Source organism: Streptomyces sp. B3I8 (assembly GCF_030816915.1).
Classification (GTDB): Bacteria; Actinomycetota; Actinomycetes; order Streptomycetales; family Streptomycetaceae; genus Streptomyces.
This window is the reverse complement of the sequence record NZ_JAUSYN010000002.1, coordinates 5,203,454-5,261,124: the sequence shown is the minus strand read 5'-3', so window position 1 is coordinate 5,261,124 and position 57,671 is coordinate 5,203,454. Positions and strand designations below refer to the sequence as shown.

41 protein-coding genes, 2 rRNA genes and 1 pseudogene (2 of these 44 running past the window's edge) are annotated in these 57,671 nt (G+C 70.5%); 17 read left to right on the top strand and 27 right to left on the bottom strand.

From position 1 onward, the window contains the following. From QFZ64_RS25580 to dapA, 4 genes are all read right to left on the bottom strand, one after another. Nucleotides 1-1,618, bottom strand: a 23S ribosomal RNA gene (locus QFZ64_RS25580); it reaches 1,509 nt to the left of the window's first position. A 314-nt stretch (nucleotides 1,619-1,932) separates the two neighbouring features. After that, nucleotides 1,933-3,458: ribosomal RNA gene (locus tag QFZ64_RS25575) — 16S ribosomal RNA — on the bottom strand. Together the 16S and 23S rRNA genes form the textbook arrangement of a ribosomal RNA operon. Nucleotides 3,459-3,961: 503 nt before the next feature. Next, the gene (locus tag QFZ64_RS25570) at nucleotides 3,962-5,647 is read right to left on the bottom strand and encodes a ribonuclease J (protein ID WP_307069532.1); all 1,686 of its coding nucleotides are present in this window, start codon (nucleotides 5,645-5,647) and stop codon (nucleotides 3,962-3,964) included. 139 nt (nucleotides 5,648-5,786) lie between these two features. After that, nucleotides 5,787-6,686 carry a 4-hydroxy-tetrahydrodipicolinate synthase gene (gene dapA, locus QFZ64_RS25565; RefSeq protein ID WP_307069530.1) on the bottom strand — a complete coding sequence of 300 codons (900 nt, stop codon included), beginning with the start codon at nucleotides 6,684-6,686 and terminating at the stop codon, nucleotides 5,787-5,789. A 514-nt stretch (nucleotides 6,687-7,200) separates the two neighbouring features. Here dapA and QFZ64_RS25560 point away from each other — a divergent pair. Beyond that, a complete protein-coding gene (locus QFZ64_RS25560) occupies nucleotides 7,201-7,440 on the top strand; it encodes a hypothetical protein (protein WP_307069528.1) in 240 nt (79 codons plus the stop codon). Between the two features lie 130 nt (nucleotides 7,441-7,570). Beyond that, complete coding sequence (locus QFZ64_RS25555) at nucleotides 7,571-8,131, top strand: PH domain-containing protein (RefSeq protein ID WP_307069527.1); 561 nt, start codon at nucleotides 7,571-7,573, stop codon at nucleotides 8,129-8,131. A 125-nt stretch (nucleotides 8,132-8,256) separates the two neighbouring features. Here the strand turns inward: QFZ64_RS25555 and QFZ64_RS25550 are convergent, their stop codons facing one another. The 6 genes from QFZ64_RS25550 to eccD form a co-directional block, all read right to left on the bottom strand. Then, nucleotides 8,257-8,775, bottom strand: coding sequence for a tetratricopeptide repeat protein (locus QFZ64_RS25550; protein ID WP_307069525.1), 519 nt, complete (start codon nucleotides 8,773-8,775; stop codon nucleotides 8,257-8,259). A 122-nt stretch (nucleotides 8,776-8,897) separates the two neighbouring features. After that, nucleotides 8,898-9,650, bottom strand: a complete 753-nt coding sequence (dapB, locus tag QFZ64_RS25545) for a 4-hydroxy-tetrahydrodipicolinate reductase (protein ID WP_307069523.1) — start codon at nucleotides 9,648-9,650, stop codon at nucleotides 8,898-8,900. Between the two features lie 55 nt (nucleotides 9,651-9,705). Beyond that, entirely contained in the window at nucleotides 9,706-11,085 is a 1,380-nt protein-coding gene (locus QFZ64_RS25540) for a pitrilysin family protein (protein WP_307069522.1), read from the bottom strand. After that, nucleotides 11,082-13,304, bottom strand: a complete 2,223-nt coding sequence (locus QFZ64_RS25535) for a polyribonucleotide nucleotidyltransferase (protein WP_307069520.1) — start codon at nucleotides 13,302-13,304, stop codon at nucleotides 11,082-11,084. Before QFZ64_RS25535 ends, QFZ64_RS25540 begins: the two co-directional genes overlap by 4 nt. A gap of 366 nt (nucleotides 13,305-13,670) precedes the next feature. Then, nucleotides 13,671-13,958 carry a 30S ribosomal protein S15 gene (rpsO, locus tag QFZ64_RS25530; RefSeq protein ID WP_030423122.1) on the bottom strand — a complete coding sequence of 96 codons (288 nt, stop codon included), beginning with the start codon at nucleotides 13,956-13,958 and terminating at the stop codon, nucleotides 13,671-13,673. Nucleotides 13,959-14,275: 317 nt separating this feature from the next. Continuing rightward, on the bottom strand, nucleotides 14,276-15,745 hold the full coding sequence (gene eccD / locus QFZ64_RS25525; protein WP_307069517.1) for a type VII secretion integral membrane protein EccD: 1,470 nt from the start codon (nucleotides 15,743-15,745) through the stop codon (nucleotides 14,276-14,278). A 163-nt stretch (nucleotides 15,746-15,908) separates the two neighbouring features. On the opposite strand from eccD, the gene eccCa reads away from it, so the two are divergent. The 7 genes from eccCa (at nucleotide 15,909) to QFZ64_RS25490 (ending at nucleotide 26,676) form a co-directional block, all read left to right on the top strand. After that, nucleotides 15,909-19,871, top strand: a complete 3,963-nt coding sequence (gene eccCa / locus QFZ64_RS25520; RefSeq protein WP_307069515.1) for a type VII secretion protein EccCa — start codon at nucleotides 15,909-15,911, stop codon at nucleotides 19,869-19,871. Between the two features lie 79 nt (nucleotides 19,872-19,950). Beyond that, a complete protein-coding gene (locus QFZ64_RS25515) occupies nucleotides 19,951-20,454 on the top strand; it encodes a hypothetical protein (protein ID WP_307069513.1) in 504 nt (167 codons plus the stop codon). Continuing rightward, on the top strand, nucleotides 20,454-21,983 hold the full coding sequence (locus QFZ64_RS25510; RefSeq protein ID WP_307069511.1) for a WXG100 family type VII secretion target: 1,530 nt from the start codon (nucleotides 20,454-20,456) through the stop codon (nucleotides 21,981-21,983). Before QFZ64_RS25515 ends, QFZ64_RS25510 begins: the two co-directional genes overlap by 1 nt. 29 nt (nucleotides 21,984-22,012) lie before the next feature. Next, nucleotides 22,013-23,434, top strand: coding sequence for a type VII secretion-associated serine protease mycosin (gene mycP, locus QFZ64_RS25505; RefSeq protein WP_307069509.1), 1,422 nt, complete (start codon nucleotides 22,013-22,015; stop codon nucleotides 23,432-23,434). Nucleotides 23,435-23,873: 439 nt separating this feature from the next. Further along, a complete protein-coding gene (locus QFZ64_RS25500; RefSeq protein ID WP_307069508.1) occupies nucleotides 23,874-24,320 on the top strand; it encodes a hypothetical protein in 447 nt (148 codons plus the stop codon). Nucleotides 24,321-24,322: 2 nt separating this feature from the next. Continuing rightward, the gene (locus QFZ64_RS25495) at nucleotides 24,323-26,104 is read left to right on the top strand and encodes an alpha/beta hydrolase (protein WP_307069506.1); all 1,782 of its coding nucleotides are present in this window, start codon (nucleotides 24,323-24,325) and stop codon (nucleotides 26,102-26,104) included. Continuing rightward, nucleotides 26,101-26,676, top strand: a complete 576-nt coding sequence (locus QFZ64_RS25490; RefSeq protein WP_307069504.1) for a hypothetical protein — start codon at nucleotides 26,101-26,103, stop codon at nucleotides 26,674-26,676. The genes QFZ64_RS25495 and QFZ64_RS25490 overlap by 4 nt, the downstream gene beginning before the upstream one ends. Before the next feature lie 231 nt (nucleotides 26,677-26,907). Here QFZ64_RS25490 and QFZ64_RS25485 read toward each other — a convergent pair whose 3' ends face one another. Together QFZ64_RS25485 and QFZ64_RS25480 are read right to left on the bottom strand one after the other, a co-directional pair. Next, complete coding sequence (locus QFZ64_RS25485; protein WP_307069502.1) at nucleotides 26,908-27,219, bottom strand: WXG100 family type VII secretion target; 312 nt, start codon at nucleotides 27,217-27,219, stop codon at nucleotides 26,908-26,910. A 32-nt stretch (nucleotides 27,220-27,251) separates the two neighbouring features. Next, on the bottom strand, nucleotides 27,252-27,590 hold the full coding sequence (locus QFZ64_RS25480) for a WXG100 family type VII secretion target (protein WP_030381299.1): 339 nt from the start codon (nucleotides 27,588-27,590) through the stop codon (nucleotides 27,252-27,254). Nucleotides 27,591-27,894: 304 nt separating this feature from the next. Here QFZ64_RS25480 and QFZ64_RS25475 point away from each other — a divergent pair, with 304 nt between their 5' ends. Next, nucleotides 27,895-28,218 (top strand): DUF397 domain-containing protein, encoded by a 324-nt coding sequence (locus QFZ64_RS25475; RefSeq protein WP_307069500.1) that lies wholly within the window; start codon nucleotides 27,895-27,897, stop codon nucleotides 28,216-28,218. 31 nt (nucleotides 28,219-28,249) lie between these two features. Here QFZ64_RS25475 and mycP (QFZ64_RS25470) read toward each other — a convergent pair whose 3' ends face one another. Both mycP (QFZ64_RS25470) and eccB read right to left on the bottom strand, forming a co-directional pair. Then, nucleotides 28,250-29,542, bottom strand: coding sequence for a type VII secretion-associated serine protease mycosin (mycP, locus tag QFZ64_RS25470; protein ID WP_307069498.1), 1,293 nt, complete (start codon nucleotides 29,540-29,542; stop codon nucleotides 28,250-28,252). An 83-nt stretch (nucleotides 29,543-29,625) separates the two neighbouring features. Further along, a complete protein-coding gene (gene eccB, locus QFZ64_RS25465; protein WP_307069496.1) occupies nucleotides 29,626-31,173 on the bottom strand; it encodes a type VII secretion protein EccB in 1,548 nt (515 codons plus the stop codon). Nucleotides 31,174-31,548: 375 nt separating this feature from the next. Between eccB and eccE the strand changes: the two are divergent. The 4 genes and pseudogenes from eccE to QFZ64_RS25445 all read left to right on the top strand — a co-directional run bounded on the left by eccE (nucleotide 31,549) and on the right by QFZ64_RS25445 (nucleotide 38,938). After that, nucleotides 31,549-32,746, top strand: a pseudogene (gene eccE / locus QFZ64_RS25460) (type VII secretion protein EccE). A 146-nt stretch (nucleotides 32,747-32,892) separates the two neighbouring features. After that, on the top strand, nucleotides 32,893-33,687 hold the full coding sequence (locus QFZ64_RS25455) for a hypothetical protein (RefSeq protein WP_373430773.1): 795 nt from the start codon (nucleotides 32,893-32,895) through the stop codon (nucleotides 33,685-33,687). A gap of 323 nt (nucleotides 33,688-34,010) precedes the next feature. After that, entirely contained in the window at nucleotides 34,011-35,534 is a 1,524-nt protein-coding gene (locus QFZ64_RS25450) for a PQQ-binding-like beta-propeller repeat protein (RefSeq protein ID WP_307069492.1), read from the top strand. A 365-nt stretch (nucleotides 35,535-35,899) separates the two neighbouring features. Beyond that, nucleotides 35,900-38,938: an SCO5717 family growth-regulating ATPase gene (locus QFZ64_RS25445; protein WP_307069489.1), complete on the top strand. Its 3,039-nt coding sequence runs from the start codon at nucleotides 35,900-35,902 to the stop codon at nucleotides 38,936-38,938. Nucleotides 38,939-39,202: 264 nt separating this feature from the next. Here the strand turns inward: QFZ64_RS25445 and QFZ64_RS25440 are convergent, their stop codons facing one another. The 9 genes from QFZ64_RS25440 to rimP form a co-directional block, all read right to left on the bottom strand. After that, nucleotides 39,203-40,156, bottom strand: coding sequence for a bifunctional riboflavin kinase/FAD synthetase (locus QFZ64_RS25440; protein WP_307069488.1), 954 nt, complete (start codon nucleotides 40,154-40,156; stop codon nucleotides 39,203-39,205). 111 nt (nucleotides 40,157-40,267) lie between these two features. Beyond that, nucleotides 40,268-43,114, bottom strand: coding sequence for a trypsin-like peptidase domain-containing protein (locus QFZ64_RS25435; protein ID WP_373430662.1), 2,847 nt, complete (start codon nucleotides 43,112-43,114; stop codon nucleotides 40,268-40,270). 395 nt (nucleotides 43,115-43,509) lie between these two features. Further along, nucleotides 43,510-44,415 carry a tRNA pseudouridine(55) synthase TruB gene (gene truB, locus QFZ64_RS25430; protein ID WP_307069486.1) on the bottom strand — a complete coding sequence of 302 codons (906 nt, stop codon included), beginning with the start codon at nucleotides 44,413-44,415 and terminating at the stop codon, nucleotides 43,510-43,512. Then, the gene (gene rbfA / locus QFZ64_RS25425) at nucleotides 44,412-44,870 is read right to left on the bottom strand and encodes a 30S ribosome-binding factor RbfA (protein WP_307069484.1); all 459 of its coding nucleotides are present in this window, start codon (nucleotides 44,868-44,870) and stop codon (nucleotides 44,412-44,414) included. The genes truB and rbfA overlap by 4 nt, the downstream gene beginning before the upstream one ends. A 64-nt stretch (nucleotides 44,871-44,934) precedes the next feature. Then, nucleotides 44,935-45,231: a DUF503 domain-containing protein gene (locus tag QFZ64_RS25420; protein WP_307069482.1), complete on the bottom strand. Its 297-nt coding sequence runs from the start codon at nucleotides 45,229-45,231 to the stop codon at nucleotides 44,935-44,937. Between the two features lie 292 nt (nucleotides 45,232-45,523). Then, entirely contained in the window at nucleotides 45,524-48,604 is a 3,081-nt protein-coding gene (gene infB, locus QFZ64_RS25415; protein ID WP_307069480.1) for a translation initiation factor IF-2, read from the bottom strand. Between the two features lie 161 nt (nucleotides 48,605-48,765). After that, complete coding sequence (locus tag QFZ64_RS25410; protein ID WP_307069478.1) at nucleotides 48,766-49,047, bottom strand: YlxR family protein; 282 nt, start codon at nucleotides 49,045-49,047, stop codon at nucleotides 48,766-48,768. A gap of 157 nt (nucleotides 49,048-49,204) precedes the next feature. Next, on the bottom strand, nucleotides 49,205-50,236 hold the full coding sequence (gene nusA / locus QFZ64_RS25405; RefSeq protein ID WP_307069476.1) for a transcription termination factor NusA: 1,032 nt from the start codon (nucleotides 50,234-50,236) through the stop codon (nucleotides 49,205-49,207). 2 nt (nucleotides 50,237-50,238) lie between these two features. Then, nucleotides 50,239-50,772, bottom strand: a complete 534-nt coding sequence (rimP, locus tag QFZ64_RS25400; RefSeq protein WP_307069474.1) for a ribosome maturation factor RimP — start codon at nucleotides 50,770-50,772, stop codon at nucleotides 50,239-50,241. A gap of 297 nt (nucleotides 50,773-51,069) precedes the next feature. Between rimP and QFZ64_RS25395 the strand changes: the two genes are divergently transcribed. Genes QFZ64_RS25395 through QFZ64_RS25385 form a run of 3 tightly spaced genes read left to right on the top strand, consistent with a single transcriptional unit; the run spans nucleotide 51,070 to nucleotide 53,200 of the window. Next, nucleotides 51,070-51,705 carry a hypothetical protein gene (locus QFZ64_RS25395; RefSeq protein ID WP_307069472.1) on the top strand — a complete coding sequence of 212 codons (636 nt, stop codon included), beginning with the start codon at nucleotides 51,070-51,072 and terminating at the stop codon, nucleotides 51,703-51,705. Next, a complete protein-coding gene (locus tag QFZ64_RS25390) occupies nucleotides 51,702-52,226 on the top strand; it encodes a ferritin-like domain-containing protein (RefSeq protein WP_307069470.1) in 525 nt (174 codons plus the stop codon). The genes QFZ64_RS25395 and QFZ64_RS25390 overlap by 4 nt, the downstream gene beginning before the upstream one ends. A 38-nt stretch (nucleotides 52,227-52,264) precedes the next feature. Then, nucleotides 52,265-53,200 (top strand): aminoglycoside phosphotransferase family protein, encoded by a 936-nt coding sequence (locus QFZ64_RS25385; protein ID WP_307069468.1) that lies wholly within the window; start codon nucleotides 52,265-52,267, stop codon nucleotides 53,198-53,200. 554 nt (nucleotides 53,201-53,754) lie between these two features. Here QFZ64_RS25385 and QFZ64_RS25380 read toward each other — a convergent pair. From QFZ64_RS25380 to QFZ64_RS25365, 4 genes are all read right to left on the bottom strand, one after another. Beyond that, nucleotides 53,755-54,990 (bottom strand): IS701 family transposase, encoded by a 1,236-nt coding sequence (locus QFZ64_RS25380; protein ID WP_307069466.1) that lies wholly within the window; start codon nucleotides 54,988-54,990, stop codon nucleotides 53,755-53,757. Between the two features lie 52 nt (nucleotides 54,991-55,042). Next, nucleotides 55,043-56,737, bottom strand: coding sequence for a proline--tRNA ligase (locus QFZ64_RS25375; RefSeq protein ID WP_307069465.1), 1,695 nt, complete (start codon nucleotides 56,735-56,737; stop codon nucleotides 55,043-55,045). Between the two features lie 129 nt (nucleotides 56,738-56,866). Then, complete coding sequence (locus tag QFZ64_RS25370; protein ID WP_307069463.1) at nucleotides 56,867-57,433, bottom strand: GNAT family N-acetyltransferase; 567 nt, start codon at nucleotides 57,431-57,433, stop codon at nucleotides 56,867-56,869. Nucleotides 57,434-57,483: 50 nt separating this feature from the next. Further along, nucleotides 57,484-57,671: the final stretch of a GNAT family N-acetyltransferase gene (locus QFZ64_RS25365; protein WP_307069461.1), read on the bottom strand. It continues 661 nt past the right edge of the window; only the last 188 of its 849 coding nucleotides appear in the window; the start codon falls outside the window, past its right edge — the gene reads right to left on this strand; its stop codon occupies nucleotides 57,484-57,486.

The following is a 57,671-nucleotide window of genomic DNA, read 5'->3' as shown; positions in this document are numbered from 1 at the left end:
GCCGGCGGCTCCACCACTCCGAGATTGTCCGAAGACGCACCCGGCGGTTTCACGGCCTTAGCATCACGATGCTCGATGTTTGACGCTTCACAGCGGGTACCGGAATATCAACCGGTTATCCATCGACTACGCCTGTCGGCCTCGCCTTAGGTCCCGACTTACCCTGGGCAGATCAGCTTGACCCAGGAACCCTTAGTCAATCGGCGCACACGTTTCCCACGTGTGAATCGCTACTCATGCCTGCATTCTCACTCGTCAACCGTCCACAACTCGCTTCCACGGCTGCTTCACCCGGCAGACGACGCTCCCCTACCCATCACAGCCTCCGTTGGGAGTACATGCTGCAATGACACGACTTCGGCGGTACGCTTGAGCCCCGCTACATTGTCGGCGCGGAATCACTAGACCAGTGAGCTATTACGCACTCTTTCAAGGGTGGCTGCTTCTAAGCCAACCTCCTGGTTGTCTCTGCGACTCCACATCCTTTCCCACTTAGCGTACGCTTAGGGGCCTTAGTCGATGCTCTGGGCTGTTTCCCTCTCGACCATGGAGCTTATCCCCCACAGTCTCACTGCCGCGCTCTCACTTACCGGCATTCGGAGTTTGGCTAAGGTCAGTAACCCGGTAGGGCCCATCGCCTATCCAGTGCTCTACCTCCGGCAAGAAACACACGACGCTGCACCTAAATGCATTTCGGGGAGAACCAGCTATCACGGAGTTTGATTGGCCTTTCACCCCTAACCACAGGTCATCCCCCAGGTTTTCAACCCTGGTGGGTTCGGTCCTCCACGACCTCTTACAGCCGCTTCAACCTGCCCATGGCTAGATCACTCCGCTTCGGGTCTTGAGCGTGCTACTCAACCGCCCTGTTCGGACTCGCTTTCGCTACGGCTACCCCACAACGGGTTAACCTCGCAACACACCGCAAACTCGCAGGCTCATTCTTCAAAAGGCACGCAGTCACGACGTTGAGTGCAAGCACTCAACGCGACGCTCCCACGGCTTGTAGGCACACGGTTTCAGGTACTATTTCACTCCGCTCCCGCGGTACTTTTCACCATTCCCTCACGGTACTATCCGCTATCGGTCACCAGGGAATATTTAGGCTTAGCGGGTGGTCCCGCCAGATTCACACGGGATTTCTCGGGCCCCGTGCTACTTGGGTGTCTCTCAAACGAGCCGCTAATGTTTCGACTACGGGGGTCTTACCCTCTACGCCGGACCTTTCGCATGTCCTTCGCCTACATCAACGGTTTCTGACTCGTCCTGTCGCCGGCAGACGACAGAAGAGAGATCCCACAACCCCCACAACGCAACCCCTGCCGGGTCTCACACGCCATAGGTTTGGCCTCATCCGGTTTCGCTCGCCACTACTCCCGGAATCACGGTTGTTTTCTCTTCCTGCGGGTACTGAGATGTTTCACTTCCCCGCGTTCCCTCCACTTGCCCTATGTGTTCAGGCAAGGGTGACAGCCCATGACGACTGCCGGGTTTCCCCATTCGGACACCCCCGGATCAAAGCCTGGTTGACGACTCCCCGGGGCCTATCGTGGCCTCCCACGTCCTTCATCGGTTCCTGGTGCCAAGGCATCCACCGTGCGCCCTTAAAAACTTGGCCACAGATGCTCGCGTCCACTGTGCAGTTCTCAAACAACGACCAACCACCCATCACCCCGGAACAACATCCCGAGTGCACTGGGGCCGGCAACCCGAAGACCCAGCCTCACGGCCGTGCCCTCAGACACCCAACAGCATGCCCGACCAGACCCCGCCCGGAGATCATGCGTTCCACACTCCGAAGAGCAGTACTAGCAGCCTCCGACCCGGAAACCCGGCCGAATAGTCAACGTTCCACCCATGAGCAACCAGCACCGGACGTACGCCGATGTACTGGCCTCTGGACTGCCGAAGCAGCCAAGAAGTGCTCCTTAGAAAGGAGGTGATCCAGCCGCACCTTCCGGTACGGCTACCTTGTTACGACTTCGTCCCAATCGCCAGTCCCACCTTCGACCGCTCCCTCCCTTGCGGGTTGGGCCACGGGCTTCGGGTGTTACCGACTTTCGTGACGTGACGGGCGGTGTGTACAAGGCCCGGGAACGTATTCACCGCAGCAATGCTGATCTGCGATTACTAGCAACTCCGACTTCATGGGGTCGAGTTGCAGACCCCAATCCGAACTGAGACCGGCTTTTTGAGATTCGCTCCACCTCACGGTATCGCAGCTCATTGTACCGGCCATTGTAGCACGTGTGCAGCCCAAGACATAAGGGGCATGATGACTTGACGTCGTCCCCACCTTCCTCCGAGTTGACCCCGGCGGTCTCCCGTGAGTCCCCAACACCCCGAAGGGCTTGCTGGCAACACGGGACAAGGGTTGCGCTCGTTGCGGGACTTAACCCAACATCTCACGACACGAGCTGACGACAGCCATGCACCACCTGTACACCGACCACAAGGGGGCGCCCATCTCTGGACGTTTCCGGTGTATGTCAAGCCTTGGTAAGGTTCTTCGCGTTGCGTCGAATTAAGCCACATGCTCCGCTGCTTGTGCGGGCCCCCGTCAATTCCTTTGAGTTTTAGCCTTGCGGCCGTACTCCCCAGGCGGGGGAACTTAATGCGTTAGCTGCGGCACCGACGACGTGGAATGTCGCCAACACCTAGTTCCCACCGTTTACGGCGTGGACTACCAGGGTATCTAATCCTGTTCGCTCCCCACGCTTTCGCTCCTCAGCGTCAGTAATGGCCCAGAGATCCGCCTTCGCCACCGGTGTTCCTCCTGATATCTGCGCATTTCACCGCTACACCAGGAATTCCGATCTCCCCTACCACACTCTAGCTAGCCCGTATCGAATGCAGACCCGGGGTTAAGCCCCGGGCTTTCACACCCGACGTGACAAGCCGCCTACGAGCTCTTTACGCCCAATAATTCCGGACAACGCTTGCGCCCTACGTATTACCGCGGCTGCTGGCACGTAGTTAGCCGGCGCTTCTTCTGCAGGTACCGTCACTTTCGCTTCTTCCCTGCTGAAAGAGGTTTACAACCCGAAGGCCGTCATCCCTCACGCGGCGTCGCTGCATCAGGCTTTCGCCCATTGTGCAATATTCCCCACTGCTGCCTCCCGTAGGAGTCTGGGCCGTGTCTCAGTCCCAGTGTGGCCGGTCGCCCTCTCAGGCCGGCTACCCGTCGTCGCCTTGGTGAGCCATTACCTCACCAACAAGCTGATAGGCCGCGGGCTCATCCTTCACCGCCGGAGCTTTTAACCACCACTCAGGAGAGTGGAAGTGTTATCCGGTATTAGACCCCGTTTCCAGGGCTTGTCCCAGAGTGAAGGGCAGATTGCCCACGTGTTACTCACCCGTTCGCCACTAATCCCCACCGAAGTGGTTCATCGTTCGACTTGCATGTGTTAAGCACGCCGCCAGCGTTCGTCCTGAGCCAGGATCAAACTCTCCGTGAATGCTTCCGGGTCATCCCGGTAACACACACGAGAGCGGAACAGCCGGGCGGAATAAGCCCAGCCGTTCACAGCGTCCTCGCTGTGTTCTTCTTCAAAGGAACCTCAACCCGATCGGAAACCGACCAGGTCGGGGTATCAACATATCTGGCGTTGACTTTTGGCACGCTGTTGAGTTCTCAAGGAACGGACGCTTCCTTTGTACTCACCCGAGACACTCTCTCAGGCTTTCCTCCGGGCGCTTCCCTTCGGTCTTGCGTTTCCGACTCTATCAGACGTTTTCGCTGTCCGATTTCCTCGGTGCTTTCCAGGTTCCCGCTTCCGCGTTTCCCTTTCCGGCGGTTCCGACTTTATCAGAAGTTCCGAGTCGGATTTCCGCCCCCTGGGTTCTCCAGTACGGCGAACGTACCGGGTTCCCCCCGTGGCGGAGCCGTAAACCTACTGGAGCGGGCGGCCTCGACGCAAATCGAGGCCGCCCGCTCGCAGTTCAGGTGTCCGACGGGACGTCAGACCTCGACGACGACCGGAAGGATCATCGGCCGGCGCCGGTAGGTGTCGGAGACCCACTTGCCCAGCGTGCGGCGGATGAGCTGCTGCAACTGGTGCGGTTCCACGACGCCGTCCTGCGCCGATCGCTCGAGCGTTTCCGTGATCTTCGGCAGGACGGCGGCGAACGCCGAGTCCTCGATGCCGGAGCCGCGGGCCTGGACGTGCGGTCCGCCGGTGATCTTCCCGGTGGACGAGTCCATCACCACGAAAACGGAGATGATGCCCTCATCTCCCAGGATCCTGCGGTCCTTCAGCGCGGGTTCGCCCACGTCGCCGACGGAAGACCCGTCGACGTACACGTATCCGGCCTGGACCTTGCCGGAGATCTTCGCCTTGCCTCCGACGAGGTCGACGACGACGCCGTCCTCCGCGATGACGATGCGGTCGTGCGGCACACCGGTCAGTGCGCCGAGTTCGGCGTTGGCTCGCAGATGCCGCCATTCGCCGTGCACCGGCATCAGGTTCCTGGGCCGGCAGATGTTGTAGAAGTACAGCAGTTCGCCGGCCGAGGCGTGTCCGGAGACGTGCACCTTCGCGTTGCCCTTGTGGACGACGTGGGCGCCCCAGCGGGTCAGCCCGTTGATCACGCGGTAGACCGCGTTCTCGTTGCCCGGAATGAGGGACGAGGCGAGGATCACCGTGTCGCCCTGCACGATCCGGATCTGGTGGTCCCGGTTGGCCATCCGGGACAGCGCCGCCATCGGCTCGCCCTGGGAGCCTGTACAGACCAGGACGACCTCGTGGTCCGGCAGGTCGTCGAGGGTCTTGACGTCGACGACGAGGCCCGGCGGGACCTTCAGGTAACCGAGGTCCCGGGCGATGCCCATGTTGCGGACCATGGAGCGGCCGACGAAGGCCACCCGGCGTCCGTACTCGTGGGCGGCGTCGAGAATCTGCTGGATGCGGTGGACGTGGCTGGCGAAGCTGGCCACGATGATCCGCTTGCGGGCCCCGGCGAACACCTGGCGCAGGACGCTGGAGATGTCGCGCTCGTGCGGCGTGAACCCGGGGACCTCCGCGTTGGTGGAGTCGGCGAGGAGCAGGTCGATGCCCTCCTCGCTGAGCCGCGAGAACGCGTGCAGGTCCGTGAGGCGGTTGTCCAGCGGGAGCTGGTCCATCTTGAAGTCGCCGGTGTGGACCACCATGCCGGCCGGTGTGCGGATGGCGACCGCGAGCGCGTCCGGGATGGAGTGGTTGACCGCGACGAACTCGCAGTCGAACGGGCCGATGCGCTCCCGGTGCCCCTCGGCCACCTCGAGGGTGTAGGGGCGGATGCGGTGTTCCTGGAGCTTGGCCTCGATCAGGGCGAGGGTCAGCTTGGAGCCGATCAGCGGGATGTCCGGCTTCTCGCGGAGCAGGAAGGGCACGCCGCCGATGTGGTCCTCGTGCCCATGGGTGAGGACGATGCCCTCGATGTCGTCGAGGCGGTCCCGGATGGACGAGAAGTCGGGCAGGATCAGGTCGATTCCGGGCTGCTCCTCCTCGGGGAAGAGCACTCCGCAGTCGACGATCAACAGGCGGCCGCCGTATTCGAAGACGGTCATGTTCCGACCGATTTCGCCGAGGCCACCGAGCGGGGTGACCCGCAGGCCGCCCTCGGGGAGGGGCGACGGCGGGCCGAGTTCAGGGTGCGGATGACTCAAAAGACTCTCCTCACCATGCGCGCCACGTACCTGAGGGCACGTGGCGCGCATGACGTTCGTGCAAAAGCAGTTGTCGTGTGGATGCGCAGGCACACACCGGTTCCCGGAGGTCCTGCCTCTTCAGTTGTGAAGTCCGTTGTCAGAGCTGTACCCCGCCCGCGGCAAGATCGCTCTTGAGCTGGGCGGTCTCCTCGGGGGTGAGTTCGACCATGGGCGCGCGCAGCGGCCCGGCGGGCAGGCCCTGGAGGGCGAGCGCCGCCTTGGTGGTCATCACCCCCTGGGTGCGGAACATGCCGGTGAAGACCGGAAGCAGCCTCTGGTGGATCTCGAGCGCCTTCTGGACGTCACCGGCGGTGTACGCCTCGATGAGGGTACGCAGCTCGGGCGTGACGACGTGGCCGACGACCGAGACGAAGCCGACCGCGCCGACGGCGAGCAGGGGGAGGTTGAGCATGTCGTCACCGGAGTACCAGGCGAGGCCGGAGCGGGCGATGGCCCAGCCTGCCCGGCCGAGGTCGCCCTTGGCGTCCTTGTTCGCGACGATACGGGGGTGCTCGGCCAGGCGGACGATCGTCTCGGTACTGATCGGGACGCCGCTGCGGCCGGGGATGTCATACAGCATGACCGGAAGGCCGGTGGCGTCCGCGATGGCCGCGAAGTGGCGGTACAGGCCCTCCTGCGGGGGCTTGTTGTAGTACGGCGTCACGGTGAGCAGGCCGTGCGCGCCGGCCTGCTCGGCCGCGCGGGCGAGTTCGATGCTGTGGCGGGTGTCGTTGGTGCCGACTCCGGCGACGACGTGGGCCCTGTCCCCCACGGCTTCCACCACGGCCCGTACGAGATCCCTTTTCTCCGCGTCGCTCGTGGTCGGCGACTCGCCGGTGGTGCCGTTGACGACCAGGCCGTCGTTGCCTGCGTCCACCAGATGGGCAGCCAGTCGCTGCGTACCGTCGAGGTCGAGTGCGCCGTCCGCCGTGAAGGGCGTGACCATGGCGGTGAGGACCCGCCCGAAGGGGGTCTGCGGAGTCGAGGTCGGAGCCATGGGTAACACGCTACTCGCTGCTCAAGATGTGGTCTGCGCTCGGGGGAGGCGACAAGCCGTGACGGAGGTGGGGCCCGGCACTGCCTGCTCGGGGGTTCAAGCAGTGCCGGGCCCGTTCGCTCAGGCTAGGTGAACCTCTCGAAGTGCCGCAATCCGGACACCGTCGGAGGCTGATCGCGCGGGCGTTCCGGACGCGGGCCGGTCGGGGCGCGCGGGGCGTGTCCGGGGGCGCCCGGGGGCGCGGGAGGTCGTCGAAGGGTGTGCGCGGACGGGTGTGCACGCGCGGGGCGCGTACGGGCAGGGTGGGCGCGGGCGGGCGAAGTCCTCCGAAGCGCTTCGAAGATGCTCGAAGCGCACCGAGTGCCGTGAATCGGTGCCGAGTCCTGCGTATCTCAGCGAAAACGGCGCTTGCGGGCACCAATCGTGGCATTCGTTCGTCTGCCTTGGTGACAGTGATCCGTTCGATCACTGTCACCTGGCCCTCACACCTTCGACCCGAAAGGATCGACACCCCATGTTCCGCCGGCGCGAGCCCGTCCCGTTCGCCTTCCCCTCCGAAGCCGACAGGTTCCGCAGCAATGTCGCTCCCCCGCCCCGGCGGCGCCCCTCCACCGGGGAGCTGGCCGGACGCTGGCTGCTGGGGCTCACCATCGTCGCCGGGCTCGTCGGCGCGCTGCTGATCGGCATGCCCGCGCTCTCGCTGGACCACGCCACGACGAAGACGCAGCAGCCCGTGGCCTCCGACGGCCGCTGAAGTCCCGCTCCCCGGTCGGCGTGCCCCGGCCCGGCGGACGGCACTCCGCCGGTCGCCCCGGGGTGGTGACCGGCGACGGTGCTCGATAGCCTCACCGCATCTTCGTGCGAGGACCGAGTGAGGATCAGACGTGCCCCTGCCCTTCCTGACGGCCGACCGGGTGTTCGACGAGGCGGCGGACGACCATGCTCTGCCCCATGACGACCGTGACCGCTGGCGCCGTCCGTACCGGCCCGGTCCCTGGCGCGTCGCCGGGGCCGCGCTCGCGCTGCTGCTCGCCTCGTACGTCCTCTTCGCCGCGGTCATCATCGCCTTCACCGGCAAGCCGTCCAGCGCCACGGGCTTTTTCGTGGCGGGCCTGCTGGTCATACTGTGCGCACTGCGGCTGCTGCGCGTCGGCGTCTGGGTGAGCGGGCGCGGGTTGCGCCGGGTGGGTTTCCTGCGTACGACCACCGTGCCGTGGGCGCAGGTCGTGGCGGTGCGGACGGCCCAGCAGCCGGTGCGCTGGTTCGGTCTGCCGCGCACGGTCCAGGGACAGGCGCTGACACTGGTCCGCAGGGGCCGTTCGGCGGACGGGCCGGTGCCGCTGCTGACCACGCACGACGCGGACTTCCTGGCACGCCCCGACGCCTTCGACCGGGCGGCGGACACGGTCGAGGCCTGGGCCGAGGAGCACCGACTGGACGGGTGAGACGTCCGGACCACGCCCTTCGGGCCCCCTGGCCGTCCGCCCCTTCGGCTCTCTGGCACATGGCGGTCCGGTCGGGTGTCCCCCGCGAGTGCTCGGCCGGCCGGGGGGGCGGGAGGCTCCGGAGGTTACGGAGTCCGGGCGTCGCGGTCCGGGCGGTGTTCGGTCGTGGTGCTTTCCGCGTTCTCCTGGTGTCCGCCGCCCGTCCTGTTCGTGGCGTGCAGCCTGATCGCGTGCTGCATCGCCTTGCGGGCGCGAGCCACGTCACGGGCGTCGTGGTAGGCAACGGCAAGGCGGAACCAGCTCCGCCAGTCGTCCGGGGCGTCCTCCGTCTCCGCCTGCCGCCGGGCGAAAACCTCGTCGGCCGAGTCACGGTCGATGCGCCCGCCGGGCGTGCGCCTCAGCTCGTCGACCGGGAGGCCCCCCTCCGCGTCCAGCTCGGCGGCGAGCCGGTTGGCCCGGCGCACGAACTGGGTGTTCTTCCACAGGAACCACAGCCCGATCACCGGCAGCACCAGTACCGCCACGCCGAAGGCGATGGTGACGGCGGTGCCGTTCTCGATCAGCAGCACTCCGCGGCTGCCGACCAGGACGAAGTAGACGACCAGGACGGCGGCCGTGACGAAATAGGTGATTTTCGCACGCATGAGGCAGGCTGCTTTTCTTGGGCTGTCGGGCTGCTGCTGGGCTGCCGGGTTTTCGGACTCTCAGCTTCTCGGGCTCTCGGGCTCTCGGACTCGGGCTCTCGGACTCCTGGACGGGGTTCCGATCAGTCCAGGTCCAGGAAGTGCTCCAGGCCGAAGGTGAGGCCCGGAGCGGTCACCACCCGGCGGACGCCCAGCAGGATGCCGGGCATGAAGCTGCTGTGGTGCAACGAGTCGTGGCGGACGGTGAGCGTCTCGCCCTCGGCGCCGAGCAGCACCTCCTGGTGGGCGAGCAGCCCGCGCAGCCGTACGGCGTGCACAGGCACCCCGTCGACGTTCGCACCGCGCGCCCCGTCCAGGGCCGTCGTCGTGGCGTCCGGTGCGGGGGCGGTGCCCGCCTTCGCGCGGGCCGCGGCGATGAGCTGGGCGGTGCGGGTGGCCGTGCCGCTGGGGGCGTCGACCTTCTTCGGGTGATGCAGTTCGACGACCTCGACGGACTCGAAGTAGGGCGCCGCGAGCTGAGCGAACTTCATGGTGAGGACAGCGCCGATGGAGAAGTTGGGCGCGATGAGCACGCCGGTCTCCGGGGAGCCGTCCAGCCACCCCCGCAGCCGCGCGAGGCGGTCCTCGGTCCAGCCCGTGGTCCCGACCACCGCGTGGATGCCGTGCCGCACGCAGAAGTCGAGGTTGTCCATGACCGAGTCGGGGGTGGTCAGCTCGACCGCCACCTGGGTGCCGGTCCCGGTGAGTGTCTCCAGCCCGTCGCCGCGGCCGAGGGCGGCCACCAGTTCGAGGTCCTCGGCGGCCTCGACGGCCCGTACCGCCTCGGCGCCGATACGGCCCTTGGCCCCCAGCACCGCCACGCGCAGCTTGCTCATCTTCTCGCTTCCTTGACTGGAACGTCCCCGGCCGGGGTCCCCCGGCCCAACGGGCTCACGCGACCGCGTCGTGCAGCCGGGCGGCCTGCTTGTCCTTGAGCGGGCCTATGACCGACAACGAGGGGCGCCGTCCCAGGATCTCGCGGGCGACCGCTCGGACGTCGTCCGGGGTGACCTCGGTGATCCTGGCCAGCATGTCGTCGACGGACATCTGGTCGCCCCAGCACAGTTCGCTCTTGCCGATACGGTTCATCAGCGCACCGGTGTCCTCCAGGCCGAGCACCGTGGAGCCCCGGAGCTGCCCGATGGCGCGGCCGACCTCCTCGTCGGACAGTCCGTGCTCGGCGACGTGGTCCAGTTCGTCGCGGCAGATCTTGAGCACGTCGTGCACCTGGCTGGGCCGGCAGCCGGCGTAGACGCCGAACAGGCCGCAGTCGGCGAAGCCCGAGGTGTACGAGTACACGCTGTAGGCCAGGCCGCGCTTCTCGCGGACCTCCTGGAAGAGGCGGGAGGACATGCCACCGCCCAGGGCGGTGTTGAGGACGCCGAGGGCCCAGCGGCGGTCGTCGGTGCGTGCCAGGCCCGGCATGCCGAGTACGACGTGAGCCTGTTCGGTCTTGCGGCCGAGCAGTTCCACGCGTCCCGCGGCGCGCAGCGCGCGCCGGCCCGAGCGGGGGTCGACGGGGAGGGCGTCGGGGCTGCCGAGGGCGTCCGCGCGGGCGAAGGCGGCGCGGACCTGTCGTACGACCGTGGCGTGGTCGACGTTGCCCGCGCAGGCGACGACGAGGTGGGTGGGGTCGTAGTGCTTCTTGTAGAAGCGGCGGATCCGGTCGGCGGTGAGCGCGTTGACGGTGTCGACCGTGCCGAGGACGGGGCGGCCGAGGGCGTTGTCGCCGAACATGGTGTGCGCGAACAGGTCGTGCACGCAGTCGCCCGGGTCGTCCTCCGTCATCGCGATCTCCTCGAGGATCGCGCCGCGTTCGACGTCGACGTCCTCCTCGCGGATCAGGGATCCGGTGAGCATGTCGCAGACGACGTCGATGGCGAGGGGGAGGTCGCTGTCGAGCACGCGTGCGTAGTAGCACGTGTACTCCTTCGCCGTGAACGCGTTCATCTCGCCGCCGACCTCGTCGATCGCGGCGGAGATGTCCAGCGCGCTGCGCCGGTCGGTGCCCTTGAAGAGCAGGTGCTCGAGGTAGTGGGTGGCGCCGTTCAGCGCGGGGGTCTCGTCGCGGGAGCCGACGTGGGCCCAGATGCCGAAGGTGGCGGAGCGTACGGAGGGCAGGGTCTCGGTGACGATGCGCAGGCCGCCCGGGAGGGTGGTCCTGCGGACGGTGCCGATGCCGTTGCTGCCCTTGATGAGGGTTTGGGTACGGGCGACGGCCCGCGCCTCCGAGGAGGTGCGGGCCGTCGCCTTGGAGCTACGGGACGTCACTTGTCGCCGTCGTCCTTCTTCGCGTCGTCGGTGGGCTCCTCGCCCTCGATCACGGGGATGAGGGAGAGCTTGCCGCGGGAGTCGATCTCGGCGATCTCGACCTGGACCTTCTGGCCCACGCCGAGCACGTCCTCGACGTTCTCCACGCGCTTGCCGCCGGCCAGCTTGCGGATCTGCGAGATGTGCAGCAGGCCGTCCTTGCCGGGCAGCAGGGAGACGAAGGCGCCGAACGTCGTCGTCTTCACGACCGTACCCAGGTAGCGCTCGCCGACCTCGGGCATCGTCGGGTTGGCGATGCCGTTGATCGTGGTGCGGGCGGCCTCGGCGGAGGGGCCGTCGGCGGCACCGATGTAGATGGTGCCGTCGTCCTCGATCGTGATCTCGGCGCCGGTGTCCTCCTGGATCTGGTTGATCATCTTGCCCTTGGGGCCGATGACCTCACCGATCTTGTCCACCGGGATCTTGACGGTGATGATCCGCGGGGCGTTCGGGGACATCTCGTCGGGCCGGTCGATGGCCTCCATCATCACGTCGAGGATGTGGAGGCGGGCGTCGCGGGCCTGCTTGAGGGCCGCGGCCAGGACGGAGGCCGGGATGCCGTTCAGCTTGGTGTCGAGCTGGAGGGCGGTGACGAACTCCTTGGTGCCGGCGACCTTGAAGTCCATGTCGCCGAACGCGTCCTCGGCGCCGAGGATGTCGGTCAGCGTCACGTAGTGCGTCTCGCCCTCGATCTCCTGGGAGATGAGGCCCATGGCGATGCCGGCGACCGGGGCCTGGAGGGGCACACCGGCGTTCAGCAGTGACATGGTGGAGGCGCAGACCGAGCCCATGGACGTCGAGCCGTTGGAACCGAGGGCCTCGGAGACCTGACGGATCGCGTAGGGGAAGTCCTCGCGGGCCGGGAGCACCGGCACCAGGGCGCGCTCGGCGAGCGCGCCGTGCCCGATCTCGCGGCGCTTGGGGGAGCCGACGCGACCGGTCTCGCCGACGGAGAACGGCGGGAAGTTGTAGTTGTGCATGTAGCGCTTGCGTGTCACCGGCGAGAGGGTGTCCAGCTGCTGCTCCATGCGGAGCATGTTGAGGGTGGTGACGCCCAGGATCTGGGTCTCGCCACGCTCGAACAGCGCGGAGCCGTGCACCCGCGGGATGGCCTCGACCTCGGCGGCCAGCGTGCGGATGTCGGTGACACCGCGGCCGTCGATGCGCTTCTTCTCCTTGATGACGCGCTCGCGCACCAGGGACTTGGTCAGCGCGCGGTACGCGGCGGAGATCTCCTTCTCGCGGCCCTCGAACTCGGGCAGCAGCTTCTCGGCCGCCAGACCCTTGACGCGGTCCAGCTCGGCCTCGCGCTCCTGCTTGCCCGCGATGGTGAGCGCCTGGGCGAGCTCGGGGCGGACGGCGGCGGTGAGCGCCTCCAGGACGTCGTCCTGGTAGTCCAGGAAGATCGGGAACTCGCCGGTCGGCTTGGCGGCCTTGGCGGCGAGGTCGGCCTGGGCCTTGCACAGCACCTTGATGAAGGGCTTCGCGGCCTCGAGGCCGGCGGCGACGACCTCCTCGGTCGGCGCCTCGGCACCGCCCTTGACCAGCTGGATGGTCTTCGCGGTGGCCTCGGCCTCGACCATCATGATGGCGACGTCGCCGTCCTCCAGGACGCGACCGGCGACCACCATGTCGAAGACGGCGTCCTCGAGCTCGGTGTGCGTCGGGAAGGCGACCCACTGGCCGTTGATCAGCGCGACACGGGTGCCGCCGATCGGGCCGGAGAAGGGCAGGCCGGCCAGCTGCGTCGACGCGGACGCGGCGTTGATCGCCACGACGTCGTACAGGTGGTCGGGGTTGAGCGCCATGATCGTCTCGACGACCTGGATCTCGTTGCGCAGGCCCTTCTTGAAGGACGGGCGCAGCGGGCGGTCGATGAGGCGGCAGGTGAGGATGGCGTCCTCGGAGGGACGGCCCTCGCGGCGGAAGAAGCTGCCGGGGATCTTGCCGGCGGCGTACATCCGCTCCTCGACGTCCACCGTGAGGGGGAAGAAGTCGAGCTGGTCCTTGGGGTTCTTCGAGGCGGTCGTGGCCGACAGCACCATGGTGTCGTCGTCCAGGTACGCCACGGCGGAGCCGGCGGCCTGCTTGGCGAGGCGGCCGGTCTCGAAGCGGATGGTGCGGGTGCCGAAGGAGCCGTTGTCGATGACGGCCTCGGCGTAGTGGGTCTCGTTCTCCACCAGCGTTTTCTCCTACGTATCGTCTTTCGTCCCGGCCGCCCGTGTGGCGGGGGGACAGGGGCGGAGAAGCGCTTCCTGCGATGCGGGCCGGTCTTCGATCGAAGCACCCGGGGCGGGCTGCCCGGGGGCCACTACCGAGGACCGGCGGCGGCTCGGCCGCGCTTCTCCTCGTTGGCCGGGTCACTCGGGGCCCCGTGCGGTGTGTACCGCTGTGCCCTGCGTGTTCCCCGTCGTGCTGTTTTCGTGCCGTGCGTATTGCGTTGTGCCACCACACTACAAAGCGGCACTGACAACGCGCACGTTTCCGCACGTACGGCAAAGGGAGCGGCCCCCGATCGGTTCGGGAACCGCTCCCTGCACGGCGTACTACCGGGCGCCCGCCGCACCGCGGCGGATGCCGAGGCGGTCGACCAGCGCACGGAAGCGCTGGATGTCCTTCTTGGCCAGGTACTGCAGCAGCCGACGGCGCTGACCGACCAGGATGAGCAGACCACGACGGGAGTGGTGGTCGTGCTTGTGGGTCTTCAGGTGCTCGGTCAGGTCCGAGATGCGGCGCGACAGCAGGGCGACCTGGACCTCGGGGGAGCCGGTGTCGCCCTCCTTGGTACCGAACTCGGTGATGATCTGCTTCTTCACGGCGGCGTCGAGCGACACGTGTACTCCTCGTAGGTCTTCGCGATGCCTCCGAGCGCCCCCGGTCTGCATCTCGGGGGAGCTTCCGTTACTCGGGAGGCGGGGCCGACGGCGCGACCGTCCGGAGCCTTGAGGGCTTCCGGGGGTGTGGGCGCATACGGCCGTGCCCCAGAGTACCAGTGCGCGCGGGCCGCTCCGTCGCGCAGGTGTGCCGGGGTTCCGCGACTCGACGCGCAGGTGCACCGGGGGTGCATCGGGGGTGCATCGGCCTGGTCCGGCGAGCCGTGGCGGTTGCGGGGGTGCGGTGCGCCCGGGTGAGCCGCGCGGCGGGGGATCGCCTAGCCGAGCATCGAGCGTACGTCCGACAGTACGCCCAGGACCGCGAGGCAGAGCGGGACGAGGACCAGCAGCACCGCACCCTCGGTGAGGTCCAGGAAACGGCCCCAGAAGGGTGACAGGCCCTTGCGCGGGACGATCAGGCCGATCGTCGTGAGCAGCATCGCGCCGGCGGCGACGGCCGCGGTCAGCCAGCCGGCGCGCAGGTCGAGGGCGTCGCCGTCGCCGTGCAGCACCAGCTCGGTGAACGCGTCCGCGGGCGGGTTCAGGGCGAGGCCGAGCAGCAGCAGCGCGAGCGCGGCGAGCCCGGCGACCAGGACGCAGGTCACCTGGGAGGTGTAACGGAACAGGCGCGCGCGGATCAGCATCGCGAGCCCGGTGGCGAGGGCGAGGAGCCGCGCCCGGACGTCGTCGGAGAAGCCGAGGACGGCCGCGGAGGCGATCACCACGGCCGATGTGCCGGCGACCAGGCCGAGGAGCATCTCGTGCCCCCGGCGGGCCTGCGCGGCGATGTGTTCGGCGTCCAGCGGCTCGCTCTCCCCGGCCGACGGGGCGTCGGGGTCGAAGGCGTCCTGGCTCGCGGAGCGCGGGGCGGCGTAGCCGATGGGCAGCCGGGCGAAGCGGGCGGAGAGACCGGGCAGGAAGGCGACGAGGCCGATGGCGACCGGGGCGCACACCGCGGCGACCTCGGTGGCGGAGGCGTCGGCGAGCAGGGCGACGAAGGAGGCCACGGCGCCGGCCACGGCGAGGAAGGAGGCGGCCACGAACGGCGCGTCCCCGCCGGGGGTGAGGACGACCAGGACGAGCGAGGCGAGCAGGAGCACCGCGCAGCCGAGCAGAAACTGCAGCCTGCCCGGGCCCTGTCCGGCGGGCGGCGCGACGACCCCGGAGCCCGCGAGCATCAGCAGGGGCAGCGCGCCGAGTCCCACCGCGAAGGCGGCGGCCCGGTCGGCGTACACCCGGGCCAGGACGCCCGCGAACGCCGTCAGCAACACGCCGAGGCCGCCGGCCAGGACACCGGGCAGGCCGTGCATGTCGTGGCGCACCGGGTCGGCGTGCCACAGAAGGAGGGCGCACAGCAGCAACAGCACGGCGCCGCCGGTCAGGCCCGCGATCCGCAGCAGCTCCTCGCTCCACAGGTGCCGGTCGCGGACGACGGCGGAGGCGACGGCATCGGACACGTCGTCGTGGACGACGGGCGGGAGGGACTCGGCGAAGGGGCGTAGTCCGAGCACCTCTCCGTCGAGCACCCGTTCGGCGGCGAGGGTGCGGGCGCCGTCGAGGACCCGGCCGTCGCGGCGTACCAGGTGGTAGCCGGTGGGGGCGCCGACGGGCTGGGTCTGGCCGGTCAGGCGGAGGATCTCCGGGTAGATGTCGGCGATGGCGATGTCCACCGGCAACGCCACGTCGATCCGGCTGTCGGGCGCCACGACGGTGACCCTGCAGAAGCCCGTGGTCGTCGTCGTACTCACCTTCACTGCCCCCCTTGTTCGCGGATGCGCACGCTGCGGCCGTCACCCTACCGGCACGCTGTGTCAGGGCCGCCCCGTAGGATCGCCGGCAGCGGAGGACGACCGTCGCCACGGGGGTGCCGGGGGATCCACGGTGCGTCCGCGAAGGGGGATCGATGCCGCGGTGAGCCAGATCGTCGTCAAGCGCCCGCCGCGCACCCTGCCGCCCGAAGTGCCCGTGGACGAACTGCTGTTGGAGGCCCCTCCGGAGCTGCCGCGGGGGCAGCACGAGGGCATGCTGATGCAGGTCCTGCCGACGCTCGGCATGGGGTCGTCGGTGGTGTTCTACTTCGCCTCGCCCAACGCCCATCCGTTCATGCGGATCATGGGTGTGCTGATGCTCGTGTCAACCGCCGCGATGGTGGTCTCGCAGATCGTCCGTCACCGTCGCGGTACGCAGGGGCAAATGGCCGATGTGCGCCGGGACTACCTCCGCTATCTTGCCCAGACCCGGCGCACGGTCCGACGGACGGCGCTGCGGCAGCGGGACGCGCAGCTGTATCTGCACCCCGCGCCCGAGCAGTTGTGGGCGGTGGTGGCCGAGGGCAGCAGGGTGTGGGAACGGCGCGTGCGGGACGACGACTTCGGCCAGGTGCGTCTCGGCCTGGGCCCGCAGCAACTGGCCACTCCCCTGGTGGCTCCGCGGACCGCGCCGGTGGACGAGCTGGAGCCTCTGTGCGCCGGCGCGATGCAGCGGTTCCTCGCGGTGCAGGGCCAGTTGGACGGGCTGCCGGTGGCGGTGTCGCTGCGGGCCTTCTACCACGTGACGGTCTCCGGCGACCCGGAGTGCGCCCGCTCCGCGGCCCGCGCGCTGGTGGCACAGGCGGCCACCCTGCACTCCCCCGACGACCTGGTCGTGGCCGTCGTCGCCTCGCCGGGTGCCGCCGCCCGCTGGGACTGGTCGAAGTGGCTGCCGCACTGCCAGCTGACGGGCCGGTTCGACGGCGCCGGCACGCGCCGCCTGTTCGGCGACGACCTGGGCGAACTCGAGCAGTTGCTCGCCGACCGCCTGACCGACCGGCCCCGGTTCGCGCGTGACGGCGGCCCGCTGCTGGACCAGCCGCACATCCTGGTCGTACTGGACGGCGGCACGGTGCCCCCCACGTCGGCGTTCGCCGCCGCCGAGGGACTGCAGGGCGTGACGATCGTGGAGGTCGTCTCCGGCGAGCTCGATCAGCCGCGCGGTGACCTGTCGGTCGTCGTACGCCCCGACCGGCTGTGGCTGGACTCCGGCGGCGGGGTCGCCTTCGAGGGCGTGCCCGACAGTCTGTCGCTGCCCGCCGCGGAGGCGCTGGCCCGGCAGCTCGCGCCGCTGCGCATGGGCGGCGGTGACGACGACGAACCGCTCCTGGCCAACCTGGACTTCACGGACCTGCTCGGACTGGGCGACGCCGCCGCGGTGGACGTCACCCGCACCTGGCGGCCGCGTTCGCTGCCGGAGCGGCTGCGGGTGCCGATCGGCGTGGGCGAGAACGGCCGGCCGGTGATGCTGGATCTGAAGGAGGCCGCGCAGGACGGCATGGGTCCGCACGGCCTGTGCGTGGGCGCCACCGGTTCCGGCAAGTCGGAGCTGCTGCGCACGCTGGTCCTGGGCCTCGCGGTGACGCACTCCTCGGAGACGCTGAACTTCGTCCTCGCCGACTTCAAGGGCGGTGCGACGTTCGCCGGCATGTCGCGGATGCCGCACGTCGCCGCGGTCATCACCAACCTCGCCGACGACCTCACGCAGGTCGACCGTATGGGGGACGCCATCCGGGGCGAACTCCAGCGGCGCCAGGAGCTGCTGCGCTCGGCCGGCAACTACGCCAACCTCCACGACTACGAGAAGGCGCGCGCCGCCGGTGCGCCTCTGGAGCCGCTGGCCTCGCTCGTCCTGGTGATCGACGAGTTCAGCGAACTCCTCACCGCCAAGCCGGACTTCATCGACATGTTCATCCAGATCGGCCGCATCGGCCGCTCCCTGGGTGTGCATCTGCTGCTCGCCTCGCAGCGGCTGGAGGAGGGCCGGCTGCGCGGTCTGGACACCTATCTGTCGTACCGGATCGGACTGCGGACGTTCTCCGCGGCCGAGTCCCGCGCGGCCCTCGGCGTGCCCGACGCCTACCACCTGCCGTCCGTGCCCGGTTCGGGGTACCTGAAGTTCGGCACGGACGAGATGGTGCGCTTCAAGGCGGCGTACGTGTCGGGGACGTACCGGTCGGGCGGGCCCGAGGCCGCCCGGGGCAGCGCACCCGTCGACCGCCGCCCGGTGCTCTTCACGGCGTCCGCGGTGCCGGTAACCGCCACGGCGCCCGATCCCGAGCGGGACCGGGCGCGCGCCGCCCGTGCGGAGGACGACGCGCCGGCCGACACGGTGCTGGACGTCGTCGTACGGCGGCTGGAGGGCCAGGGCGTGCCCGCGCACCAGGTGTGGCTGCCCCCGCTGGACCGGGCGCCCACCCTCGACCAATTGCTGCCGCCGCTGTCGACGTCCCCGGAGCGCGGTCTGCAGGCGGCGGAGTACTCACGGCCGGGCGGGCTGGCCGTGCCGCTGGGCCTGGTCGACAAGCCGTTCGAGCAGAAGCGCGAGGTGCTGTACCGGGACTTCTCGGGGGCGGCCGGCCACATGATGGTGGTGGGCGGCCCGCAGTCCGGCAAGTCCACTCTGCTGCGCACGCTGGTCGCGTCGTTCGCGCTCACTCACACGCCGCACGAGGTGCAGTTCTACTGCCTGGACTTCGGCGGCGGGGGTCTGGCGGCGGTGGCGGACCTCCCGCACGTGGGCGGAGTGGCCTCCCGCCTGGATCCGGAGCGGGTCCGCCGCGCGGTCGCGGAGGTGGCGGGCGTCCTCGACCGCCGCGAGCAGTTCTTCCGCGGCCACGGCATCGACTCCGTCACCACCTACCGCAGACGCCGCGCCGCGGGTGACCTGCCCGGCGAGGCCTGGGGCGACGTGTTCCTGGTCATCGACGGCTGGGGCAACTTCAAGACCGAGTACGAGGGTCTGGAGGGCGTCGTCAACGACATCGCGGCGCGGGGTCTCGGCTACGGCATCCACGTCGTCGTCTCGGCCTCGCGCTACATGGAGGTCCGGGCGGCCCTGAAGGACCAGATGCTCGGCCGGCTGGAGCTGCGCCTGGGCGACGCGATGGATTCGGAGTTCGACCGCAAGGTCGCCCTGAACGTGCCGGCGGGCGTACCGGGACGCGGCCAGGTGCCGGAGAAGCTGCACTTCATGGCGGCGCTGCCACGCATCGACTCGGCCCCCTCGGCGGACGACCTGTCCGAGGCGACGGCACGGCTCGTCGAAGCGGTACGGGGCGGCTGGCAGGGACCCTCGGCCCCGACGGTCCGGCTGCTGCCGCGCCGGCTCCCGGCCGACAAGCTGCCCAAGGGCTTCGAGTTCCCGCAGCACGGCATCGCCATCGGCATCGACGAGGCGAGCCTCGAGCCGGTCTTCGTCGACCTCGACGCCGACCCGTTCCTCCTCGTCTTCGGCGAGAGCGAGTCGGGCAAGACGAATCTGCTGCGCCTTGTCGCGAAGCAGATCGCCGAGCGGTACACGCCGGCCGAGGCACGCATCGTCGTCGGCGACTACCGGCGCACCATGCTGGAGGCGGTCTCCGAGGAGCACCTGCTGGAGTACGCGCCCATGGCGTCGGCGATGCAGGTCCACATGGACGCCATCAACCAGTTCATGGAGATGCGCGCTCCGAAGCCGGACATCACCCCGCAGCAACTGCGCGACCGCAGTTGGTGGAACGGGCCGCAGTTGTTCGTCATCGTCGACGACTACGAGCTGGTGGCCACGAACTCGGGCAACCCTCTGGCCCAGCTGGTGGAGCATCTGCCCTTCGCCCGCGACGTGGGCGTCAAGTTCGTCATCGCGCGCAGCGTCGCGGGTGCCTCCCGGGCCATGTACGAGACGTTCATGCAGCGGGTGAAGGAGCTCGGCGCGCAGGGCGTGGTCCTTTCGGGGGACCCGAGCGAGGGCGACGTCCTCGGCACGGTGCGGGCGCGCCCGATGCCGCCGGGACGTGGCGTGTTCGTATCGCGCAAACGCGGTACGTCGCTGATTCAGGTGGGGTTGCTTCAGCAACGCCATTAGAGTGACCGGTCGAGTCGTCGCTCTGTGCGAGCGAGCGGGGCGAACCGGGTGAGCGGGGCGAACGGGGGAGGCAGGAGCAGTGACTTCGCACGGGGGCGACGCCACGAGGGACGTCCGGGACACCGGCACGTCCTTCGACACCCTGGCCGGGGTGAACCCGCAGATGGCGATGGACATCCAGCACCGCGCGATGAAGGACTTCAAGAAGCGGGTCGACGAACTGCTCGTCGAGCTGGACAAGTCGGAGGCGGCCCCCGGCAAGGTCGGCGACGACCGCCTGCCGCGCGCGCACCTGGGCTCCGCCGAGTTCAAGGAGGCACAGTTCCTCCACGACTCGTACACCCTCGTCCACGACGAGTTGGAGAACCTCTCCAAGGCCCTCAGCGCCCAGATCGAGGGCATGGGCCTCGCGGTGCACGCGTCACGGGTGGGCTACGCGAACCTGGACGAGGACATCAAGGCGCGGATGAAGGCGGTCAACGCGGAGGCGGAGAGGTATTACGTGGCGGGGCGGGATCCGTACGTGCGGCAGTCCGACGAGTCGACCGCGTCCGGTTCCGAGGGAACGAAGGGGCAGTGGTGATGGGCGAGCAGCCGCACAGCCGGGAACCCGAACTCTCCCGCACCGACTTCGAGTCCATGACGCACGAGCAACTCGCGGCGCTGCTCGGTTCCGCGAACACCACCGGTGCCGCGCACCTGTCCAGCAAGCTGTCCAAGGCGGCCTCGACGATCACGAAGATCGGCGACGATCTGATGACATACGTCAAGGGGCTGGAGTGGCAGGGCGAGGGCGGGGACGCGTTCCGTGACTGGGGCGGTCAGACGGCGAGCTCCACACTCCGGCTGGGCCAGTACGCGGAGGTAGCGTCCCGCTGGATGGGCACGGTGTCGCAGGCCATCGCCGAGGCGAAGGCGGCCATGCCGGACGTCTCCGAGACCACCCGGGCCAAGACGGACCTCGCCGACGCGCACAAGACAATCAACGTGGCGCAGCAGCCGGGCGCGCACAACGACCCCGACGCCCAGAAGCTGGCCGCCACGGCCAGGACGGATGCCGCGGCCGCCCAGCACCGCATCGAGGCGGCGCGGGGTGAGGCGATCCAGCAGATGCAGAAGCTGGCGCAGACGTACGAGTTCTCCGCGCAACAGGTGAACAGCCTGGCACCTCCTACGTTTTCACCGCCGGCGAGAAATACGGGAACGCCCACTTGGTGGGACTATGAAAAGTCCCATGTCTCTTCAGGCAACACGTACTCGGGTCGGAGGGAATCGGATAGCGTCTACGGCTCGGCAGGGTATGGAGCAGCCGAACACCCGTCAGCCAGCCGCCACGGTGTCTCCGCTGCCAGCGGCCTAGGTGTTCCGCACATGGGTGACCGTCCGAGGCACGGGTCCGAGCCCGCCTCACTCGGCATCGACAGTGTGGACACTCATGGGCGAACTCTTCACCCCTCCGCCGTGCCGACTCCCACGGAAGCGACTCCGGCTCCTCGCGAGTCGCCCTCGCTCGGTCAGCCCGGGCCTGGGTCTTCCATCTCCTCATTCGGCGGGATTGCTGCAGGGGGGAATACGCCGCCTCGCCCTGCCTTGGGCCGCTTTGCACAGCCCTTCGGGGTGGCTAAGCCAGCCGGGAACATGCCGCGAGCACCTTGGGAACCTGGAATTGTCGGTGGTCGGCCCGTCGCCAATGCCGGACGCCCGACGAACGGCATCCCCCGCGGCAACGTCATCGGCAAGGACAACGTTCAGGGCCGCACACCCCTGGGGCGGGGCATGTCTCCAGGTTCTCCCGTCAACGCTACCGCTCGCAGCGGCTCGACCGGTGGCCGCCGCCTCGCGTCGGAAACAGGCGGCATTGTCGGTAATCGCCCCGGTCAACCCAGCCGAGGAGGCAGTCGCCCTTTCACTGCCGGCGGGTCCGGCCTGATTCGCCCGTCCTCCAGTTCCCCAGTCAGTACGAACGGTCGCGTAAACCCTGGGGGCCGATTCTCGAACTCACGCAGCAAGGAACAAGAGCAGCGGGAGAGTCGGCGGCCCGACTACCTCGGCGAAGAGGAAGAGACCTGGACGAGATATGGCCATCGGGTTCTTCCTCCAGTGATCGACTGAGCCCGAAACCATTCACTTCAGGATGTGATATGCGCACCAGAGGCACGCGGACACGATGGCCCCTGCCGACTGCTGCGGCCGGTCTCGGGCTGCTCCTCATGGGCATCGCCGCCACGCCGGCCCATGCTCAATCGGTCAGGGCACGTCAGTGGCACCTCGATGCCATGCACGCGAATGAGATGTGGAGGCAGAGCACGGGGCGAGGTATGACCGTTGCCGTCATCGACTCCGGCGTGGATGACTCACTGGACGACTTGAAAGGGCAAGTCGTCGGCGGGAAGGACTTCTCCAGCCAACGCGGTGACGAACACACTGACATCGACGGCCATGGAACCGACATGGCTGCTCTGATCGCCGCCACCGGTGCTCGAGGGACGCTCAATGGATCGTACGGTGTCGCGCCTGGGGCGAAGATCCTGCCCATCCGAATGCGATACTCGACCGAGCAATTCGGTCAGGTCGACGAAGGTGCCGCGTTCTCGAGAACCCTCTCGGAGGCCATTCGCTATGCGGCGGAGTCAGAGGCTCAAATTATCAACCTCTCCCTGGGAAGCAGTAACTCACCAGGCCGGCAGAACGTAGGCACCCCAAAACTCGAAAGTGCCGTCAAGTACGCCCTCGACAAGGGAAAACTCCTCTTTGCCGCCGTCGGCAACAGCGGCAACACGTCAAATTTGCCGGGCTTTCCAGCGGCGACACCCGGTGTTGTCGGAGTCGGTGCCGCGGATCAGAACGGCAAAGTGGTCTCCTTTTCCCAGCGTGGGGCTCAGGTAGACCTGGTGGCCCCAGGCGTGAACATGATTCACACCTGCCTCGGTGGGAGCCAGGTCTGTGAGTCCAAGGGGACCAGTGACGCGACTGCGATCGCCTCTGCCTCAGCGGCCCTCATCTGGTCCGCGCATCCCGACTGGACCAACAACCAGGTCCTGCGCGTCATGCTGAATACCGCCAGCAAGCCTTCGGGCGGCGAGAAACACAGTGACTTCGTCGGGTACGGCGGTGTCCGTCCCCGGGTCGCTCTGGCGAGTCCTGGTGATCCCGGGCCTGCCGACGAATACCCACTCCCCGACCTGGCGGCGGCGTCCAAGTCCCCCTCCCCCCAGACTTCCAAGTCGTCCGAAACCGCCGACAAATCGGCGGAGGACAAGCCCGGAACCACCGCAGTCCCGAAGAACGCCGACGGCGACAACACACCACTGTGGATCGGCCTGGGAATCACCGCCGCCGCACTCCTCGGCACCGCCTTCACCGTGCTCGCCATCCGTGCTCGTCGGAACCGTATGTCGACTCCTGAAATGCCGACCGTCCTGCCCATACCACCGGCCTACCAGCCGACGTACACGCATCCTCAGCAGCAGTTTCCGCACCAGCCGCCCTATGAACCGCCTCCCGGCCGTGCCCCCAGCACGTCAACGGGCGGAACTCCCCGCCAGCCGGAGCAGCGGCCGTGAACCTGGCGGCGGACGATCGGGCAAGGCCTACCGACAATCGGAAGGCCTCTTATGTCGTTCGATGAGTTGTGGAACCAGGCGCGTACCGGTGCCGCGGCTCCGCCAACACAGCACCGCGCGACTGAACCAGCTCGCATCCAACAGAGGGGGAGGCGGACACCGAGGCGACTCCGACTACACGGTGACTGCGCCTCACCTCAGATCCCGTGACGTGCCAGGCCAACCACTTCGTCGTTGCCATCGTCGATCTTGTCGTCGCAGTCACCGAACTCCTCGGCACCGCCATCGCCCTACCAGCAGGCTGTCCGTGGCCCTCCGGCTCCCGCCGCGCCGCCGATGCTGCCGATGAACCCACCGTTGGCCTCCTGAGCAGAACCTATGAGGGTCATCAAGCGCTGCAGTTCGCCACGGACCGCAGCCGTCGAAGAGGAAGGTTGTCGTGTCCTTCGAGGAGCAATGGGCATCCGTACGCGCCAAATCCACTACCGGTCCAGAGACCTCGCAAAACACCAGAACGGCTCTGGCATCCGCGGATGAGAGCAGAGGCCAAGAGGGCGGCCGGCTCGTTTACCTCAGGTCTCCGTGGACCAATGGCGCGGGGATCCTGGGTGAATTGAGGACTGCCACGAACACCTCGGTCACACAGGTGGCCGAGGGACGGCAGGGGAAGTCCGCAGGAAGTGAAGGACTTGCCTCGACCTTGGCGTTGGATGCTGTCCGGGAAACTTGGCACCGTCGACTCAAAGCCGTGCGCGACGAGTGCGACAGCCTGGAGGGACCCATGCGTCAGGCCGCCAAGGATCACGGTGAGAACGAGGCCCGTATCAAGGCTGCCATGGCGGCGGAAAGCACGACGGCCAAGCACTTCCCGAGTGGTGGTCGGTAGCCGTGATCTCTCTCGATCAGCTACGCGACCTTGAACTCTCCGCGCTCACCGATCAAGCCCGCGTGTGGGCCAACATCAGCAACCGTGCCTACGCCTCCCGGGAAAGGGTTGCCGAAGAGATCGCTACCGGCCTGACGGACACACAAAAGAGCGAGGCCTCTGTCGCCGCAGTGATACGACTCAGCCGGCTGAGCAAAAACTATCAGTACATCCATACCGAGTGTGGACTCGTTGCCGCCTCACTCAACGGCCTGTCACAAGAATTGGAACCACTGCAACGGAAGTTGCTCAATGCCCTGGAGGACGCCGAACAGGCAGGCTTCGAAGTTAATGCCGACGGTTCCGTCCGATATCCAGCCGTGAGCCTCGGCGACTCGCATCCGCCGGGCGACACCGTGTCCGGCAACTCCAACTTATTCAGCGCGGCTGTGGGAAGTGCCGCGGCGTTGACGACTCAGAACCCCAACGCACTCATCGCTCAAGGCATCGCGGACGCGATAGCGAGTGCCTTGTCACAGGCAACCGAGATCGATGAGCAGTACGCGAAAGCCCTGCACCGGCTGAAGGCAGCAGAAGGCTTGGACGTCACCGACGCCACATGGGCCGACGTCAGTGGTGACGCAGCCGCCGTACACGGTGCGGCGGACGACGTACTCAAGGACAACATTCCGACCGATCAGTCACAGACCAAGCGCAAGGAGTGGTGGGACAGCCTCAGTGACGAGGAGCGCGTGGAGTACCTTGCCGTCTATCCAGACGTCATCGGCAATCTCGACGGCATCCCTGCGGCGGCTCGCGACGAAGCCAACCGCCTGTTCCTTCCACAACTCATGGGAAAATTGGAAGCCCAGGGCGATGAAGCCTCTCTGACGAAGCTGGACGGCCTGCAAAAAATCGACGAGCAGCTCAGAGCAGGGGGCCGGCCCCCGATGTTCCTTCTCGGTGTCGGGGATGAGGGAAACGGGCGCGCAATCATTTCGTACGGCAATCCAGATACCTCCAGAAACGTCTCGGCCTACGTTCCTGGGCTGAGCACCCAACTGGACGGCGGTTTCGCCGACGGCACCGTGAAGCGCGCCAAGGATACCGCCATCGGAGCGCGAGAGATCGATCCGTCCAGTGCCTCTATCATCTGGCTCGGCTATGACGCTCCGCTGGGCGCGGACGTCGCCACCCGCGATGACGCACAACGAGGCGCGCCCGCATATCAAAGTTTTATGAGCGGCCTCGCCACCACCCATGAGAACAAGGACCTCCATCTCACGGCCATCGGTCACTCATACGGTTCACTGACAGTCGGTACTGCGAGTCAACAGGGGAGCGGGATGCCGGACGTCGATGACTACATCTTGCTGGGAAGTCCGGGTGTGGGTGTTGATCACGCAGAGGACATGGGCGTGGGTAAGCAACACGTATTCGTAGGCGCCGCTGACAATGATCTCGTCACTAAGGCTCCGTCAAAGGGATCGGTCGTCGGCGGGTTTGTTGGAGGCACTATTGGCTTCTTCACCGGCGGCCCGCCGGGGGCTGTTGTCGGCGCAGGCGTAGGCGCGGATCTGGGTGACCTGGGTGACGACGATAACTGGTTCGGCAAAGATCCAGCGAGTGAAGAGTTCGGCGCAACGCGTTTCCGCACGGCTGACGGGCCGAACGCCTTTACCCACTTCACTCTCGAAGCTCACTCAAATTACTTCAGCCCAGAGAAGGACCAGATGTCCGCCGACAGCATCGCCAATATTGTTGCAGGCAACCCCGAAGGTATCACTCCGGAGGCGCGCCGATGAAATATCGACTCATCTTCGCCGCGCTGCTTGTGGCTGGAACAACGAGCTGCGGAATGATCGGAGGAGGAAACGGTGGCGGCGGCGAGAAGAAAGAGAAGTCGAACATGAACATGCAAGAAGCAGCCGATCGGGCCGATGCCCTTCTCGCCGACACCATGGACGCGATCAAACCCCCGGTCGACTGGGTGCATGGCCTCTCCAGCGACCTCAGTTGCTCGGTCTCCCGGCGAGTCGCCGTGACCACTGTCATCTCCAATGAGCGCAGGGGAAGCTTCCTCGGCATCGTAGAGCGCCACTGGAAGAAGAAGGGATTCACACACCGCGGTTCCAACAACAGTAAGTCCTCTCCAGCCACCTACTTCTTGACGTCGGATAATTTCCAGATCCGACTCCGCTTCGGATATCAAGGGCAGGCCCAATTCGAGGTGACGACTCCTTGCGTGGAAGAGTCTGAAGTATCACCCCCGAAACCGCGAGCCGGTGCACCGGAATACGATGGCTCTGAACCTCCGCCGCCCGATGAGCGATCAGAGTTCTGGTCCGCGGACAGTCCCGTGCAGGGAACATCTTGACCCTATGAGCCACCACGCCCGTCCGCCGGCCTGGGCATCGGGCCGAAGTTCCCCCGCCCCGGCCTCTGACGGGGCGGCCCTCGGCCGACGTGAAGGAGTGGGGCCGTGTGGTTGCCGCCCAGCCTCACTGCAGGACGCCCGGGCCTCCCTCATGCACTCCGGCCACCACATGGCGAAGGGGGGAGACCGCGCGTCGACGCTGCCTCCCCTCCTTGAGCGGCTACAAGCCGCTCAGCCCATCAGCATGCGGAAACGGGCCGCGTTGCCCTTGTCCGTGTCCTGGTAGCCGATGACCGACTCGTCGAGCAGTTGGGCGATGCGGGCCAGCTTCTGGGACATCTGGTCCATCTGCTCGCCGCTGTCCCGCTGGATCTCGACGTAGGCCGTCTTCGCCTCGCCCTCCCAGGTCTCGGCCACGGCCTTGACCCGGCGCATGAGGGACTCGAGCTGCTCGGACAGGTTCTTGGCCGTGTTGCGGACGTCGACGGCGGCCTGGGTGACCGTGTCGTAGTTGACCGCTGTGCGGTCGGCTTCGAAGCTCATGGTGCGTGTCTCTCCTCGTGAGGGCGGGTCGGTCAGGCGAGGTCCGTGATGCGGCTGGTGACCTGGTAGGAGTTGTCCACCTTCCGGATGTGGGAGATGCGCTCCTGTTCCTGGTCGGTGAAGCCGCCGACGCTCGCCCGCATCGCCTCTTCGAGGTCGACGAGGTCGTCCTGGAGCTTCTTCAGGTTCCTGTTCACACCCTGCTGGACGGTGTCGAACTCCTTGCCCGCCGCTCCCTTCCAGCCGGCCTGGATCATGTCCACCACGCGGTTGAGCGAGGTGACCCGCTCACTCACCTGATGGTGGAAGTCGCGGATGTCGTTGGCCAGACCCGTGAGCGCGTGTGCGCTGAGATCGACGCCCGAAGCCATACGTCTTTGCCCTCCCTCTTCCAGCGGCGGCGACCTTCGCCACCGCGACGGGTTCGCCGGAGCCCGTGCGCCCGGCTCTCCTGGCGGGCAAGACCTGCCGCGTCCCGCGCGACGTGCGGTCGCAGCGTCGCACCGCCCCCGTGCGGTACCACACGTGTGATATCCGCAGCCACTCTAGTCACTGGACATGGTCCTTCCAACTGCAAAGAGTGGGCAGGGGAGTTCCTCCGGCCAGTACCGTGACCGGTTACTGTGACCGGCACAGCGGGCACAGCCCGGAGAGCGTGGAAGGGGTCGCTGCGGCATGGCTGAGACGGCTGAGCAGATCAAGGCGCGCAAGGAGCGTGAGCGGGACGAGCTGTACGCCCTCGACATCTCCGGTGTCGAGTGGCAGTGCGCGCCCGGTACCGAGGAGCACGAGGAGCGCGTCGAAATCGCCTATCTGCCCGACGGTGCCGTCGCGATGCGGTCCTCTCTCGATCCCGACACCGTGCTGCGCTACACGGAGGCCGAGTGGCGGGCCTTCGTCCTCGGTGCGCGGGACGGCGAGTTCGACCTGGAGCCCACGGCGGCGCAGGACGAAGGGCTCGCGGAAGCGGCTCAGGGTGACGAGTCGGCGGCGCGCTGACGCCTCACCGCCGTGACCAGCGGTGAGAGGCTCAGCCCTGCCTGTTTCTCCGCCGTCGGCGCAGATCACGGGAGACGACCGCCGACCCCGTGAGGAGTGTCGCCAGGACGACGGTCGCGCCGACGACGTAGACGGCGTACCGACGGTCGCGTTCCTCGGGGGTCTCCGCGAGGGAGAACGGGGCCACGTCGGGGGCGGGCAGGCCGGTGGGGCCGGGGTCGCGTGACGGGGTGGACGGCGGGTCGGCGAGATCGGACTCCTGGACGGCGCGGACGGGGTCGACGACACCCCAGCCGACGAAGTCGTCGTGGCCGTTGACGCCCCGCTCGGCCGTCTGTTCGATCTGGGTGATGATCTGGGCCGGCCTCCAGTCCGCATGCTTCTCCTTGAGAAGGGCGGCGACGCCCGCGACGAACGGCGCGGAGAAGCTGGTGCCGTTGTCGGCGCACTGGCCGCCGCCGGGGACGGTGGAGACGATGTCCACGCCGGGCGCGGCCACGCCGACGAAGGAGCCCGCCTGCGAGAAGGACGCGCGCTCGTTGTCGCGGTCGGAGGAGGCCACGGCGAGCACGCCCTCGAAAGCGGCCGGATAGGTGGCCCTGGCCTTGCCGTCCAGCCCGTCGTTGCCCGCGGAGGCGACCACGACGACACCCTTGTCGATCGCCTGGTGCACCGCCTGTGCCAGGTCCGAGGTGGCCGATAGCGGCTTGGTCGTGTCCTGGGAGATGTTGATGACGTCCGCGCCGCGCGAGACGGCGTGGGTGATTGCCTGGGCCATGGTGTCCGAGTCGCCGGTGCTGTCGGCGTCGTTCTGCCGGACGGGGATGATGGTGGCCTTGGGTGCGAGGCCCACGAAGCCCGTGCCCGCGCGGGGGCGGGCGGCGATGATGCCGGCCACCTTCGTGCCGTGGCCGACCTGGTCGTCGGTCGGGTCGCCGCCCCTCTTCCCGGCCAGGAAGTCACGGCCGGCCGACTTGTCGACGGCGGAGGAGAGCTGGGGGTTCCTGTCGTCGACGCCGGTGTCGATGACCGCGACCCGGACGCCCTTGCCCTTGTCGGTGCCCTGCCAGAGCTGGTCGAGCAGGACACGCTGGAGGAACCAGGGGGTTCCCTTGATCTGCTTGGCGGGGAACGTGCACGCGCCGCTCCCGTCCAGCCGGACGGGAGCCGTCCGCAGGCCCGGCGCCGCCTCCGGATCAAGGGCCGCCCGCGGGACGGTGCCGGTGCCCACGCCGGTCAGCAGTACGGCGGCGGTCAGCAGGGCCGCCCTCGTCGGCAGTACGGCGGCGGCCACCGGAGCCGCCCTCGTCGGCAGCACTCCCATGGCGCTCCTACTTCCTTGTGCTTCCCGTGCTTCCCGTGCTTCCTCGTGTCCGTTCCCCGTGGCCGTCCCACGGACGGGACGGCTCACGAACCCTGCGGCTGCCGCGCGCTGTTGGTGTCCAGCCGCGGGCCCTTCGCCGGCAGCTCCGACCAGGTGGCGGGCACCTTCGCGGGCCGGACGTTCTCGTAGCCGAGCTTGACCTGGGCCTCGCTGGGCTCGGGGGTGCCGTCGGAGTTCTTCTTGCCGTCCGCGCCGATCCTCGACGTACGGCTGTCGCTGTCGCCGTTGGCCTGGACGGCGTACCGCAGCCCGGTGTCGGTGATCAGGAAGAGGGCTCCGGCGCCGGTCTCGGTGCCCTGGAACTGGGTGTAGAGCAGTCCGGTGCCGGGGGTGACGTAGGTGCTGGTGCCGTCGGCGGTGTTCGCGAGCGGGTAGCGGGTGCCGGCCCAGGTGCTGAGCGTGGTGGTGTTGTCCTCGCCGACGTCGCGCAGCACGCTGCACACCGTGTCGCGGCCCGCGCGACTCGAACTGGAGTCCGTGGACGCCGGAGAGACGGAGTTGACCTGCCGGGCCCGCTCGCGGGGCCAGTTCGCGGCCTGTCCGGCGAAGGGTTCGGGGTCGGCGGTGAAGTCCTGCAGACCCACCGTGCGCGCCCGGCCGTTCATGTTCAGCACGGTCGTCCGGGGCGAGGAGATGAGCAGCCAGGCGGTGAACTCGCTGACCGGGCGCACCTCGCCGGGCAGCACGACGTAGTACTTGGTGCCCTCGCCGGTCTCGGCCCTGAGGACCATGCCGATCCGGTTCTCCGCGTCCGACAGTCCGCCCGGTACGTGCGCGGGCATGCCGACGCCGGCCGGCAGCCGCGGGAACCGGATGTCGTCCCCCTCGTGGAGGGTGGCGAGCCATTCCTTGCTGACGAGCTGCGGCGCGCGGGTGCCGACGAGCGCGTTCGTCAGCGCGTCGGACTCCTTGCCGGTGACGGCGTACGACGTCCCGTGCGCGTCGACCAGGTAGCGCGCGCCGGCGCGGGTGCGGACGTAGAGGACGTCGCCGCCGGACAGACGGTGCGGGTCGTCCATCGTGTCCGCGTCCCGCGCGGCCAGGACGAACGTCGCCTGCTGTACCGTCTCGCCCCTGCCGCCCGGCTGTTCGCAGACTGCCCAGCGCTTGGCGCGGCCCGCCTCGTCGGCCGAGGGCAGCCGGTCCGGGGCGTAGGGGATGCCGAGGATGGGGCCGCGCGGCAGCTTGCCCGAGTCGAGGACCTTGTCGTCGACCTGGATGACCTGGTAGTCGGCGCCGTTCATCAGCAGACGGGCGGAGGCGAGATTGAGGACCGGGTGCAGCCGGGTGGACTTCCCGGTCCTGAGCACGACGTAACGGGTCGTCGACTGCTTGCCGACGATGACCCGGGTACCGGGCTTGTCCCAGCCGGAGGGCGCGGTGGGCTGGAACATCCCCCAGGCGCCGAAGGCGGCCAGCGTCAACGCACCGGCGATCAGGCTCGGCACGACCGCGCGCAGCGGCTTGGGCGCGCCTTCCTCCGAGCCGGAGGGGGAGGGTTGCAGGAAGGAGGCGAGGGTGCGCCTCTTCGCGAACGTGTAGGCGTTGAGTTCGTCCCGCCGTGATGCCATGAGCGCCTGCTTCTCCCCGTTGCCGCACTCGCGGAGACCCGGCCCCGCCCTGCGATGTCCGACCCGCCCCCTACTATGCATGGTGTCCGTGGGGACCGGTGGTGCGGGTAGGGTACCCAGGCCTTTCCGGGGCCCAAGTGCGGTCTCCGCAAGGGTCGGTGGTGAGCGGGACAGGGGCAGGACAGGGCGGGACGGGGGGAAACGGTGAGGGCTTCCGGTACGCGGTCGCGGCCGCTCGGGCGCACGGGGTCGCGGGAGTTCCGGCCGCCGGCGGGGGATCCCGCCCGGCAGCGGCCGGTGGGACCGCCGGGCGGCGTCGGAACGTCGGCGGGACCGCCGGAGGGTGTACGGACGTCGGCCGCGCCGCAGTTCAGGTTGAGGCCCGGTCAGGTCGGTTCGTTCCGGGTGCAACGACTCGTGCTGCTCGAACTGGCGGGTCGCCGCGCTGCTCGTCGGCTGGGCGGCCGGTCCGCTCGCCCTGGTGCCGGCCGTGGTCGTCGCGGCAGTGCTGGTGCTGCTGGCGGTCGTGCGCCGCAGGGGCCGTCCGCTGCCCGAATGGCTGCTCACCGCCGTCGAGTTGTGGGCACGACAGCGTCGGACGGAGGCCCTGGCCCTACCCGCCGACGTGGAACCGGCCCTGGTGCCCGCCCTGGAGTGCGAACCGAGGTTGCGGACCTACTCCTACGGGGTGCGGGACCGGCGCCCGGTCGGGATCGTCGGGGACGGGACGTTCGTCACCGCCGTGCTGCAGGTGGAGGCCGACGCGACGGCGCTGCGGGCCGGGGTGAGCCGGCAGCCGTTGCCGCTGGGTCTGGTGCGGGACGCGCTGGAGGTGGACGGGATACGGCTGGAGTCGGCGCAGATCGTGCTGCACACACAGCCGGCGCCCGCGCTGCATCTGCCGCAGCAGTCGGTGGCCGTGGCCAATTACCTGCCCCTGCAACAGCAGACGGGGACCCCGGCCGTGCGCCTCACCTGGATCGCGCTGAAGCTCGACCCGGAGCTGTGCGCGCAGGCCGTGGCCGCGCGCGGGGGTGGCCCGGCCGGGGCGCGGAAGTGCGTCGTGCGCGTCGCCGATCACCTGGCGAGCCGGCTGACCGGTGCCGGATTCAGGGTGACGGTGCTCGACGAGGAGGGGCTGGTCGCCGCGCTCGCCACCTCCGCCGGTGCCAACCCCCTGGTGACCGCCGAGGCGGCGCGCGGCACGGCCCGCGAGCGGCGGACGCGGGAGTCCGGGCGGAACTGGCGGTGCGACGACCGCCGGCACACCACGTACTGGATCGGGCGGTGGCCCCAGTTGGGCGGGGGCGAGTCGTTGCCTCGGTTCCTCGCCGGGATCACGGCGATACCCGCGCCGGCGACGACGTTCAGCCTCACCCTCGCGCGGGGCGAACGGCAGGAGGTGTCGCTGTGCGGGCACCTGCGGGTGACCGGACGCAGTGACGAGGAACTGGTGGCCGCCCGGCGCGCGTTGCAGGACGCGGCGCGGCGGTCCGGCGCCGGGCTCGTCCGGCTGGACCGCGAGCAGGTGCCGGGCATGCTGGCCACGCTCCCCCTGGGAGGCGCGCGATGACGACGGCTCCGACGCCTCCCCCGGTGTTCCCCCCGCCGTTCCCGGCCGGTCCGGGGCCGTACCCGACCGGTTCGCGGACGCAGCCCGCCGTCTCGGCGCCCGGGCCGGTGGCTGGGGCGACGGCGCCCGGACCGGTGCCCGGGGCGATGGGCGGGCCGGTGACCGGGCCCCAGGGCCAGGGTGCCGGCGGGACACCCGGTCCGGCCGCGGCCCGGCGGGGCGGGATCGGCGGATGGTTGCGGCACGGGCTGGGGCGCGGACTGGCCGGGCCCCGGCACGGGCGGCACTCCCTGCCCGCCCGGGACCTGGACGCGCTGTGCCTCCCCCTGGGGGACGACGGTGTGGTGGCCGGTGTGGACGCCCAGGGCAGGCCGGCCGTGCTGGGCATCAACAGGCCCACGCCGTACGACATCGTCCTGATCGGCGGGCTGTGGACCGCGCAGGTACTGGCGCTGCGCACGGCGGCGACGGGCGCACGGGTCGCCGTGGAGACCGGACGGCCGCAGGCCTGGGTGCGGATGGTGCACGCCATGGGCGGCGGGCAGAACGGGCTCGCCCTGTACGACGTGGGGCGGGTGCCGCCGCAGGGCGCCTCGGCCGGTACTCCGGTACTGGTGGTGCGGGACTGCGGGATGCGGCCGCCGCGCGGGCGGGTCGTGTCCGGATCGTGGCAGGCGGTGCTGACGCTGTTGCCGTACCTCAGCCCGGTCGCTCCCCGGCTCATACGGCAGGCGCGGCTGGTGGGGGTGCAGCGGGTCTCGCCCGACGAGGCGGCCGAGTTGGGCCGCACCATGGCGTTGCCCCGGTCCGAGACCGACGCACTGCCCACGCTGCACGACGGCCTCACGCTCTGGTGCGCCGAGCGCGACCGGCAGTACGTGATGACGCAGCCCACGGAAGCGGAGATCGGACTGCTGGGGACGCCGCGTCGGATGGACTGAGAACGACCGGACGGACCGAGGCCGACGGGCCGCGGGGAGCCGTCCGTCGCCGCCGCCGTCGCCGTCGTCGCCGCCGCCGCCGCCGTCAGATGGGGCCCCGTCCCTCGGGATGGATACGGGTATGCCCGCGGCCCCTCCCCCGCCCTTGCCGCACGGCTCTGTCGAGCAGCTCCGCTTCCGTCCGCCCGCCGCTCCGGTTCCCGTACGCCTCGAAGGGCCGGTGCGCGCGGGGCGACGCGGCGCGGGAAGCGCGGCACGTAGTGCATGTCATGGAACGAACGAACAGAAGGGTTCACCGCGTGAGTTTCGGCCCACCTCCCTCGATGTACACGCAGTCCGCCGTGGCGGCGGACGATCGACGCAGGAAGCGGCGAAGAAAGACGTTCGGCTCGGTCGCCGCCGTGCTGGCCGTCGTCGTCGCTCTGGGGTCCGTGGTCCTCTGGGCCGTGAACGGCTCGTCGTCCGGCAGCGGCTCGCGGAAGGCGGCCGACGCCCCGAGCCGGCTCGATGTCAGGGAGACGGTCGAGAAGCGGCCCGCACGTGCCACGGGGGCACTCGCGTTCCGTTTCTCCGCCGACGACCTGGCCCCGGGCGAGGAGCACGACATGCCGGGCATGTGGGCGACCGACAAGATCCTCGCCAAGGGCATCAACCGGACCCTGCTCGGCTTCGCGATAGGCACGGACTCGGCCGCGGGTGACGAGACCTGGAGCATCCGCTTCGACGGTCCGATCTGCGGAACGACGAAGCGGGTGAGCGTCGAGAACCGCACCGCGATCCTCTTCGCGGACAGCACCGACAAGGGCGCCCCCTGCGACCGGGTGGCGTTCGTGGACCTCGACGACGGCAAGACCCTGTGGACCGAGACGATCGCCCCGGTGCGGCCGAGCGGCACGTCGGGCGCTTCCGACACATACGCCCTCCAGCCGCCCACCGTCACGCTGACGCGCGGCACGGTGGTCGTGACCTGGGGCGGCGGGACGGACGCGTACGACATGGACGGCGGGAAGCGTCTGTGGCGGAACGAGAGCACGGACAAGTGCTTCCACATGGGCGCCGGCGGCGGGAAGGCCCTGCTGATACGGCTCAGCTGCCAGGACACCTCCGGTCCCGGGGGCCAGGCCGCGTACCGGGTACGCAAGGTCGACGCCCGTACGGGGCACACCGTGTGGACGTACGCGGTGGCGAAGAACGTCACCGATGTCCGGCTGGTCTCCAGTGATCCGGCGGTCGTCGCGGTGTCCGCCGGAGACATCGGGATCACCGATGTTCTCTCGCTCGACGAGCACGGCAAGTACCTGGCCACCATCCGGGTGCAGAAGGGCAAGTACGTCGCCGAGTGCGTCGACGAGGCCGAGTACTTCTCCGTGGAGGACTGCCCGACCATCGTCGTCGGCGACGGGCAGGTCTTCCTCAGGAGCGCGGAGCAGGGTGACCTCGTCAACAACGCCAACTGGATCGTGGGGTTCGACCTGAAGACCGGCAGGACGGTCAAGAAGTTCGACTCCGGGCGCGACGCACTGCTGTATCCGCTGCGGATGAGCGGCGACCGTCTGCTGGCGCTGCGCGAGAGCAGCGACCACATCTCCCCCATGGGGTTGATGAGTCTGGATCCGGCGACCGGCACGGTGACTCCGTACCTCTACTTCGATCTGCCGTCCGAGGGCTGGACGTTGACCGCGCAGACGTCGAACGACATCCGCGTCGAGGACGGGCGCATCTTCTTCGGCGCCAGGACGGCGACCGGTCCGAAGGAGAAGACATGGCAGTGGCTGGTCGTCGGCCTGGAGAGCGTCGCCCGGCGTGCGGAGTCGCTGTCGATACCGAAGACGGGGCAGGGCCGCTGACGCGACCGGACCACCGACCCTGCCGGGCGGATACTGAGTAACTCTGGCCGCTTTTGGTCCGGTTCGTTCGCCGGCACCGATGGCGGGCAGGGCATTCTCGGGCATGTGACGACGGAGTGCGGAGGAGTGGAGGGGTGGGCGGCCCTGCCCTGGGGACGCTTGTGGTGATTAGGCTGGGACGGGGCGCGACACCGGAACCGTGGCGGGCCGTCGGCCCACCGGGGGGAGAACCGGGCTGATTCGGACGACGCCGGACAGGGTCGGGCGGAGTCGGACGACTTCACACAACTCGCACAGTAAGACAGTAAGAGCGGTTGCCCCCAGCACGGCACGCACGAGGACGCTCGACCACACCAGGAGGAATTGTGAACAGCGATCGGAACGGGTTCGGCGGGGGCTGGGCCACACCCGACGACGACCAGTCCGACGCCGAGTCCGCCATCGAGATGACGGGCGAGTTCACCATCGACTACGCGGCGCCCGCCTGGTACACGCAGAACGCGTCGGGCGGGGCGGGTGGGTCGGACGAGGCGGCGGATGCCGCTGCCGGGGAGTCCTCCGGTGTGACGGAGGACCCGGAAGCGGAGGGTGTGGACGCGGGAACGGGCAGGGCGGGGGACGGTGTGCTGCCGCCCGCGGCGCAGCCGGCCGGGGCCGGAACGACGCCCTCGCCCGCGCCTTCGCCCGCGCTCGCACCGGCACCGGCACCGGCACCGGTGCAGATGCCGACGCCGTCGTCGGCGCCCGTGCCTCCGCCTGTCCCGGCGCCCGTGCCCGCGACGCCTCCCGCGCCGGGTCCCCTCGTGCCGCCGGTCCCCGCCGCCGCGCCTGCGCAGACCGCGCCTGCGGTGCCGCCGGCCGGTGACGCCGCCGATGCGTCGAACGTCTCGTCCGGGGACGGGTTCCCGGTGTGGACACCGCCGGTCGAGCCGACGCCGGCGGATGCCGGGAGTGTGCACGCCGACAGTCCGGATGCCGGGGGTACCGACGCCGGGCCGGCCGACGCCGAACGGGGCGGGGGCCTCGGGGGCGGCGCGACCATGAAGTTCTCCTCCGCGGCCCTCGAGCGCGAGCTCGAGGAGCGCGCAACAGCCGAGGGGCCCTCGCAGGACACCGGTGACGGTGCCGCGGCTTCGGGACCGGGCCCGGTCCCCGGCCCGGCCTCGACGGCGACTCCGCCCCCGGCTTCGGCTCCGGCTTCAACCCCGGCTCCGGCGGGGGAGTCGGCGGAGGGTGAACGGACGGGGAAGAGCGAGTCGGAGGGCGCCGGTTCGGCGTCCGACGGTTCCGCCGGGTTCGGCGACTTCGAGTTGCGTGCGCCGGACAGCGGGGCCGGGTCCGAACCGGCCGGCGCCGACGGGGCGACCGCGCCCCAGGGGTCGGACTCCGGGGATGTGGACGCCAACGGTGCCGGTGACGGCGACAGCGGTAAGGGATCGGCCGCTCCCGTTGACGCCGCGTCGGAACCGGGGTGGATGCCTCCGCCGGTGCCCGGCACCGCGCTGCCCCCGTTGCCGCCCGCCTACCGGCCGGCGGCGCCCGCACCCGCGCCGACGGCTCCGTGGCCGGGTGCGCCGCAGCACGACGCGTCCGTTCCGCCCGCTGCCGTGCCCGCACCCCCGCAGGGCGGGCCGGGGCAAGCCCCTCCCGGGCCGGCGCAGTCGGCCGTGCCGCCGCAGCAGCAGCCGTTGCCCCCGCAGGCACCGCACGCGCCGCAGGACCCGTCGGTGCCGCAGCAGCCGCCCGTCGGCTGGAACCAGGCGGCGCCGCCCGCCGCACCCGGTCCGCAGCCGGGCTACGGTTTCCCACAGGCTCCCGCACAGGCGGGACCGCCACCGGGAGCGCAGGGGCCCGACCCCGCGGCCCCGCAGGCCGGTTACGGGTTCCCGCAGCAGGGGGCGCCGGTGCCCACTCCGGGCGGTTACGGGTTCCCGCAACCCCCCGCGCCGTATGCGGGGCCGGCCGGTGCGCCGCCCGCCCAGCCCTCCCACCCCGTTCCTCCCGCACCCCCCGCCCAGTTCCAGCAGGGGGCCGAGGCTCCCCCGCCCGGCTTCCCGCCTGCGGGGCCCCAGCCGCATCCCCGGCCCGGCGCGTACGGGTTCCCGCAGCCTCCGGCCCAGCCCGGTCCCCAGGGGCAGCCGACGCAGCAGCCTCAGCCGTCGCAGCCGCCCGTCGACCCCCGTGCCGGTGCCGCCTGGCCGCAGCCCGTGCAGCACGACCAGCGACAGCCCACCAACCCCGGTGCGGCGCCCCTCGGTTACACGGCCGCCGTCGAGCTGTCGTCCGACCGGTTGCTCAACAACAAGAAGCAGAAGGCCAGGAGCAGCCGTCCCGCCGGGGGCGGTGGCCGCTTCAAGCTGGGCGGCAAGAAGGAAGAGGCCGAGCGGCAGCGGAAGTTGGAGCTCATCCGCACGCCCGTCCTGTCCTGCTACCGGATCGCGGTCATCAGTCTCAAGGGCGGCGTCGGCAAGACGACCACCACCACCGCGCTCGGCTCCACCCTCGCCACCGAGCGCCAGGACAAGATCCTCGCCATCGACGCCAACCCGGACGCCGGCACGCTCGGACGCCGGGTCCGCAGGGAGACGGGGGCGACCATCCGGGACCTCGTCCAGGCGATCCCGTACCTCAACTCGTACATGGACATCCGGCGGTTCACCTCCCAGGCGCCCTCCGGGCTGGAGATCATCGCCAACGACGTCGACCCCGCGGTGTCCACGACGTTCAACGACGAGGACTACCGGCGCGCGATCGACGTGCTCGGCAAGCAGTACCCGATCATCCTGACCGACTCGGGTACGGGGCTGCTGTACAGCGCCATGCGCGGGGTGCTCGACCTCGCCGACCAGCTCATCATCATCTCGACGCCGTCCGTGGACGGGGCGAGCAGCGCGAGCACGACGCTGGACTGGCTGTCCGCGCACGGGTACGCGGACCTCGTGTCGCGGTCCGTCACCGTCATCTCCGGGGTGCGCGAGACCGGGAAGACGATCAAGGTGGAGGACATCGTGTCGCACTTCGAGACGCGGTGCCGGGGTGTCGTGGTCGTGCCGTTCGACGAACATCTCGCGGCGGGGGCGGAGCTGGATCTCGACATGATGCGGCCGAAGGTGCGGGAGGCGTACTTCACGCTGGCCGCGATGGTGGCGGAGGACATCGCGCGGCACCAGCAGTCGCACGGGTTGTGGACGTCGGACGGGAATCCGCCGCCGGTGGCCGCGCCGCCTCTGCCGGGGCAGCCGTTGTCGGCGTCGCCTGCGACGCCGGGGTATTACGGCGGGGGCGGTGGCGGGTATCCGGGGGTGCCGCCGCAGATGCCGTACGGGCAGCCGGGGGCTCAGCCTCAGCCGGGGGCGGTGCCGCCGGGCGGGCAGCAGCCGCCGTATCCGCCGGCGCAGCCGTAGGGGGTGGGTGGGGGTGCGGGTGGGGGTTTTCGCCCCCGCCGCCCCTGCCCTTCCCGTCCTCCAGGGGCTCCGCCCCTTCGACCCCGGCGGGGGCTGTGGCCCCCTGCCCCCACGCGGGTCCGTGCCCTTTCACGTCCGTGGGGGCTGTGTCCCTGCCCACGGACGTGCAGGGCTTCGCCCTCAGGCCCGGCAGGGTGCCCCCGAGGGGGCTCCGCCCCCTGGACCCCCGAGATGTCGGCCCCCTCGGAAGGGGCCTCGGAAGGGTCAGGAGTGGGGCTGCTCCGTGAGGAGTCGGCGGCAGTGGTCGACGTCGTGGGTCATCTGGGTCATGAGGGCTTCGAGGGAGTCGAAGGTGGCCTGGCCGCGGACGTAGGACAGGAAGTCGACGGCGACGTGCAGGCCGTAGAGGTCGAGGCCGACGCGGTCGATCGCGTAGGCCTCGACCGTGCGTTCCGTGCCGTCGAACTGGGGGTTCGTGCCGACGGAGATCGCGGCCGGCATCGCCTCCTCGCCGACGTGCAGCCAGCCTGCGTAGACGCCGTCCGCCGGGATCGCGGTGTGCGGGAGGGTCTCGACGTTGGCCGTGGGGAAGCCGAGGTCACGGCCCCGTTGGGCGCCGCGCACGACGACGCCCTCCACCCGGTGCGGGCGGCCGAGAATCTCGCGGGCCCCGGCCATGTCGCCCTCGGCGACCAGCCGCCGGGTGAGCGTCGAGGAGAACGGTTCGCCGCCGCCCGCCTCACCGCGCACGTACAGGTCGACGACCTCGACCTCGAAGTCGTACGTCTTGCCCTGTTCGGTCAGGAAGGCCACGTTGCCCGCGGCCCTGTGGCCGAAGCGGAAGTTCGGGCCCTCGACGACCGCCTTGGCGTGCAGCTTGTCGACGAGCACCTTGACGACGAAGTCGGCCGGCGAGAGCTTGGAGAACTCCTTGGTGAACGGGAGCACCAGCACCGCGTCCACGCCCAGGTCGGCCATCAGTTCGGCGCGCCGGTGGTGCGGGGCGAGCAGCGGCGGGTGACTGCCCGGACGCACGACCTCGCTGGGGTGCGGGTCGAAGGTGACGACGACCGAGGGAACGCCCAGCTCGCGGGCGCGCTCCACGGCGTGCCGGATGATCAGCTGATGTCCACGGTGGACTCCGTCGTAGGAGCCGATGGTGACGACGCTGCGCCCCCAGTCCTGGGGGATGTCCTCCAAGCCACGCCAGCGCTGCACTGTGACCGCTCCTCGTCGAACCTGTGTTCGTGTTCGTCTGATCTGCTCCGCCTCGCACGGAGGCCTCTCCTGCGCAGGTCCAAGGGTGCCATGCCCGGAGCGTGGGCACGGTCACCGGGTGGCCGCCCCGGCCGGAAGGGCGGGGGACGTGCGGTGCGGCAGGGCCCGGCCGGCCTCCCGCGTGCGGGCGTGCGGCGCGTAGCGCACCGCCGCCGCCCGGCGCTCGGGGCGTTCGTCGCGCGCCCAGCGTTCGACGGCGCGTCGCACGGCGGACGGTTCCTCCTCGGCGAGAACGGCGAGGAGTTCGTCGCCGCGCGGGTGGGCGCTGTCGGCCAGGGCCTCGGTCAGGTGGTCGAGAGCGCGGTGGCGGTGCGTGTGGAGCAGGGCCTGGGCGGCCGTGGCCACGGTCGCGTGCGGGGTCGCGGGCAGCGGGCGGTCGTCCTCGAACCAGCGGGTGAGCTGCGGCTGTACGGCGACGGGGTCGGCCGCCAGCAGCCGCGCGGCGGCGTCCAGGAAGCGGGGGCACGCGGGGGTCCCGGGAGCCCCCGGGGCCGGGTCCGTGACGACCAGGCGGCGCAGCAGGTCGAACCGTTCGGCGGGCCGCAGGCGGACGGCCTCCCACAGAGCGGGCCCGAACTCGGGCGGCACGGGCCGTGCTTGGGCGTACCGGGCGAGGACGCGCCGGGCGAGCCGGTCGAGCACGCCTGTGTACGGGGTGGCGTCCGGCACCCGGAGCAGGGTCCCGGTGAGCAGGCGGACGGCCCACCAGAGTGGGGTGCCCGGAGGCGGACAGACGCCGGACGCGGGCGGCTCCGCGGGCATCAGCACTTCCAGGGCATCGACCAACCGGCCGAGCCGGTAGGTGAGTTCGGCGGTGCCGCGGTCGCGGGCGAGGAGCAGCAGCGCCTCCACGACCGGGCCGATGCGGTGAGGCGGCACGGAGGGGGCGGGCGGCACGGGCGGTGACGCCGCCGGCCCGCCCGCCGGACGCTGTGCCGCGCCGTACCACTCGGTCCCGGAGGCCGCCGAGTACGACGCCCCGCGGAGCACGAGGGCGTCCAGCGCGGCCTCCACGTCCAGGTGCTGGCCCTGGAGCCAGTCGCCGAGTTCCTCGTGGGCGAAGCGGTGGCCGTCGCCCGTGGGGACGAACAGGCCCTCGGCCAGTACGGCGGGGCCCCAGTCGCCAGTGTCGCGGCCGGCACCGGGGCGCGCGGTGGCCGGCCCGGAGAACAGCAGGTCGAAGGAGGCCCGGTCCAGCGCGCCCTGGCCGGGGCCGAGGCAGCGCCGCGCCGCCGCGTGCACCTGGCCGGCCACCCGGGCGGCGAGCCGGCGTACGGCCGTGCCGCGCGGGTGGCCGGGGGCGGCGAGTCGGGCGGCGACGCGGATGGCGATGCGGAGGCAGACGAGGTCCAGGTGGGCGGAGAGGACCTCGTGCCGGTCGGGGCGACCCGCGGGCGCCTCGAACTCGCCGGACTCCCCGGACTCCCCGAACTCCGCCCGTACTTCGGCGAGGAGGCGCAGGGTGAGCGGGTGCCGGGCGTCTGCGGGGGCGAGGGCGGTGTCGGGAATGCCGTACCGGGAACCGGCGAGACGGGCCTCGTCGGGGGTGAGGTCGCCGAGGGCCACGCACGGAGGGAGGGACGGCAGGGGCCGACCCCGGGGTGTCACCCGCCCGTACAGCAGCGCCTCGGGGAACTCGGCCCCCAGCCGTTCCCAGTACTCGGGGCGGCAGGCCAGGATCAGGCGGGTGCCGGTGGCCGTCAGCCACTCGGCCGTCGCCGCCGCCCACTGCGGCAGCCGCTCGGCCAACACGTCCGGCATCTCCTCCGGCGCGTCCAGGAGGAGCAGCAGGGGGCGACCGCCCTCGCGGGCGACCCGGGCCGGCCTCTCCGGTCGCAGATCGTCGACGCACGGCGTGCCCGCTTCGGGCGCCCCGGACGTCCCAGGCATCCCAGGCATCCCGGTGACACCGGGCCCCACAGGAACCCCGGTCAGCGCGCGGGACGCCGCGGCGGACACCGAGGAGTCGGCGGCGCGCAGGTCGGATCCGCGCAGCCACAGCGTGGGGGACGGTTCGGGTCCGGCGGCACGGTGGGCGGCCAGCGCGGCGAGTTCGGTCGTACGCCCGCTGCCCGGGGGTCCGACCAGGGCCAGTACGCCGGCGGCACCGGCCGCCCCCGCCCCGCCGTCCGCGAAGGCCTCCAGGTACCGGGCGGCCTCCGCGCGCGGCACCCGCTCCGGGCCCACCGCGGGGGTCCGCGCCTCCGACGCGGCCGCCGTCAGTCGTGCCGCACCCGCGAGGTTCAGGTCCGCCCCGTACGCCGGTACGGTCGCCGCGTTGCGGGCGAGGAGTGCGGCGAGCGGGCCGCCCGCGCCGGGCAGCGGCACCGCGAACCCCGCCGTCCGGTGCGCGGTGTGCAGGGCGGTGCCGAGGACGCCGAGGACGGCGCCGGTCGCCGGGTCGAGCACGGGTCCGCCTGCCGCTCCCCCGCCGGGGCGCAGCGCGTCGGTGCCCGCCGTGCCGATGGCGAGTTCCAGCGCGCCGTCGAGGAGTTGAGGGCCCTCCGACGCCGTGTACGTGGCGGTGGCCGTGCCGAGGACGCGTGCCTCGCGCCAACCCCCGGCGGCGATCCGGACGTAGGCACCCCGGTCGATCTCCCTGCGGGCGGCCACCGGCAGCGGACGCGGGCGCAGCTCCCGGGCGCGCAGGAGGGCGAGGCCGAGCCGTGGCAGTGGGGTGATCGCCGCGCCGGTGACCTCGGCGGTGGCGCCGCCGGCCCGCAGGAACAGTCGGGACGGGCCGTCGACCGCCTCGTGGCTGGTGACGAGCGTGCCCTCGTGGTCCACGGCGAAGCCGGTGCCCCGCGGCCGCCCGGCCGGATCGAAGATCTGTACGAGGACATCCGCGGTGGGCGCCGGGGCGTGGAGCCCGATGAGGGCGCCGTCCCGTGCCGCCATGTTCGTCGTACCTCCCGCCGTGCGTTCGCCCCCGACGGTAGGCGGGCGGTGATCGGCAGAACACCGTTCGGAGCGAACGCGCCCCCTTCCACTCCCCTGGTTCACTCCGAGCGCCCGCCCGAAGGGGTGACGGATCGCGCACGGACGGATACACCTTGGTGAGGGGGAACCGAGGGGGACCGTGGAGCGGCGATCACGAGGTACGCCTACGTGATCGCCGCTCCACGGACGAGCCTCGGACGGCGGCCGAGGCGGAGGCCGGGGCGGAGGCCGAGGCACAGGCCGGTACTGAAGCCACACCGGCCGTCAGCGACGACCCCTGGCACCAGGCGTCGGACGTCAGGCGTCAGGCGTCAGCTCTCGGCCCGTCGGCCTCGGCTCTCAGCCGTCGCCCGTCAGCCGAACATCGCCAGGCTCTTCGCCTTGCCCTTCTGTTCCTCCACCAGAGCCACGAAGCGCCCCACCGGGTCGAAGACCGCCACGGGGCCGGCGCCGGCGTACTCGCCCGGCATCTCCAGGCGTACGCCGTTGACGGCCAGCCTGGTGCGGCGCTCGTCGAGGTCCCAGCGCGGGAACGCGGCGGTGGCCGCGTCGGCGAGCGGCAGCACGGTCAGCTCCTTCTGCAACTGCTCCAGCGTGTGGGCCGCGTCGATCCGGTACGGCCCCACGCGCGTCCGGCGCAGTGCGGTGAGGTGGCCGCCGACGCCGAGGCCGGCGCCCAGGTCACGGGCGAGGGCCCGGATGTAGGTGCCGGAGGAGCAGACGACGGACACCACCAGGTCGAGCACCGGCGTGCCGTTCTCGGCGACCGCGTCCCGTACGTCGTGCACGGCGAAGGACGAGACCGTCACCGGGCGGGCCGGGATGTCGAACTCCTCGCCGTCGCGGGCCCTCTTGTAGGAGCGCACGCCGTTGATCTTGATGGCGCTCACCTTGGAGGGGACCTGCATGATGTCGCCCGTCAGCGCGGCGACACCGGCTTCGACGGCCTCCCGGGTGATCCCGGAGGCGTCCGTGGACGCCGTGAGGTCGCCCTCGGCGTCGTCGGTGAGGGTGCTCTGGCCGAGCCGGACGGTGCCGAGGTATTCCTTCTCGGTCAGCGCGAGGTGGCCGAGGAGCTTGGTGGCCCGCTCGACGCCGAGGACGAGCACGCCCGTCGCCATGGGGTCGAGGGTGCCCGCGTGGCCGACGCGGCGGGTCCGGGCGATGCCGCGCATCTTGGCGACGACGTCGTGCGAGGTGAAGCCCGACGGCTTGTCGACGATGACGAGGCCGTCGGGCGTGGTGTGCTGCTGGGTCATTCGGTGGTGTCGTCCGTCTCGTCGGTGTCCTCGGAGTCGGGCTTGCGGTAGGGGTCGGGCTCACCGGCGTACTGGGCGCCGGTGGCCGACTCGCGCACCTTCTCGTCCGAGGCCCGTGCCTTGTCGAGGAGGTCCTCGATGGTCTTGGCGGTGTCGGGCAGGGCGTCCGCGACGAAGGCGAGGGTGGGCGTGAACTTCACCCCGGCCGCCTTGCCGACCTCGGAGCGCAGGATGCCCTTGGCGCTCTCCAGACCCGCCGCGGCGGCCTGGCGCTCCTCGTCGTCGCCGTACACCGTGTAGAAGACGGTCGCCTCCCGCAGGTCCCCGGTGACCCGGGTGTCCGTGATGGTGACGTGCGAGCCGAGCCGCGGGTCCTTGATCCCGCGCTGCAGCTTCTGGGCCACCACCTCTCGGATGAGGTCCGCCAGCCTTTTCGCCCGCGCGTTGTCGGCCACTGGTCCGTCTCCCGTTCTTCGTGTTTCTTCGTGTTCTTGTCGCGAGTGAACGCGGATGACCGGTTCAGTCGTCGTCCTCGCCGTGGAAGCGCCGGCGCACGGACAGCAGCTCCACTTCCGGGCGGGCGGCGACGAGCCGTTCGCACCGGTCGAGTACATCGGTGAGGTGGGTGGCGTCGCCGGAGACCACCGCGAGGCCGATGCCGGCTCTGCGGTGCAGGTCGAGGTGGTCGACCTCGGCCGCGCTCACGGCGTGCTTGCGCTGGAGTTCGGCCACGATGGGGCGGACGACGGCGCGTTTTTCCTTCAGCGAGTGGACGTCACCGAGGAGGAGGTCGAAGGACAGGGTCCCCACATACATGTGTGCTGCCGGATGACCCGCCGGCGCGGGATCGGAAGGCCGGGCCGGTGATCGGCCGGACCCCAGCACGGTACCTGTCCTGGCCGGCGGCGGCCGGGGTTTTTCGCCCCGGCGCCCCGCCGCCCACGCCCTGCCGTCCGTCGAAGGGCGGCCGTCCCCGAAAGCCGCGCCCCCGTCGGTCACCCGGGGGCGGTGCGGGCACAGGCGTCCGTGCGAGTGCGTCGCCGCCGCTCGCGCGGTTCCCCGCGCCCCCTTTCGGGGACGCGGGGAACCGGTGGAGCCGCCGTCGTGCCTACGAGCGCGGCTTCTCTCGCATCTCGTACGTCGCGATGACGTCGTCGACCTTGATGTCGTTGTAGTTTCCGAGGTTGATACCGCCCTCGAACCCTTCGCGGATCTCGGTGACATCGTCCTTGAAGCGACGCAGACCGGAGATGTTGAGGTTCTCCGCGATGACCTTGCCGTCGCGGAGGAGGCGCGCCTTGGTGTTGCGCTTGACCTCTCCGGAGCGGACCAGGACACCGGCGATGTTGCCCAGCTTGGACGACTTGAAGACCTCGCGGATCTCCGCCGTGCCGAGCTCGACCTCCTCGTACTCCGGCTTCAGCATGCCCTTCAGGGCCGCCTCGACCTCTTCGATCGCCTGGTAGATGACCGAGTAGTACCGGACGTCCACGCCTTCGCGCTCCGCCATCTGAGCGGCACGGCCGGCCGCCCGGACGTTGAAGCCGATGACGATCGCGTCGGATCCGGTCGCCAGGTCGATGTCCGACTCGGTGACCGCACCCACACCGCGGTGCAGGACACGGATGTCGACCTCTTCGCCGACGTCGAGCTGGAGCAGCGAGGACTCGAGGGCCTCCACCGAACCGGACGCGTCGCCCTTGATGATGAGGTTGAGTTCCTGCACCAGACCGGCCTTGAGGGCCTCGTCCAGGTTCTCCAGGGAGAACCGGACGCCACGGCGGGCGAAGTTGGCGTTGCGCTCGCGCGCCGCGCGCTTCTCGGCGATCTGCCGGGCCGTGCGGTCCTCGTCGACGACGAGGAAGTTGTCACCGGCACCCGGGACGTTGGTGAGACCGAGGACGAGGACCGGGGTCGAGGGACCCGCCTCCTCCACGTTCTCGCCCTTGTCGTCGAGCATCGCCCGGACACGGCCGTACGCGTCGCCGACCACCATGGTGTCGCCGACCCGCAGGGTGCCGCGCTGGACCAGGACGGTCGCGACGGCGCCGCGGCCACGGTCCAGGTGGGACTCGATCGCGATGCCCTGCGCGTCCTGCTCCGGGTTGGCCCGCAGGTCGAGCGAGGCGTCCGCGGTGAGGACCACGGCCTCCAGCAGGCTCTCGATGTTGAGGCCCTGCTTGGCGGAGATGTCGACGAACATGGTGTCGCCGCCGTACTCCTCGGCCACCAGCCCGTACTCGGTGAGCTGACCGCGCACCTTGGTCGGGTCGGCACCCTCGACGTCGATCTTGTTGACCGCGACGACGATCGGGACGTCGGCCGCCTTGGCGTGGTTGAGCGCCTCGACCGTCTGCGGCATGACACCGTCGTTGGCCGCGACGACCAGGATCGCGATGTCGGTCGACTTCGCACCACGGGCACGCATGGCGGTGAACGCCTCGTGACCCGGGGTGTCGATGAAGGTGATCCTGCGCTCTTCGTCGTTGACCTGGGTGGCGACCTGGTACGCACCGATGTGCTGCGTGATACCGCCGGCCTCGCCCGCGACGACGTTCGTCTTGCGGATGGTGTCCAGCAGTCGGGTCTTGCCGTGGTCGACGTGACCCATGACGGTCACGACCGGCGGACGCGCGACGAGTGCTTCCTCGCCGCCCTCGTCCTCTCCGAACTCGATGTCGAAGGACTCGAGCAGCTCGCGGTCCTCCTCCTCCGGGCTGACGATCTCGATGACGTAGTTCATCTCGCCGGCGAGCAGCTGGAGGGTCTCGTCGGAGACGGACTGCGTGGCAGTGACCATCTCGCCGAGGTTCATCATCACGGCGACGAGCGACGCCGGGTTGGCGTTGATCTTCTCCGCGAAGTCGGTGAGGGACGCACCGCGCGACAGGCGGACGGTCTGTCCGTTGCCGCGAGGCAGCATCACGCCGCCGACCGACGGGGCCTGCATGGCCTCGTACTCCTGGCGCCTCTGCCGCTTCGACTTGCGGCCACGACGCGCGGGACCGCCGGGACGACCGAAGGCGCCCTGCGTGCCACCACGGCCACCGGGACCACCCGGACGACCGCCGAAGCCGGGACGGCCACCGCCGCCACCGGGACGGCCGGCGAAGCCGCCGCCACCACCGGCACCCGGAGCACCCGGACGACCGGCGAAGCCGCCACCGCCACCGGGACGACCGGCGAAACCGCCGCCACCCGGACGACCGCCGCCGCCACCACCGGGACGACCGCCGCCACCGGGGCCACGACCGCCGCCGCCACCACCGCCAGGACGCGGGCCGGCAGCGGGACGCTGCGGCATCATGCCCGGGTTCGGACGGGGACCGCCCGGACGGGGGGCACCGCCCTGCGGACGGGGCATGCCGCCCGGGCTCGGACGGGAGCCGCCCGGAGCCTGCGGACGGGGACCGCCCTGGCCGCCGGGGGACTGCGGACGAGGACCGGCACCGGGGGCACCCGGGCCGCCGGGACGCGGGCCGCCCTGCGGACGGGGCGCGGGGCGCCCCATGCCGGTGGAACCGCCGGAGGTGAACGGGTTGTTACCAGGACGCGGACCGGCCGCGCGGCCGCCGGGACGCGGGGCGGCGCCACCGGGGCGCTGTCCCTGACCCGCCGGACGACCCTGGCCCTGCCCCTGACCCTGGCCCTGGCCCTGACCGGGCGCTGCCGGACGGGAGCCGGGCTTGGGCGCGGGACGGGCGCCGGGGCGGGGCCCGGCGGGAGCCGACGGCGGAGCCTGGAACTCCGGTGTCGTCGGGGTGGCCGGCGCCGGACGCGGCGCGGGCGCCGCGGGGGCCGGCTTGGGGCTGGGCGCCGGACGCGGACCCGGGGTCGGCGCGGACGCCGCCGGGGGTGCGGGGCGCTCGGCCGCGGGCGGCCTGGGCGCTCCCGGCTTCGGGGCAGCCGAACGGTCTCCCGTCGGCCTGGGGCCGGCGGAGGTGCCCGCAGCCTGCGCCGGGGACGGCGCGGCGGGCCTGGGGGCAGCCTTACGGGGTGCGGGGCGGGCGCCGGACTTGCCGTTGCCACCGCCCTGCTGGAAGGCATCTGTCAGTTTGCGCACTACGGGCGCCTCGATCGTCGAAGACGCCGATCGGACGAATTCACCGAGTTCCTGGAGCTTGGCCATGACGACCTTGCTCTCCACGCCGAACTCCTTGGCGAGTTCGTAGACCCGGACCTTAGCCACTTCGCTCCTTTGAGGTCCGGGTTGCGTCCGGACCGTCGCTAGTTCATGGGCGTACTCATCGCGTACTCATCGAGTGCTCATCGCAATCTCGACCTGCTTTCGACTCGCGAGGTACCTGGCCGTACGGGGTTCCGTACGGCACGTCTTACCGTGTTGCCTGCTCAGCAACTGTCCGCCTGCTCGACGTATCGGCGCAACGCCATTGTGTCGAGCGGCCCCGGGACGCGTAGCGCCCGCGGGAGGACCCGGCGGCGGACCGCCAGATCGAGACAGGCCGGTGCGGGATGCACGTATGCGCCCCGGCCGGGCAGCGTACCGCGCGGATCGGGGACGCATTCGCCCTCGACCGCCACGGTGCGCAGCAGTTCGATCTTGGCCGCTCGCTCCCGGCACCCCACACAGGTGCGCTCAGGGCATGCGCGGACGTGCGTCCGGCCAGACACTATGAAGTCTACCTCCCCGCGGCGACCTCACCCCTTTGGGGCAAGAATCGAACACTTGCCGCGTTGCAACATGACGTGATCTGAGCGGCTGCGGGCCGGGATTCATTCCCGGCCCGCCGTCTCGTGCGGGCCCGTCCGGGCCGCGCCCGGGTCGCCCTCAGCCCCGGGAGTCCCGGGAGTCCCGGGAGTCCCGGGAGTCCCGGGAGTCCGGGGCCGGTTCCGTGTCGGGGCGGATGTCGATGCGCCACCCCGTCAGCCGCGCCGCCAGTCGCGCGTTCTGCCCTTCCTTGCCGATCGCCAGCGAGAGCTGGTAGTCCGGCACCGTCACGCGCGCCGACCGCGCCGCGAGGTCGACCACGTCGACCTTGGACACCCGCGCCGGGGACAGCGCGTTGGCCACCATCTCCGCCGGGTCGTCCGACCAGTCGACGATGTCGATCTTCTCGCCGTTCAGCTCGCCCATCACGTTGCGCACCCGGCCGCCCATCGGCCCGATGCACGCGCCCTTGGCGTTGAGCCCCGAACGGGTGGAGCGCACCGCGATCTTCGTACGGTGGCCGGCCTCCCGGGCGATCGCCGCGATCTCGACCGAACCGTCGGCGATCTCCGGCACCTCCAGGGCGAACAACTTCTTCACCAGATTGGGATGTGTACGGGACAGCGTCACCGACGGCCCGCGCACACCCTTGGCCACCCGGACGACGTACGAGCGCAGTCGCATGCCGTGCTGATAGCTCTCGCCCGGCACCTGCTCCTGCACCGGCAGGATGGCCTCCAGCCGGCCGATGTCGACGAGCACGTTCTTCGGGTCGCGGCCCTGCTGCACCACACCCGTCACGATGTCGCCCTCGCGCCCGGCGTACTCGCCGAGCGTGGCGTCGTCCTCCGCGTCCCGCAGCCGCTGCAGGATCACCTGCTTGGCGGTGGTGGCGGCGATGCGGCCGAACCCGGACGGGGTGTCGTCGAACTCGCGGGCCTCCTGGCCCTCCTCGAGGTCCTCGGGGTCCTCCTTCGCCCACACGGTCACATGACCGCTGTCCCGGTTGAGCTCCACGCGCGCGTGGCGGCGGCTCCCGTCGGTGCGGTGGTAGGCGATGAGGAGGGCCGACTCGATCGCCTCGACCAGCAGGTCGAAGGAGATCTCCTTCTCCCGCACCAGGCCCCGCAGGGCACTCATGTCGATGTCCATGGCTACGCCTCCTCCTCGTTCTCAGCGTCGTTCACGGTGTCGTTCTCGGCGTCGTTCTTGTTCTTGCGGTTGAACTCGACCTGGACCCGCGCCCTGGCGATGTCCGGGAAGGCGAGTCTGCGGGTGGTGGCCTTGCGCCCCTTCACCCCGGGGACCTCGAGGTCCAGGCCCTCGTCGTCGACCCGGAGGACGCGCGCGACCAGTTCGCCGCCCTCCTCCAACTGGAAGCGGACGAGGCGGTCGACGGCACGCACGTAGTGCCGGTGCTCGGTGAGGGCGCGCTCCGCGCCCGGGGTGCCGACCTCGAGGGTGTACTCCCCCGCCCCCATCGCGTCGGTCTCGTCCAGCTTCGCCGAGAGTGCGCGGCTCACGTCGGCGACCCGGTCCAGATCCGCGCCGGTGTCGGAGTCCACCACGACGCGCAGCACACGCCGGCGGCCCACGGACGCCACGTCGATCTCCTCGAGATCGAGGCCCTGGGAGGTCACGAGCGGTTCCAGAAGTTCTCGCAGCCTCTCGCTCTGGGTGGTGCTCATCCGGGTGACTCCTCGGCCGCGTGTGCTGTTGTGGAAGGGCGTGTGTCAGGGCAAAGCGTATCCGGTCCCGGGAGGTGTTGCCGTCCACCCGCACCGCCCGGCCGACCGCCCCGCGAGGCCGCCGGGGCGCCTCCGGCGCGCTGTGCCGCGCGTGCGGCGCAACCGGTGGCGCGGGCCCCGGGCACCCCCGGGTACGGTGATCGCGGGCGGGCCCGCCCGTTCGACGGGCGGACGCCTGTTCGTTCCCCCGCTCGTACCGTCGTACGAGCTCGTACGAGGCCACCGAGGACGTCTACCGTGCCGTTCCCCCTGCCGTCGCGCGCCGCCCCGGGGCCGCGCCGAAGGACCCTGATCGCCTCGGCCGCGGGTGCCGTGCTGCTCGTGGGGTGTTCCGGCGACCCCGACGGGACCGGTTCCGGGGGCCGCGGGGCGTCGGCCGAGGACCGGGTACGCGTGCGTGCCGCCCGCGACAGCGAACGGCTCGTGGAGCGGTACGACGCGGTGGGCGCGGCGCATCCGGGGCTGGCGGAGCGGTTGCGTCCGCTGCGGGCCGAAGTGGTGCGGCACGCAAGGGCGTTCGGCGGTGGGGTGCCGGCGTCGGCTGCTTCGGCCTCGGCTTCCGCTTCGGCGTCCGCGTCGGACCCCGTCTCCACCCCGGCGTCCTCGCCCGCGTCCGACTCGCCCTCCGGGGCCCCCTCCGCCCGGGACACCGTGCCCGCCGATCCCGCCGCGGCGCTGGCCGGGCTCGCCGCCGCCGAGCGGAAGCTGGCCGACCGGCGGATCGCCGCCCTCGCCGGACTCCCCGGTGAGACGGCCCGCCTGCTGGCCTCCGTGGCGGCGGCCGGCGCCGCCCACGCATATCTTCTGACGAAGCCGGAGCCGAAGCCGGGGCCGGACGCCGGGTCGGCCTCCGGTACGGAGGAGAGGGAATGACCGTGCGCAGCGGGAGTACGCCCACGCCGTCGGCCGGAAACGGCGAGAAGGACGGGAACGGCGATAACGGCGCGGAGTTGAAGGCGCTGCAGGCCGCCCTCGCCGCCGAGCACGCGGCCGTCTACGGGTACGGGGTGGTCGGGGGCAGGGTCGGGCACGACCGGCGTACGGAGGCGCAGGAGGCGTACAACGCGCACCGGGCCCGCCGGGACCGGCTCGTGCGCGCCGTGCGCGACCTCGGCGCCACCCCACGCGCCGCGGCCGCCGGGTACGCGCTCCCGTTCGCCGTGGCGGACCCGGCCGCCGCGGTCCGCCTCGCCGCCGAGCTGGAGCGGCGGATCTCGGGTGTCTACTCCGACCTCGTACGGGCCGCCACGGGCGCGCGGCGCGGGGACGCCGCCGAGGCGCTGCGGGAGGCCGCGGTACGCGCGGTGCGCTGGAACGGGGAGAGCGTAGCCTTCCCTGGTCTCGCCGAACGGGCGGCGGCCGGTCCGGGCGCCTCGATGACGCCGCGGGGATAGACCCGCGGGGAACAGACCTGGAAGGGAACGACTCGCGCATGGTCTTCGAACCGCCGCCGCGGCTGGTGCGGGCGCTCGCCGAGACCCGTCGGGACGGGGCCGACGCCTGGCTCCGCGAACTTCCCGAACTGCTGCGGCGGGCCGTCGCTCTACGCGGGTTGACGGTGGAGCGGGTGCACCGGCCCAGTGGCCGCAGCGGCCTGGTCGTACTGGTGCGGAGGGCGGACGGCAGTCCCGCGGTGCTGAAGCTCGCGCCGGCGTCCGCGCGGCCCGGCGCCGAGCGTGCCGCGCTGGTGCGGTGGGACGGGTTCGGGGCGGTACGGCTGCTCGACGCGGGCGGCGCGAGTGGCGCCGGTGACTCGGGCAGGGCCGGCGACGAGGGCGTGCTGCTGCTGGAACGGCTGCATCCCGAGATGTCCGTGCGGTCGTTGCCGGAGGCGAAGGCGCTGCTGGAGGCGGCCGGGACGCTGCGGCGGCTGTGGGTCGAACCGCCGGCCGGGCATGCGTTCGAGACGGTGGCCGGGCGGACGGGGCGGCAGGCGGAGGCGATGCGGGCGGCCGCCGAGGCGGAGCCCGACGTACGGCCGCTGGTGGACGCGGCGCTCGCGGTGCGGGAGGAGCTGCTCGCGTCGGAACCGGAAGGGCGGTTGCTGCACGGGACGTTCCGGCAGAGCAAGGTGCTGGCCGGGGAGCGGATGCCGTGGCTGGCGGTGGGGCCGGACCCGGTGGTGGGTGAGTGCGCGTTCGACCTGGCGCGGTTGGTGCGGGACCGGGTGGAGGACCTGGTCGCGGCGCCGACGGGGGCGTCGACGACGCGGCGGCGGGTGCGGCGGCTGGCGGAGTCGTTGGAGCTCGACCAGGAGCGGGTGCGGGGGTGGACGTTGTTCCGGGCGGTGGTGTCCGGGGTGCGGGCGCGCCGCGTGGGGCGCCCTCGCGACGCGGAGGTCCTGCTGGAGTTCGCGGGGTGGTTGTGAGGGCGGGGTTCGCCCGGTTGCGTTCGCCCCGCCGCCTCTGCCCTCCCTCAAGCTCTCAACTACGTTCGAGCAGGGGACCCCCGTCGTCCCTTCAAGGGGCGCTGCCCCTTTCACCCCGGGCGTGCGGGTGGGTGGGGCTTCTCGCGCCCATGCGGCGGAGCCGCATATCGACACAGCACCGCGCCTCTGATCAGAGGCGCGGGGAACTGCGCGAGCGCTGGAACCCCCGAACCCCTGGGGTCTTTCGTCTGGATCAGGCCGGCCGGGAGGCGCGGTGCGTCTTCGACCGACCCGAGCGGGGTCCGGTGCGTGCGGCTGCAAGGCGGAGGAGGGCGCCAGGGCGGAGCCCCGGCAACCGACGACAACGCCGCACAGGCGCCTGCCGGACCCCGCGACGCCGGAATGATCCGAACGAGAGGCCCTAGTAGTGCTTCGTTAGGTTCTGGGCTGTCTGCGGCGGGTTCGTGGGCTGGGCAGGGGTCGTCCGCAGGTGGTGCAGGTACCGGTCCAGCACCTCAGCAGGTCCTGAAGAACGTCGAGGACTTGGTAGAGGGTCAGGCCGGTGTGTGGGCTTTTGGGTCGTGCCGCCGGAGGGTGAGGAAGGCCTGGGCGGCGGTGACGAGGGTGACGTGGTGGTGCCAGCCGCGCCAGGTGCGGCCCTCGAAGTGGTCCAGTCCGAGGCCGTGCTTGAGCTCGCGGTAGTCGTGCTCGATCCGCCGGCGCATCTTGGCCCACCGCACCAGGTCGGTGACGGGTGTGGTGGCGGGCAGGTTCGATATCCAGTAGTCCGTCGGGGTGTCCTGGCCGTCCGGCCACTCGATGAGGAGCGTCTGGACGGGCAGGACGCCGTCCCACCGGTTGCGGCCGCCGCCGGCCTCCTGAGCCGCGGCCAGGGACTGCTTGCCCGCGGGCCGTACTGTCAGGACCGCGAACCGTGAGGTCATCGCGTCTTTGCTGCCCTGCCTCCAGGTCACCTCGGTGAACCGCTCCGCACCCGCCTGTGCGGCGAGGACGCAGACGGCTTGTGGTGGGGTGCGGTAGCGGGGAAGGGTGGGTGGTCCGAGCCCGCCATAAGCAGGCTGGTGCGGCTCGGCATCCTCGGGGTGGGCGACTTCCTTCCCGTTCAGGGCCAGGACATAGGACAGCCCTCGCGTCTGGAGGCCGAGCCGGAACAGGGTGCTGACGCCGTAGCCGGCGTCGGCGACCACGACCGGAGCCTTCAGCCGCCACTGGGCGAGCGTGTCCAGCAGGCCGAGCGCCAGGCGCCACTTCTCCCGGTGCACCACCTCGTCGGGGACTCCTGCCCTGCGGCACCGGTCCGGCTCGTCCGTCCACTCACGCGGCAGATACAACTGCCACTCCAACGGGCACGAGGCGGTGTCGGTGGCGGCATGGACACTGACCGCGACCTGGCAGTTCGCCCGCTTGCCGACCGCTCCGCAGTACTGGCGGGCCACCCCGACCGACGCCTTGCCGCACTTGGGGAACGACACGTCGTCGATCACCCACACCTCAGGGCGGATGGCCTCGCACAACCACTCGGCGATCCGCCGCCTGACCGGTAACGGATCCCACGGCGACTGGTTCACGAACTGCTGCAGGGCCTGCATGTTCCCGTCCGGCAGACGCTCGGCCATCGGCTGGATGGACTTGCGCCGGCCGTCGAGCATCAAGCCTCGCAGATAGCACTCGCCCCACCGCCGCTGATCCCGCCGCGGAAACGACCCGAACACATCGGCAACGAACTCCGCCAACTCGCCCCGGAGCCGTTCCACCTCCCCCAACCTCACTCCAGGAAGCTGCCCACGATCAGCCGAGATCACTCCACGTAACGAAGCACTACTAGGCGGACAGGCGGGCGATGGCCTCTTCCACCGTCAGTTCCTCGCGTTCGCCCGTGCGGCGGTCCTTGAGCTCGACCACGCCTTCCGCCGCGCGCCGCCCCGCCACCAGGATCTGCGGCACGCCGATCAGTTCCGCGTCCGTGAACTTGACGCCGGGCGAGACCCCGGGCCGCTCGTCCACGAGTACCCGCACCCCCGCCGCCGCCAGCTTCTCGGACACGTCGAGCGCCAGTTCCGTCTGCAGCGCCTTGCCCGCGGCCACGACGTGAACGTCGGCCGGGGCGATCTCCTTGGGCCAGTACAGCCCCTGCTCGTCCGCGTGCTGCTCGGCCAGCGCCGCGACCGCGCGCGAGACGCCGATGCCGTACGAACCCATCGTCACCCGCACCGGCTTGCCGTTCTGGCCCAGCACGTCGAGCTGGAAGGTGTCCGCGTACTTGCGGCCGAGCTGGAAGATGTGGCCGATCTCGATGGCGCGGTCCAGCTTCAGTCCGGTCCCGCACTTGGGGCAGGGGTCACCCTCCTCGACGACGACCACGTCGAGGTACTGGTCGACCTCGAAGTCCCGTCCGCAGACGACGTTCCTGGCGTGCGTGTCCTGCTTGTTGGCGCCGGTGATCCAGGACGTGCCCGGCGCGATCCGCGGGTCGGCGAGGTAGCGCACCTTCTCCAGGCCCTGCGGGCCGACGTAGCCGCGCACGAGGTCGGGGCGGCCCTCGAAGTCCTCGGCGGTGACCAGCTCCACGACGGCCGGCGCCAGGTGCTCGCCGAGCTTGCCGAGGTCCACCTCCCGGTTCCCGGGCACACCCACGGCGACGATCTCGCCGTCGACCTTCACCAGCAGGTTCTTCAGCGTCGCCGAGGCCGGTACGCCGAGCAGTTCGGCGAGGCTCTCGATGGTCGGGGTGCCGGGGGTGTCGAGCTCTTCGACGGCCGGGTGTTCCGCGCCCTCGACCGGCGTCAGCGCGAACGTGACGGCCTCGGTGTTGGCGGCGTAGTCGCAGTGGGGGCAGTCCACGAAGGTGTCCTCGCCGGCCGCGGCCGGGGCCAGGAACTCCTCGGAGGCGGAGCCGCCCATCGCGCCGGAGACGGCGGAGACGATCCGGTAGTCCAGGCCGAGGCGCGCGAAGATCTTCTGGTAGGCCTCGCGGTGCAGCCGGTAGGACTCGGCGAGGCCCTCGTCGGTGGTGTCGAAGGAGTAGGAGTCCTTCATCTGGAACTCGCGGCCGCGCAGCACGCCGGACCGGGGACGCGCCTCGTCCCGGTACTTGGTCTGGATCTGGTACAGCATCACCGGCAGGTCCTTGTACGACGAGACCTGGTCCTTGACCACGAGGGTGAAGATCTCCTCGTGCGTCGGGCCGAGCAGGTACTCGCCGCCCTTGCGGTCCTTGAGCCGGAACAGCAGGTCGCCGTACTCCTCCCAGCGCGCGGAGGCCTCGTACGGCTCCTTGGGCAGCAGGGCGGGGAGCAGCACCTCCTGGGCGCCGATGGCGTCCATCTCCTCGCGCACCACGCGGGAGACGTTGTCGAGCACCTTCTTGCCGAGCGGCAGCCAGCTCCAGATGCCGGCCGCGTTGCGGCGGACGTAGCCGGCGCGGACGAGGAGCTTGTGGCTGAGCGTCTCCGCGTCCGCCGGGTCGTCACGCAGTGTCTTGACCAACAAACGTGACATGCGCTGGACCTGGGCCATGGTTCTCGACTCCTGCTGAAGGGGATCCCGCCGCCCGGGCGAGGCCGGGAGGGGGGAGGGTGATGGCCACGAGGTTAGCCGGGAGGCCTGCGCGGGCGGTAATCGGTTAACGGCTGCCGGGCGCACGCACTACCGGCGGCGCAGCGGCAGGGGGGCGCCCATCACGGCGTACGGCTTCGGGGCGCTGGGGAACAGCACGCGCCGGGCCAGGTCCTCGTAGCCCAGGGACCGGTAGAGGCCGCGGGCGGGGCTGTCGATGTCGATGGCCGAGAGGATGGACCGCGGCTGCTCGGCGCTGTCGGTGATCGTGGTGATGAGCCGCCGGCCGATTCCCCGGTTCTGGTGGTCGGGGTGCACGTGCAGTTCGGTGATGACGAAGGAGTCGTCGAGCCAGCCCTCGTTCCCCTCGCGGTGCAGGTACGGCTCGACGACGGTGGACCACCAGTGGGCGCGGTCGTTGGGCATGCCGTAGACGAAGCCGACGAGCCGGCCGCGGACGGTGGCGCCGAGGGCGCGGGCGCCGGGGCCGGTCATGTGCCGCAGCACGATCTGCCGGCGCACGGCGATCTCGTCGGGGTCGAGTCCGAACGCGACGGCCTGCACCGCGAGGGCCTCGTCCACGCGGGCGGACAGGTCCAGCGAGCCGATGACGACGTCGTCGGGGCGACGGTGGCCCTGACCGGGAAAGCGGAGCATGCCCCGGAGCGTACCCGGGCGGCTCCTCGCGGAAGACTCCTGCCGGGGCTTCAGAACAGCACGCTCATGAACTCGCCGACCTCTTCGAAGCCCACCTTGCGGTAGGTCGCCCGCGCCGCCGTGTTGAAGTCGTTGACGTAGAGACTTGCCACCGGGGCGACGTCGGCGAGCGCGTAGCGCAGGACCGCGGCCATGCCGGGGGCGGCGAGGCCCCGGCCGCGGTACTCGGGGGCCACCC

Bases quoted from the DNA above. Each gene is read 5' to 3' on its own strand.
- QFZ64_RS25560 (WP_307069528.1), top strand. From the start codon at position 7,201: ATGTTCCGCCGGCGCGAGCCCGTCCCGTTCGCCTTCCCCTCCGAAGCC.
- QFZ64_RS25375 (WP_307069465.1), bottom strand. From the start codon at position 56,737: ATGGCCCAGGTCCAGCGCATGTCACGTTTGTTGGTCAAGACACTGCGT.
- QFZ64_RS25475 (WP_307069500.1), top strand. From the start codon at position 27,895: ATGGCTGAGACGGCTGAGCAGATCAAGGCGCGCAAGGAGCGTGAGCGG.
- QFZ64_RS25550 (WP_307069525.1), bottom strand. From the start codon at position 8,775: ATGCGTGCGAAAATCACCTATTTCGTCACGGCCGCCGTCCTGGTCGTC.
- QFZ64_RS25450 (WP_307069492.1), top strand. From the start codon at position 34,011: ATGTACACGCAGTCCGCCGTGGCGGCGGACGATCGACGCAGGAAGCGG.
- mycP (WP_307069498.1), bottom strand. From the start codon at position 29,542: ATGGGAGTGCTGCCGACGAGGGCGGCTCCGGTGGCCGCCGCCGTACTG.
- QFZ64_RS25485 (WP_307069502.1), bottom strand. From the start codon at position 27,219: ATGAGCTTCGAAGCCGACCGCACAGCGGTCAACTACGACACGGTCACC.
- rimP (WP_307069474.1), bottom strand. From the start codon at position 50,772: ATGAGCACCACCCAGAGCGAGAGGCTGCGAGAACTTCTGGAACCGCTC.
- dapB (WP_307069523.1), bottom strand. From the start codon at position 9,650: ATGAGCAAGCTGCGCGTGGCGGTGCTGGGGGCCAAGGGCCGTATCGGC.
- nusA (WP_307069476.1), bottom strand. From the start codon at position 50,236: ATGGACATCGACATGAGTGCCCTGCGGGGCCTGGTGCGGGAGAAGGAG.
- dapA (WP_307069530.1), bottom strand. From the start codon at position 6,686: ATGGCTCCGACCTCGACTCCGCAGACCCCCTTCGGGCGGGTCCTCACC.
- QFZ64_RS25420 (WP_307069482.1), bottom strand. From the start codon at position 45,231: ATGTATGTGGGGACCCTGTCCTTCGACCTCCTCCTCGGTGACGTCCAC.
- eccB (WP_307069496.1), bottom strand. From the start codon at position 31,173: ATGGCATCACGGCGGGACGAACTCAACGCCTACACGTTCGCGAAGAGG.
- mycP (WP_307069509.1), top strand. From the start codon at position 22,013: ATGCGCACCAGAGGCACGCGGACACGATGGCCCCTGCCGACTGCTGCG.
- QFZ64_RS25510 (WP_307069511.1), top strand. From the start codon at position 20,454: ATGGGCGAGCAGCCGCACAGCCGGGAACCCGAACTCTCCCGCACCGAC.
- QFZ64_RS25490 (WP_307069504.1), top strand. From the start codon at position 26,101: ATGAAATATCGACTCATCTTCGCCGCGCTGCTTGTGGCTGGAACAACG.
- QFZ64_RS25435 (WP_373430662.1), bottom strand. From the start codon at position 43,114: ATGGCGGCACGGGACGGCGCCCTCATCGGGCTCCACGCCCCGGCGCCC.
- QFZ64_RS25370 (WP_307069463.1), bottom strand. From the start codon at position 57,433: ATGCTCCGCTTTCCCGGTCAGGGCCACCGTCGCCCCGACGACGTCGTC.
- QFZ64_RS25390 (WP_307069470.1), top strand. From the start codon at position 51,702: ATGACCGTGCGCAGCGGGAGTACGCCCACGCCGTCGGCCGGAAACGGC.
- QFZ64_RS25385 (WP_307069468.1), top strand. From the start codon at position 52,265: ATGGTCTTCGAACCGCCGCCGCGGCTGGTGCGGGCGCTCGCCGAGACC.
- QFZ64_RS25455 (WP_373430773.1), top strand. From the start codon at position 32,893: ATGGGCGGGCCGGTGACCGGGCCCCAGGGCCAGGGTGCCGGCGGGACA.
- QFZ64_RS25480 (WP_030381299.1), bottom strand. From the start codon at position 27,590: ATGGCTTCGGGCGTCGATCTCAGCGCACACGCGCTCACGGGTCTGGCC.
- truB (WP_307069486.1), bottom strand. From the start codon at position 44,415: ATGACCCAGCAGCACACCACGCCCGACGGCCTCGTCATCGTCGACAAG.